General features: G+C 37.5%; 58 protein-coding genes and 1 tRNA gene (2 of these 59 cut by a window edge). 34 read left to right on the plus strand and 25 right to left on the minus strand.

Annotation, left to right across the window (positions count from 1 at the left end):
- The 5 genes from WC614_04315 to WC614_04335 form a co-directional block, all read left to right on the plus strand.
- On the plus strand, nt 1-326 hold the 3' portion of the coding sequence (locus WC614_04315; protein MFA5032225.1) for a hypothetical protein. Its footprint begins 127 nt before the window's first position; only the last 326 of its 453 coding nucleotides appear in the window; the start codon falls outside the window, past its left edge; it ends in the stop codon at nt 324-326.
- Nucleotides 327-638: 312 nt separating this feature from the next.
- Entirely contained in the window at nt 639-806 is a 168-nt protein-coding gene (locus WC614_04320; protein ID MFA5032226.1) for a hypothetical protein, read from the plus strand.
- On the plus strand, nt 803-1,672 hold the full coding sequence (locus WC614_04325) for an SPFH domain-containing protein (GenBank protein ID MFA5032227.1): 870 nt from the start codon (nt 803-805) through the stop codon (nt 1,670-1,672). The genes WC614_04320 and WC614_04325 overlap by 4 nt, the downstream gene beginning before the upstream one ends.
- A 344-nt stretch (nt 1,673-2,016) precedes the next feature.
- Nucleotides 2,017-2,727, plus strand: coding sequence for a hypothetical protein (locus WC614_04330; protein MFA5032228.1), 711 nt, complete (start codon nt 2,017-2,019; stop codon nt 2,725-2,727).
- Entirely contained in the window at nt 2,727-3,017 is a 291-nt protein-coding gene (locus tag WC614_04335) for an EscU/YscU/HrcU family type III secretion system export apparatus switch protein (GenBank protein MFA5032229.1), read from the plus strand. The genes WC614_04330 and WC614_04335 overlap by 1 nt, the downstream gene beginning before the upstream one ends.
- A gap of 15 nt (nt 3,018-3,032) precedes the next feature.
- Here WC614_04335 and WC614_04340 read toward each other — a convergent pair whose 3' ends face one another.
- The 3 genes from WC614_04340 to WC614_04350 form a co-directional block, all read right to left on the minus strand.
- Nucleotides 3,033-3,872, minus strand: coding sequence for a hypothetical protein (locus WC614_04340; GenBank protein ID MFA5032230.1), 840 nt, complete (start codon nt 3,870-3,872; stop codon nt 3,033-3,035).
- Nucleotides 3,873-4,616: a hypothetical protein gene (locus WC614_04345; GenBank protein ID MFA5032231.1), complete on the minus strand. Its 744-nt coding sequence runs from the start codon at nt 4,614-4,616 to the stop codon at nt 3,873-3,875.
- Nucleotides 4,617-4,696: 80 nt separating this feature from the next.
- Nucleotides 4,697-5,605 (minus strand): PfkB family carbohydrate kinase, encoded by a 909-nt coding sequence (locus WC614_04350; GenBank protein MFA5032232.1) that lies wholly within the window; start codon nt 5,603-5,605, stop codon nt 4,697-4,699.
- Nucleotides 5,606-6,062: 457 nt separating this feature from the next.
- Between WC614_04350 and WC614_04355 the strand changes: the two genes are divergently transcribed.
- From WC614_04355 to WC614_04370, 4 genes are all read left to right on the plus strand, one after another.
- Nucleotides 6,063-6,575: a hypothetical protein gene (locus tag WC614_04355; GenBank protein MFA5032233.1), complete on the plus strand. Its 513-nt coding sequence runs from the start codon at nt 6,063-6,065 to the stop codon at nt 6,573-6,575.
- A 3-nt stretch (nt 6,576-6,578) separates the two neighbouring features.
- Complete coding sequence (locus tag WC614_04360) at nt 6,579-8,054, plus strand: M14 family zinc carboxypeptidase (GenBank protein ID MFA5032234.1); 1,476 nt, start codon at nt 6,579-6,581, stop codon at nt 8,052-8,054.
- A gap of 13 nt (nt 8,055-8,067) precedes the next feature.
- The gene (locus WC614_04365) at nt 8,068-8,766 is read left to right on the plus strand and encodes an isoprenylcysteine carboxylmethyltransferase family protein (GenBank protein ID MFA5032235.1); all 699 of its coding nucleotides are present in this window, start codon (nt 8,068-8,070) and stop codon (nt 8,764-8,766) included.
- Between the two features lie 122 nt (nt 8,767-8,888).
- On the plus strand, nt 8,889-9,434 hold the full coding sequence (locus tag WC614_04370) for a hypothetical protein (GenBank protein ID MFA5032236.1): 546 nt from the start codon (nt 8,889-8,891) through the stop codon (nt 9,432-9,434).
- Between the two features lie 229 nt (nt 9,435-9,663).
- Here WC614_04370 and WC614_04375 read toward each other — a convergent pair whose 3' ends face one another.
- Nucleotides 9,664-10,353, minus strand: a complete 690-nt coding sequence (locus WC614_04375; GenBank protein ID MFA5032237.1) for a GSU2403 family nucleotidyltransferase fold protein — start codon at nt 10,351-10,353, stop codon at nt 9,664-9,666.
- On the minus strand, nt 10,334-10,651 hold the full coding sequence (locus WC614_04380) for a hypothetical protein (GenBank protein ID MFA5032238.1): 318 nt from the start codon (nt 10,649-10,651) through the stop codon (nt 10,334-10,336). Before WC614_04380 ends, WC614_04375 begins: the two co-directional genes overlap by 20 nt.
- A 931-nt stretch (nt 10,652-11,582) precedes the next feature.
- Here WC614_04380 and WC614_04385 point away from each other — a divergent pair.
- The 20 genes from WC614_04385 to speE all read left to right on the plus strand — a co-directional run bounded on the left by WC614_04385 (nt 11,583) and on the right by speE (nt 31,799).
- Entirely contained in the window at nt 11,583-12,647 is a 1,065-nt protein-coding gene (locus WC614_04385) for a flagellar hook-basal body complex protein (protein MFA5032239.1), read from the plus strand.
- A gap of 14 nt (nt 12,648-12,661) precedes the next feature.
- Nucleotides 12,662-12,841, plus strand: coding sequence for a hypothetical protein (locus tag WC614_04390; protein MFA5032240.1), 180 nt, complete (start codon nt 12,662-12,664; stop codon nt 12,839-12,841).
- 38 nt (nt 12,842-12,879) lie between these two features.
- A complete protein-coding gene (gene flgG / locus WC614_04395; protein ID MFA5032241.1) occupies nt 12,880-13,653 on the plus strand; it encodes a flagellar basal-body rod protein FlgG in 774 nt (257 codons plus the stop codon).
- A gap of 44 nt (nt 13,654-13,697) precedes the next feature.
- Entirely contained in the window at nt 13,698-14,342 is a 645-nt protein-coding gene (gene flgA / locus WC614_04400; protein ID MFA5032242.1) for a flagellar basal body P-ring formation chaperone FlgA, read from the plus strand.
- Complete coding sequence (locus WC614_04405; protein MFA5032243.1) at nt 14,339-14,878, plus strand: flagellar basal body L-ring protein FlgH; 540 nt, start codon at nt 14,339-14,341, stop codon at nt 14,876-14,878. The genes flgA and WC614_04405 overlap by 4 nt, the downstream gene beginning before the upstream one ends.
- Before the next feature lie 13 nt (nt 14,879-14,891).
- A complete protein-coding gene (locus WC614_04410; protein ID MFA5032244.1) occupies nt 14,892-15,881 on the plus strand; it encodes a flagellar basal body P-ring protein FlgI in 990 nt (329 codons plus the stop codon).
- Nucleotides 15,882-15,903: 22 nt separating this feature from the next.
- Nucleotides 15,904-16,359, plus strand: coding sequence for a hypothetical protein (locus tag WC614_04415; protein ID MFA5032245.1), 456 nt, complete (start codon nt 15,904-15,906; stop codon nt 16,357-16,359).
- The gene (locus WC614_04420) at nt 16,359-16,676 is read left to right on the plus strand and encodes a hypothetical protein (protein MFA5032246.1); all 318 of its coding nucleotides are present in this window, start codon (nt 16,359-16,361) and stop codon (nt 16,674-16,676) included. Before WC614_04415 ends, WC614_04420 begins: the two co-directional genes overlap by 1 nt.
- Nucleotides 16,673-17,182 carry a flagellar export chaperone FlgN gene (gene flgN, locus WC614_04425; protein ID MFA5032247.1) on the plus strand — a complete coding sequence of 170 codons (510 nt, stop codon included), beginning with the start codon at nt 16,673-16,675 and terminating at the stop codon, nt 17,180-17,182. Before WC614_04420 ends, flgN begins: the two co-directional genes overlap by 4 nt.
- Nucleotides 17,179-18,555, plus strand: coding sequence for a flagellar hook-associated protein FlgK (gene flgK / locus WC614_04430; GenBank protein ID MFA5032248.1), 1,377 nt, complete (start codon nt 17,179-17,181; stop codon nt 18,553-18,555). Before flgN ends, flgK begins: the two co-directional genes overlap by 4 nt.
- 1 nt (nt 18,556) lies before the next feature.
- Nucleotides 18,557-19,684 (plus strand): flagellar hook-associated protein FlgL, encoded by a 1,128-nt coding sequence (flgL, locus tag WC614_04435; protein ID MFA5032249.1) that lies wholly within the window; start codon nt 18,557-18,559, stop codon nt 19,682-19,684.
- A 256-nt stretch (nt 19,685-19,940) separates the two neighbouring features.
- Nucleotides 19,941-20,462, plus strand: a complete 522-nt coding sequence (locus WC614_04440) for a TetR/AcrR family transcriptional regulator (GenBank protein ID MFA5032250.1) — start codon at nt 19,941-19,943, stop codon at nt 20,460-20,462.
- 13 nt (nt 20,463-20,475) lie between these two features.
- Nucleotides 20,476-21,825: a glycosyltransferase family 4 protein gene (locus WC614_04445; GenBank protein MFA5032251.1), complete on the plus strand. Its 1,350-nt coding sequence runs from the start codon at nt 20,476-20,478 to the stop codon at nt 21,823-21,825.
- Nucleotides 21,826-21,829: 4 nt separating this feature from the next.
- Nucleotides 21,830-23,338, plus strand: a complete 1,509-nt coding sequence (locus tag WC614_04450) for a polysaccharide deacetylase family protein (protein MFA5032252.1) — start codon at nt 21,830-21,832, stop codon at nt 23,336-23,338.
- 308 nt (nt 23,339-23,646) lie between these two features.
- The gene (locus tag WC614_04455) at nt 23,647-25,431 is read left to right on the plus strand and encodes a glycogen/starch synthase (protein ID MFA5032253.1); all 1,785 of its coding nucleotides are present in this window, start codon (nt 23,647-23,649) and stop codon (nt 25,429-25,431) included.
- A 113-nt stretch (nt 25,432-25,544) separates the two neighbouring features.
- Nucleotides 25,545-27,995 carry an amylo-alpha-1,6-glucosidase gene (locus WC614_04460; GenBank protein ID MFA5032254.1) on the plus strand — a complete coding sequence of 817 codons (2,451 nt, stop codon included), beginning with the start codon at nt 25,545-25,547 and terminating at the stop codon, nt 27,993-27,995.
- Entirely contained in the window at nt 27,973-29,043 is a 1,071-nt protein-coding gene (locus WC614_04465) for a hypothetical protein (protein MFA5032255.1), read from the plus strand. Before WC614_04460 ends, WC614_04465 begins: the two co-directional genes overlap by 23 nt.
- An 11-nt stretch (nt 29,044-29,054) precedes the next feature.
- On the plus strand, nt 29,055-30,203 hold the full coding sequence (locus tag WC614_04470) for a DUF362 domain-containing protein (protein MFA5032256.1): 1,149 nt from the start codon (nt 29,055-29,057) through the stop codon (nt 30,201-30,203).
- Nucleotides 30,200-30,874, plus strand: a complete 675-nt coding sequence (deoC, locus tag WC614_04475) for a deoxyribose-phosphate aldolase (protein MFA5032257.1) — start codon at nt 30,200-30,202, stop codon at nt 30,872-30,874. Before WC614_04470 ends, deoC begins: the two co-directional genes overlap by 4 nt.
- A gap of 4 nt (nt 30,875-30,878) precedes the next feature.
- A complete protein-coding gene (gene speE / locus WC614_04480) occupies nt 30,879-31,799 on the plus strand; it encodes a polyamine aminopropyltransferase (protein MFA5032258.1) in 921 nt (306 codons plus the stop codon).
- 92 nt (nt 31,800-31,891) lie between these two features.
- Here the strand turns inward: speE and WC614_04485 are convergent, their stop codons facing one another.
- Entirely contained in the window at nt 31,892-33,397 is a 1,506-nt protein-coding gene (locus tag WC614_04485; GenBank protein ID MFA5032259.1) for a glycosyl hydrolase family 18 protein, read from the minus strand.
- 175 nt (nt 33,398-33,572) lie between these two features.
- Here WC614_04485 and WC614_04490 point away from each other — a divergent pair, with 175 nt between their 5' ends.
- A complete protein-coding gene (locus WC614_04490) occupies nt 33,573-35,042 on the plus strand; it encodes an aminotransferase class I/II-fold pyridoxal phosphate-dependent enzyme (GenBank protein MFA5032260.1) in 1,470 nt (489 codons plus the stop codon).
- 175 nt (nt 35,043-35,217) lie between these two features.
- Here the strand turns inward: WC614_04490 and WC614_04495 are convergent, their stop codons facing one another.
- The 8 genes from WC614_04495 to WC614_04530 form a co-directional block, all read right to left on the minus strand.
- Nucleotides 35,218-35,952, minus strand: a complete 735-nt coding sequence (locus WC614_04495) for a gamma-glutamyl-gamma-aminobutyrate hydrolase family protein (protein ID MFA5032261.1) — start codon at nt 35,950-35,952, stop codon at nt 35,218-35,220.
- 1 nt (nt 35,953) lies between these two features.
- Nucleotides 35,954-37,408, minus strand: coding sequence for a glutamine synthetase family protein (locus tag WC614_04500; GenBank protein MFA5032262.1), 1,455 nt, complete (start codon nt 37,406-37,408; stop codon nt 35,954-35,956).
- Between the two features lie 47 nt (nt 37,409-37,455).
- Nucleotides 37,456-37,529, minus strand: a tRNA-Arg gene (locus WC614_04505).
- A gap of 168 nt (nt 37,530-37,697) precedes the next feature.
- Nucleotides 37,698-39,029 (minus strand): tyrosine-type recombinase/integrase, encoded by a 1,332-nt coding sequence (locus WC614_04510; protein MFA5032263.1) that lies wholly within the window; start codon nt 39,027-39,029, stop codon nt 37,698-37,700.
- A gap of 214 nt (nt 39,030-39,243) precedes the next feature.
- Complete coding sequence (locus tag WC614_04515; GenBank protein MFA5032264.1) at nt 39,244-39,918, minus strand: hypothetical protein; 675 nt, start codon at nt 39,916-39,918, stop codon at nt 39,244-39,246.
- A 388-nt stretch (nt 39,919-40,306) separates the two neighbouring features.
- Nucleotides 40,307-43,288 carry a CHC2 zinc finger domain-containing protein gene (locus WC614_04520; protein MFA5032265.1) on the minus strand — a complete coding sequence of 994 codons (2,982 nt, stop codon included), beginning with the start codon at nt 43,286-43,288 and terminating at the stop codon, nt 40,307-40,309.
- On the minus strand, nt 43,263-43,583 hold the full coding sequence (locus WC614_04525; protein ID MFA5032266.1) for a septation protein SpoVG family protein: 321 nt from the start codon (nt 43,581-43,583) through the stop codon (nt 43,263-43,265). Before WC614_04525 ends, WC614_04520 begins: the two co-directional genes overlap by 26 nt.
- Before the next feature lie 169 nt (nt 43,584-43,752).
- Nucleotides 43,753-44,958 (minus strand): hypothetical protein, encoded by a 1,206-nt coding sequence (locus WC614_04530; protein MFA5032267.1) that lies wholly within the window; start codon nt 44,956-44,958, stop codon nt 43,753-43,755.
- Nucleotides 44,959-45,525: 567 nt separating this feature from the next.
- On the opposite strand from WC614_04530, the gene WC614_04535 reads away from it, so the two are divergent.
- The 4 genes from WC614_04535 to WC614_04550 are packed head-to-tail and all read left to right on the plus strand — an operon-like array spanning nt 45,526 to nt 49,519.
- On the plus strand, nt 45,526-46,215 hold the full coding sequence (locus WC614_04535) for a DUF697 domain-containing protein (GenBank protein MFA5032268.1): 690 nt from the start codon (nt 45,526-45,528) through the stop codon (nt 46,213-46,215).
- Nucleotides 46,199-47,707, plus strand: a complete 1,509-nt coding sequence (locus WC614_04540; GenBank protein MFA5032269.1) for a hypothetical protein — start codon at nt 46,199-46,201, stop codon at nt 47,705-47,707. The genes WC614_04535 and WC614_04540 overlap by 17 nt, the downstream gene beginning before the upstream one ends.
- Before the next feature lie 22 nt (nt 47,708-47,729).
- Entirely contained in the window at nt 47,730-48,173 is a 444-nt protein-coding gene (locus tag WC614_04545) for a lecithin retinol acyltransferase family protein (protein ID MFA5032270.1), read from the plus strand.
- Nucleotides 48,174-48,208: 35 nt separating this feature from the next.
- Nucleotides 48,209-49,519 carry a hypothetical protein gene (locus tag WC614_04550; protein ID MFA5032271.1) on the plus strand — a complete coding sequence of 437 codons (1,311 nt, stop codon included), beginning with the start codon at nt 48,209-48,211 and terminating at the stop codon, nt 49,517-49,519.
- 57 nt (nt 49,520-49,576) lie between these two features.
- Here WC614_04550 and WC614_04555 read toward each other — a convergent pair whose 3' ends face one another.
- The 11 genes from WC614_04555 to WC614_04605 form a co-directional block, all read right to left on the minus strand.
- Nucleotides 49,577-50,029, minus strand: a complete 453-nt coding sequence (locus WC614_04555; protein ID MFA5032272.1) for a hypothetical protein — start codon at nt 50,027-50,029, stop codon at nt 49,577-49,579.
- 15 nt (nt 50,030-50,044) lie between these two features.
- Nucleotides 50,045-50,476 carry a JAB domain-containing protein gene (locus tag WC614_04560; protein ID MFA5032273.1) on the minus strand — a complete coding sequence of 144 codons (432 nt, stop codon included), beginning with the start codon at nt 50,474-50,476 and terminating at the stop codon, nt 50,045-50,047.
- A 158-nt stretch (nt 50,477-50,634) separates the two neighbouring features.
- Nucleotides 50,635-51,135: a hypothetical protein gene (locus WC614_04565; GenBank protein MFA5032274.1), complete on the minus strand. Its 501-nt coding sequence runs from the start codon at nt 51,133-51,135 to the stop codon at nt 50,635-50,637.
- A 14-nt stretch (nt 51,136-51,149) separates the two neighbouring features.
- Entirely contained in the window at nt 51,150-51,347 is a 198-nt protein-coding gene (locus tag WC614_04570) for a hypothetical protein (GenBank protein MFA5032275.1), read from the minus strand.
- Complete coding sequence (locus tag WC614_04575; GenBank protein MFA5032276.1) at nt 51,331-51,564, minus strand: hypothetical protein; 234 nt, start codon at nt 51,562-51,564, stop codon at nt 51,331-51,333. The genes WC614_04570 and WC614_04575 overlap by 17 nt, the downstream gene beginning before the upstream one ends.
- On the minus strand, nt 51,561-52,616 hold the full coding sequence (locus tag WC614_04580) for a PD-(D/E)XK nuclease family protein (protein ID MFA5032277.1): 1,056 nt from the start codon (nt 52,614-52,616) through the stop codon (nt 51,561-51,563). The genes WC614_04575 and WC614_04580 overlap by 4 nt, the downstream gene beginning before the upstream one ends.
- A gap of 82 nt (nt 52,617-52,698) precedes the next feature.
- Nucleotides 52,699-53,214: a hypothetical protein gene (locus WC614_04585; GenBank protein ID MFA5032278.1), complete on the minus strand. Its 516-nt coding sequence runs from the start codon at nt 53,212-53,214 to the stop codon at nt 52,699-52,701.
- Between the two features lie 44 nt (nt 53,215-53,258).
- Complete coding sequence (locus WC614_04590) at nt 53,259-54,896, minus strand: vWA domain-containing protein (GenBank protein ID MFA5032279.1); 1,638 nt, start codon at nt 54,894-54,896, stop codon at nt 53,259-53,261.
- On the minus strand, nt 54,893-55,336 hold the full coding sequence (locus WC614_04595; GenBank protein MFA5032280.1) for a hypothetical protein: 444 nt from the start codon (nt 55,334-55,336) through the stop codon (nt 54,893-54,895). The genes WC614_04590 and WC614_04595 overlap by 4 nt, the downstream gene beginning before the upstream one ends.
- Entirely contained in the window at nt 55,333-56,736 is a 1,404-nt protein-coding gene (locus WC614_04600; GenBank protein MFA5032281.1) for an AAA family ATPase, read from the minus strand. Before WC614_04600 ends, WC614_04595 begins: the two co-directional genes overlap by 4 nt.
- A 22-nt stretch (nt 56,737-56,758) precedes the next feature.
- A protein-coding gene (locus tag WC614_04605) for a DUF87 domain-containing protein (GenBank protein MFA5032282.1) crosses the window boundary here: on the minus strand, nt 56,759-57,671 show its 3' portion. 575 nt of this gene lie beyond the right edge of the window; the window shows 913 of its 1,488 coding nt (coding positions 576-1,488); the start codon falls outside the window, past its right edge — the gene reads right to left on this strand; its stop codon occupies nt 56,759-56,761.

A 57,671-nucleotide genomic window follows, 5' to 3' on the forward strand; every position in this document is an offset into this window, starting at 1 on the left:
ATAGAAAATGGCTATCCCTTATAGTAGCATTAGGGTTAGCCTTTATGACGGCATCAATAGCGCCAAGTCAATCAGGGATGAAATGGCTGCTTGCTTTTTTTAACGGGTTGTTAATTTTCTCATCCGCAGCCGGGATGAATCAAATATCTGCGGCAGGAAAAGGGCAAAACGACGACGAGACAGGGAAAGAAGCGATTCCATCCGAAGGCGCACCGAACAAACCTCTTCGAAGAACGGCAAAGGTTGAAATACCCGAAGACATAAAAGTGGTAAACGTTCGAATAAAAGCTGCTCCGAGCACAAAGTTTTTCACAAACTGGTTTTAAGTTGTTCTTGGACGCAGACAACAAAAAATTTCACCGCAGAGACGCAGAGTTCGCAGAAGAGAGAGACAAAAAGTTTAGACGATCAAAGACAAAAACAAAAAGAGAACTCTTAGATGCAAAAACATAAAGATTAACTGCAGAGAACACAAAGAACAAAAAACAGAGAATTTATTCTTTCAACAGAGACTTAAAGAGACTAACACGAGACAAAATAAACAATAAAAGATTTTCTCCGCAGAGATCCCCCCGTAACCTTATTTTTCATTTTTTTCTTGACAGGTTTAATTTAGCATATATCATTATGATATCATTATGATATTAAAGAAGACTGAAATGCATAATAAAAGAGGGAGGTGCAAGGCGTCGAAAGAAAAGGGGAGTAAAGGGAAAAACGGGGGATTTATACTTTTGTTTAATCTTATTTCGTTAGCAGAGATTATTAAAACGTGTAATAAAAATAAAAAAGGAGGAGTAAAATGACAGGAGAAATAGAATGCAAGGGAAGAAGCGGAGGGTTGATACTTTTGGTCGGCCTTATATTATTGGGTGTAAACATTTGGCTTGTAAGCGTTGCCGACAAAAATCCGTCAACGCCTTTGATAGTAATTATTGTATTTTTATGGTTATTAATGTTATTTGTATGTTCAGGGCTTTACACGGTTCAGCCAAACCAGGCGGCGGTGTTGACTCTTATGGGAAAGTATGTGGGAACGGTTAAGACGAACGGGTTATTATGGACGTTTCCATTTAACAAAAGGACAAAGGTTTCTTTGCGCGCGAACACTTTAAACGGGGAGAAAATAAAGGTAAACGATAAGAGCGGGAATCCGATTGAGATTGCGGCAATTGTAGTCTGGCAGGTAAAAAACACGGCGCAGGCTGTTTTTGACGTAGAAAATTATTACACATACGTTACCATACAATCTGAATCGGCTACACGACACCTGGCAAGTTCTTATTCTTATGATGCGCATGAACAGGGAGAGATTTCATTGAGAGGTTCGATTGATGAGGTTTCAAAAGCTCTGCAGAAAGAATTAGAAGAGCGGGTTCAAAAAGCCGGTGTTGTGATTTTGGAAACAAGGTTAAGTCATTTAGCATACGCTCCTGAGATCGCCCAGGTTATGTTAAGACGCCAGCAAGCGGAAGCAATTATTGCTGCTCGTCAAAAGATTGTACACGGAGCGGTTAGCATGGTAGAAATGGCATTGCAGGAATTAGCCGAGAAGAAAATAATTGAATTGGACGATGAACGGAAAGCGGCTATGGTAAGCAATTTAATGGTAGTATTGTGCGGGGAAGGCGAAGTTCAGCCAATAATTAATACCGGCACATTATATACGTAACCCAAAACCGTGTCTGATAAAAAAGCCTTTTTATTACGGATAGACTCCAAGTTATGGGAGGAGTTGAATATATGGGCATCGGACGAGTTGCGAAGTATTAACGGGCAAATTGAATTCGTGCTAAAGCAAGCCGTAAACAAGAGGAAAGGCAGTCAAAGCAAGCCGGAAAAGAAAATAGACAAGTAAGTTTTTGGGACATACAGAAAACAGAATATTTTTGGACGTAGATGGACAGGATTTGAGAAATAACAAAATATAGAAAAGTCTAACCACAGAGTATAGAGAACAGAGAAGAGAAAAAAAGGCATGTCAGAGCATCAGAGTATCAGAAGGCAGGAATAAAAATGCAAAATATTAGAGCTGCTAATTTAACTGCTGTCTTAAAAATTATGCCGTCGGCAGGAGGGCAGAAGACCATTTCTGTACCTGCATTAAAAGCAGATAGTATCATATACGCTACAGTTACAAAAGTTCTCGGGAATAATAAAGTAGCCATAAAATTACTTGATAATGACTTAATTGCGGAGACTTCTTTGAAATTCAAAGAAGGAGAAAAGCTAAAACTATGGGTTAAAAGCCGTGAGAACACTATCCCGCTCATATTGGAAATATTGGAAAAACCCATCGACAAAAACATAGACAAATCAAACTACACGAAAGAAAACATTTCCGCACAAGATACTAACCCGGACTGGGATGAGCAGTTTGCCATCCCAATCAACATATCCAATAATAATTTTATAATACGATTCGGAAATAAAAAGACAAAATCCGGCGGAGGAAAGTCGGAAGAGTTTTATTTTTCCACAGAAACGGAACATCTAGGAGTCGTTGAGAACACGCTCTATACGAATAAAGAATCGGACAAAAAGAAAGTAACCATAGTTATGCGCACGGAAACAACGGGAACAAGTTCTTATATAAAATCAGACATTCGCAAACTGGAACAGGCTATAAAGAGTATTGACTGGAGTCCTGTGATTTCGGTGCAAACAAAAACAAAACAGACAAATAAAGAGACACCAAAAGGAACGGGATGGGAGGCTCTTGCTTAATGAAAGACAAACCTTTAAATAGGGCTGTTGCATTAAAATACGAGCATTCCCGGGACAGGGCGCCATTAGTAATAGCAAAGGGAAGCGGAAAACTTGCCGAGAAAATTATTGAAATCGCGGAAGAGCACGGTATTAAGATATACGAGGATAAGGAATTGATTTCTACGCTGATGAAACTTGATATAGGGGATTACATACCGGAAGAGTTGTACCCGGTAGTAGCGCAGATACTGGCGTTTATATATTCGTTAGATAGGGCGGCAGGAAACAACGAACGTTTGAATGTTTGATGTTAAAACAGAAGTTCAAAATTTAAAATTCAAACCTAATAACATCTGGATACTTAATAAAAAAGTTCTATGAAATTTGCCTTCTTCGCTAAAAAAAGAAGGAATTAATTGAACTTTTAATTCGGGGCTGAGGAAAACTTTATTTTTAGGATTAATGTCTGCTCCTACGGACACATCTCCGCCAATACCCACAAGAAATAGCTCTTCGTATGTTCTAAGTTCTTCTATGTTTACAAAACAATCTCCCACCCACACAGGTAAACCTGCAGACACCCAGAAAGGCATTCTCATCCCTTTCCATTTATAATAAGTATTTGCCTTCATACCGTAATATCCATATTCAGCATTAACATACCCGAGTATTTTTTCTGTGGCAGAATCATAAACAGCTACTATTACACTATTTGATGTTAAATAATATCCTACCTCGGAACCCCATCCCATTCTACGTTCATTTAGTTTTTCAAAACTAATACTTCCACCAAATCCATAAGTCCATGGCAAAGGATTTCCATATTGCATAAAAACTTCTTTTTCCATAGGGTCATATATTTTAAATCCAATATATTTTTCCCCTTTCTTGTAAACCGTATCATTTTTAAGTATATTTTGAGCAGATAAAATACTTTTTGAGGAATCTTTTTTCTCTTCCGAGTTTAGTAATATCCCACATACCTGACAATAAATATTTTTACTGTTATTTTTATAACTGCAGACAGGACATTTTATTAATGCCTCACCCGTATGTATGGAGACAGAATCATGCAAAATCGTTGTAGAATCTTTTTGAGAAAACGCATTTACCGGGACAACTAAAAAAATAAAGAGCAAGGGAATTATTAAAAAGTTTTTCATTTATTTCATACCTAAAAATTTTTCAAGTAATTGATGAGCAGCAATATTAGCTATCTCTACCAACGCTTTTCGTAATTCAATGCCTCCATCTGCTATTAATTTATCGTATTCACAAGAATTATCCAATATCGTATAAATATTTGTCGTCCATAAAATTTTACTATCCTTAATACGAACCAACCGGGCAGTAACTGTAAGTTTAAATTTTATGTTCGGAGTTACTTTTATTTTATCTATTTCATAACGAACTGTTCTTTCTAATTCATATGAAGTAATAATAGTCTCCAATACACAATCAAATTTTTCTTTTAGAAAAGGAGTATAAACATTTCCTTTTTGGAACGGGTAATTATAAATAGTTTCCTCCGCCGGAGCTGACTTAATTTTTTTTATCCAGGATAGGGTATCCGTACTATCGGGAGAAACCAATGGTAAATGAGCTTCCGTAGAAAACAATTCATACATTTTAAAGGAAAATAATTTATCCATATTAAAATTATCCAGTAATTTAGTTATTTCTTTTTTAGTATCATTGGTACCTGCAAAAGTTGACGGAGCGTTTATTAAATCACTTCCTAATACACTAACGGGAGTGTTAACAGTGCAGGAGATTTTTGGGTCTTTAAGTATGTTAACGCAGGCACATTTCTTGATGGAATCAAAATTTTTTTGTTTCAATGAGTTATATGAAGAGACACATCCGGAAAAGGAAAGAATAAAAACCACATATATAAGGTTTCTCATTTTTAGTTATTAAACCTATTTATAATTTTGATATTTTGCAAGAAAAAACTTTAAACTATAAACAGAGAAACAGGATAAGTTTACTTTATGTGTGTAATTTCTTTGAATTGTTTATACCGGGCTTGAATTTCTTTGTCGGTGAGTTTTTTCAGTCTTTCAAGGGAAAAACTTTCAACGTTGAAAGATGCCATTACGCTCCCGTAAACTACGGCTTTTCTCAAATCGTATTCGGTGTGTGTTTTATTCAGTTTGGCAAGATATCCGATAAAACCTCCTGCAAAGGTATCACCGGCGCCGGTCGGGTCAAAAATATTTTCGAGCGGGTACGCAGGAGCAGAAAAGAAACCGTTCTTCGAAAAAAGGAGACACCCGTGTTCGCCTTTTTTTACGACGACGTGTTTGGGACCGTAACCGAGAATCATTCTTCCTGCTTTAATCAGACTGGGCTGTCCTGTAAATAAACGCGCCTCTCCCTCATTGATAATAAATATGTCTATCTTTTTAAGCAGTTTCATTAGAGAAGATTTCTTTGTATTTATCCAGAGATTCATTGAATCGGCAGCAATGAGTTTCGGTTTCTTTACCTGAGATAAAACATTAAGTTGGAGGTCGGGGTCAATGTTTGCAAGAAGGACATATTCGCTGTTTTTGTAGCTTTCGGGAATTTGAGGTTTGAAAGTTTCAAAAACATTGAGATCGGTAGAATGAGTTGTGGCTTCGTTCATATCATACTTGTAAGAGCCGGACCAACGGAAAGTCTTGCCGTTTTTTATTACTTTTAACCCGTCGAGATTGATTCCGCGAGATTTCAGGAGACTGATATGTTTTTTGGGAAAATCGTCACCGACAACGGCAACAAGTTTTACTCCGGTAAAAAAGCTTGCGCTGTAAGAGAAATAAGTTGCGGACCCACCGAGTATGTCTTTACGTTTACCGAAAGGTGTTTTAATAGTATCAAGGGCTACGGAACCGACGACTAAGATAGACATTTTGACTCCTTTTTTTGATAGGGTAGTATACTATGGAGAAGTTGTCAATAAAAAGAGAAGAGAAAAAAGATTTTGCCACGAAAGCCATGCCTACGGCAGGCAGGCACTAAGGCACGAAATTACACTAAACAGAATGAAACCGCAGATAAACACAGATAAACGCAAATAACAAAAAACAAAAAATAACCACGAGATTACACAGATTTTCACGAGATTAAAAAGAAGGATTAGGGCATAAAAAAACAGAAGAAGATTTTTACGAGATTAACACGAGAAAAAAACAGCCAATAGAAAAGAATTTTTAACCGCAGATACACGCAAATTAACACGGACAACAAAAAACGAAAGAATTTATCCACGAATATACGCGAATAAAAACGAAAAAATTAGGGGTTGACTTTTTTTATTTCCATAATAAATGTATTGTAGGGTTTTATTATTATAGATTGAATAAATTATGATTAAAGAAGATTACATATTGAGAATGATAGAGCGGTTATCAATCGCAATTGCTAAAGTTTTAAAATTAAAAGAGACAAACCAAAACCGGGAAGCCTTAGTCATACTTGACGAGACATTTCAAGAATTATTCGGGTTGAATTCCAAAACAATTAATTCTTTACCTGCCGAATCCATAATAGAGTTGTTGGGAATAAGTGCCCCTGAAGAGGCGCAAAAATGTTTTTGGATTGCATCCCTTATTAAGGAAGAAGCCGATATTTATGAACTTCAGAAAGACTTTAAAACTAGCGAGTTAAAATATTTGGATTCTTTAGAGTTATACTTAAACGGCATTGCCTGCAGAGATTATGCAATTATTTCCAATTACTTACCTAAAATTAAAGAAGTTGTCGAAAAAGTTAAGAAATATACGCTTCAGGATAAAGACAGGGAAAGACTTTTAGGGTATTATAAAGAAATTGAGAATTATCCGGAACTTAAAGATTTGCTTTTAAGTATGTTGAACTAAAAAATGGCTATATATTTAATTTTATGGTTTATAGCTATTCCCGACAGGTATCATACTTATAATGAAGTAGACAGCGAGCTTCAAGTTATAACTCAAACTTATCCTGCAATAACTCATCTGGATACGATTGGATTTTCTGCAACTGACAGTTTGCCAATATTTGCGCTCAAGATTTCCGATAATCCAAATTCGGAAGAAGATGAACCTGCCGTCCTTTACAATGGCGCTCATCATGCAGGAGAACTTCTTGGCGTAGAGATTTGTATGTATATGATAAATGATTTAGTCTCAAAGTATACAATAGATTCTACAATAAAGAAATGGATAGACAGCACTCAAATCTGGGTTGTCCCTATTGTTAATCCCGACGGACATAACATTGTAACTTCGGGGATTGACACTATCTGGAGAAGGAACACGAGAGACAACAATAATAATGGACAATTTGATATAGTTGATGGCGTTGACTTGAACCGAAATTATGATTTTCTATGGGAGACGGCAGGCAGTTCGGATTCTTCTTCAAAAAACTATCGCGGGCCGTCACCATTTTCGGAGAGTGAGACAAGAGCAATAAAAGAACTTACGGATAAAGAGAATTTTGTATTCGACATTTGTTATCATTCCGCAAACGTCAGTGTTTCTGAAGTAGTTTACTATCCATGGAAATGGGGCAGCAATTTTTCGCCTGACCATTTTGTCATAAGCGGGATAGCGAAAAACATAGCTCAATCAATAGTAAATGAAGCAGGAAACGGGACTTATGTATTTGGTTGGGGAAATGCAGAATCCGGGGGAATGGCAAGAAACTGGTTTTACGGGAAAAAAGGAACTATTTCGTTCACAACAGAGGTTGGAGAAAGTTCTACTCCACCCGCTGAAAAAGTAGATACTATAGCAGCAAGGAATTTACCGGGCGCATATTATTTATTGGATAGAGTACACGGCAGTGGTATAACGGGCTGTATTACCGACTCTATCACGGATGAGCCTCTTATTGCGGAAGTGCGGATTCTTGAGGCATACAGCGAAAGTCTTGCCCCGAGAATGAGTGACTCGGCTTATGGAAGATACAGGAGAATATTAACGCAGGGTAAATACACTGTTAATGCAATAAAAACGGGCTATGATACGGCAAGAATTGACAGTGTAGAAGTCGTTGATAACCTGCCTACAATCTTAAATATAAAACTACATAAATTAGGTATTGAGGAAGCGGGCATAAAGGATTTAGGAGTATTTCAAATCTATCCTAATCCTGTAATTGGAAAGACAGAAATTAAATTCTTTTTTCCCATTCAGGCTTTTTCTTTAAAAATTTATGATATCTCCGGCAGAGAAGTAAAGATGCGGATAATGGAATCACAGAAAACAGATTATTATAGTGTACGATTAGATAGCAAAAATTTGAAAACGGGAATATATTTTGTGAAAGCGAAAGGATATAAAACGGAGAAGATAATAAAGTTAATTGATTGAAAGCAGGGAAGTTATGGCGAGCGAAAAGAAATCGGGATTGGGGAAAGTTATTTTAAGTTTATTATATATACTTATATTTCCGGCGTTGTTACTTTGGATTGCGGGAGACTGGTTATGGGTTGAAGGATGGATTTTCAACATCTGGTTTATTGTGCTTTGCTTTACGACTATCATTTATTTGTACCGTAAAGACCCAGCATTACTTGAGGAAAGGTATAAACAACCGGGAACCGGCAACCAGAAAGGATGGGATAAGTATGTTGTATATGGCATTATAATCGGGTTTATAGGATGGATTGCGGTTATGCCTCTGGATGCAAGAAGATATGGATGGACTACATATTTTCCTTTATGGGTAAAGGTTTTAGGAGGGATTGCGCTGGCAGGATCTTTCTTCTTTTTCTTCCGGTCATACGCTGATAATACTTTTTTATCGGCTCTTGTCAGAATACAGAAAGAGCGGAAACAGAAGGTCGTATCCACGGGAGTTTATGGTTTTGTGAGACATCCGATGTATCTCGGGGGAATATTGCTTTTCATAGGAACGCCGATGCTGTTGGGGTCTAAATACGGGATACTTCTCGGAGTTATGGTTACTTTTCTTTTGGCGGGAAGAATTACGGGAGAAGAAAAGATGTTAGTTGATGAATTGGAAGGGTATGCTGAGTATAGGAAGAAAGTGAAGTACAGGTTGATGAGGGGAATTTGGTAGTTTTCACCGCAGAGTCGCAGAGGTCGCAGAGAAGAAATAACAAAACAATTTGGGGTTGACTTTTATTGGTTCCGCGATAAATATATCTTTAGATTAAAATGGAATAGTTGAGATAGGGTAAAATGGATAGAGATTATAAAAGCGTATTTATTATTGTGTTATTAATGTCTTTGGTAATGTTTATTTCGTCGGGATGCATAAAAGAAAGCAACGAAGGAAGAACAGAAAAAACGGAGACATATTTAACGGCTTGCATGATTGAAAATGAACTTTTTATAAAATTGCCGTTAGAACTGACAAGGCTTCTTGGAAAAAGAGAGTGGTTTAATAAAAAACTATTTATGATACTTGCCGGAGATACAACGTGTTTTCCAAAATGCCATGGCGGAATAAGAGGTCTGTGCGCAATATATTTCTATGATATGGCAACCAACAAGATGCACGAAAAAGGTGCCGATAAATGGGGAGAAAAAGATAAATATTTTACGCAAGCATTGAAGTTATTCGGAGATGAACGTGATTGCATACGGCGTGATTACTTAGAAATAAGGTTAACGACTGATTTGACCGAGAAATTAAAAGTAGAAAAACTATTAATCCTCTTCTCCGGGCGTGATAAAAAGTGGGAAGTCAGGGTTTCGCCTATCATTAGTGACGCAGGGAAATGAAACAAAAACAGATTGGAACCACTAGATTTCCAGCAGAGCCCAGAGGGCTGGATAGAATCCCCTAAAAACTAAAGTTTTAAGGGTCTGCTACTGGATAGTTGGACTAATGCTCCTACGTCGCAAAGTCCAACTAATCAAACGATTTACACGAGAAAACAAAAGCAGAGAACAGAAAAATCAGCCAACTCCGCTCCGCCTATGGCTGGATTCTCGACAAGGCGGAGATGTTTTATTTTTTATTTTCAAGTAAAGAAATAATTTCCTTATCTTCTATTTCATCCAGGCTTTTGAGTATTTTTTTCTGCCAGCCGACAAAAACAGACTCGAAAACTTCTTTAATCGTATCGGCCTCTCCTTTTTCAATAAGCGCTTTTAGAACTCTCTTCGCATCCTCTTTATCTTTTTTTGTCTTTTCTTTATCCTGTCTTCTCGCTGAGATTATAAGTTTATGTAATGAGAAAACCGCCGGATGCGGTAATGTAATTTTTATACCTTCAACAAAAACCTGAATCTTTTTATAAGTGAGAAAATCTAAGAACCTTAATGCTTGAGCATTTATACCCAACTGAGGCAAATCGTAAGGTTTGCTGCTTCCCTTTCCTCTTTCAGGAACTAAGAATTCAAGAATTAATTCAGGATGTTCCAATTTCATCACTCCTTCATCTCCATAAAAACCCTTTATAAACCCCAAATCTTTTAATAGCCCAATAATATTTACCTTTACACCAATACGAGACGGCAATGGCACTAAAAAATCTATATCTCTAGTCTTAATTGCGGGAATGTATTTCACTTTTGAGAAATACTCCTTATAAAACAGCAAGCACCAACTACCTACCAGAACAAGTTTATCAAGAACCTCTACTTTATCAAGCCGACTCAAAACCTCAACTACAAGGTCATATTGTTTCTTTTCCACGTAAAACTCTCCTTAAGTATTTTATTTGTTTTTTTACTTGTGAAAGCAGATTTCTGTATTTCAGTCTATATCCTTTAGCCTGAGCATATTTTTTTATCATTCCTTTTGGGAGTTTTTTCCCTTTATAAACAAATTTTACTTTCCCTTTTTCCCTGAATATAACATAATAATATTCCTGCCCATTGATTTTTTTCTTTATAAGGGCGCCTATAGGGAGCTTCTTTAACTCCTTTTCATAGCCCTTTTTCATTTGCAGGGAGTTTTCTAACTCTTCCAAGAGTAAACTTTTTATTGCCATTTTTATCCTTTTAAGCTACCATACATATTGTCTGATATTATATTTTGTATGGTAAGATGTCAAGTAAAATTACCATACACTTATTCTTTTTTTATATTTTGTATGGTAAGACACACTGTCTCATACATAAAAACTACTTGACTTTTAAACATTTTTTAATTATGACAACCGTCGTAACGAAGTTCCTCGTAAAGGGACATTCTAAGAAGAAAAACTGTTAATCCTCTTCTCCGGGCGTGATAAAAAGTGGGAAGTCAGGGTTTCGCCTATCATTAGTGACGCAGGGAAATGAAACAGAAACAGAAAAATTAGCCACCCCGCTCTTCCTAAAAACAGAGAGCACAATCACCGCCAAAAGCGTTCGCCGCCTAAGCGGGATGTTCCATTTGAAATCCTGACTGCCGTCAGGCAAGTTGTGCCTACATTTTTACTAAGCACTAAAAAAAGACCACAAAATTGAAACCACAAGATTACATCCTCCTTCCCCGCCACAGCGGGATAAACTCTGGGCAGGCACGATTTTCATGAGAAAAGAAATACAAACAACAGAAAGAATAAGACATATAAGTCATATAGGACGGATAGGACGGAAGAGATAGTAACAACTGTAAGAACTGTAACAAATGGTAATTGGTTGCAACGGAAACACGGAGAGATTCTTCGCTACGCTCAGTCACCGCTTCTCCTAAGGCGAGATATTCTACACAGCGGGGTAAACTCCAAATACAGAAATACACAGAAAAGAAAAACAGAAATTTGAGAGAAGAAACTAAATAGGTAAAAGTTATCATTTTGTTAGGCAGAAAATTCCTACTTAAGGGGGAGTGAGAAGGGATACTTTTCACACCCTGTCCCCTATTCCCCACTCAATAAAGGCGTTTAATTTTTTGGTTTAAAATTGACACAGATTTTGCTATATTAAACCTTTTATATGGTCGAAGGTTTATACATTGGGTCGAGCACTTTGTCTGCCCGCGCACAGGAACTTGATGTAATCGCTAATAATATAGCGAATATCAATACCCCGGGCTTCAAAAAGGAAGAATTTACTTTCCAGTCATTCCTTAATAAAGAACTTACAGCTTTCTCGCCTGCAGTCAATAAAGCCGCGCAGACCTATAACTTAGACCCGTCTTTACTGGACTCAATAATCCAGGCAGAATCCAGCGGGAATCCAAATGCCGTTTCTCCGAAAGGAGCAAAAGGGCTTATGCAGTTGATGGATTCTACAGCTTCTATGATGGGCGTTAACGACTCTTTTGACCCCGAAGAAAACGTTCTCGGCGGGGCAAAATATTTCAGGTCTTTGCTTGACCAGTTTGGAGACGTAAAGTTGGCGCTTGCAGCATATAACGCGGGACCGGGAACCGTGAAAAAATATAATGGAATACCACCTTATAAAGAAACACAAAAATACGTAGATAAAGTTTTAGCAGGAGCGCAGACATTAAAAAAGACCCCGAGTTTTCCTACACTGCAGGGATATACTAATTTTGACCAGGGAGAACTTGAAACAACTTCCGGGAAACTTGATTTTGCCATAGAAGGAAAAGGGCTATTTAAAGTTACCACACCTGAAGGACCAAAATATACAAGAGCGGGAAGTTTTGCGCTGAACGATGAAGGCACATTGGTTACCAGCCATGGGTATCCGGTACTCGGCGAAGGCGGGGAAATATCAATTAAAGGGAACGAACTCTCGGTGTCAAAACGTGGCGAAATAACCGTAGATAACGAACTTATAGACAAATTCATAATAAAAAGTTTTGATAAATTTGAAAAAGACGGGAATAATTTGTTCACGGGTATAGGCGAGGAGAAAGACGATTCGGAATTTTCTATTTTACAAGGGTATATAGAAAAATCCAATCTCAACCCGATGAAAGAACTTATTCACCTTACCGAATTGCTAAGGGCATACGAAAACTGCCAGTCAGTCGTGGCAACACAAGATGCGACGCTGGATTTACTTATAAACCAGGTAGGGAGAAGATAATATTAAAAATTAAAATGCAAAAATCAAATAATATATATATAAATGAAAAACAGAGAACAAAAAAAGCAACCACAGAGAGCGCAGAGAACAACAAGAAAATAAAACGCAAAAGACAGGCAAGTCAAGAAACTAATATCCAGCTGAGCTGCCCCGCTGAAGCGGGGTTTCGCTTTGCTCCAGATAAGTTAGAGTAATGCTCATGTAGAGCAAACTCTAACTAAGGGGGAAGAAAATGTTAAGAGCATTATATGCAGCGGCGACGGGAATGGAAGCGCAGGAAAAATGTTTATCCATAATCGCAAATAATCTTGCAAACGTTAATACAGCCGCATTTAAGTCACAACGAGCTTCTTTTGAAGATTTATTCTATGAAACATATAAAAAAGAAAATACAATAGAAGAACCACCTGCACCCATACAAATAGGACACGGGACGAAACTTTCTTCTACTTCAAAAAGTTTCACCCAGGGAGAAGTGCAGCAAACGCAGGCACCTTTAGACCTTATGATAAAAGGCGACGGGTTCTTCAAGTTAACAATGCCGGACGGGAGCGAAGCTTACACGAGGAACGGGAACTTCAAACTCACCGGGGAAGGCGATATCGTTGACGCACACGGATATAAATTAGACCCTGAAATAACGTTGCCGGATAATACCGTAAACATCATCATATCGCAGGACGGAAAAGTATCCGTAACTACCAGCGATGATTCAACACAGCAAGATATGGGCGAAATAACTTTGAGTAAATTTATGAACCCGACAGGGCTTGAATCCATCGGGGAAAATCTTTATAAGCCGACGGTAAATTCCGGGGACGCGATTGACGGCGTTGCAGGATTGGATGGGTTTGGCAGTATTGACCAGGGGTACCTGGAAATGGCAAACGTAAACGTAATGGACCAGATGGTTCAAATGATTCTTGTCCAGCGCGCTTATGAATTGAATTCAAAAGTCATTTCAACCGGCGACCAGATGTACGCGATTGCGAATAAGATAAGATAAAGAATGGTGAAAAAGGTGAGTAAGGGAGAAAAAGAGAAGATATTATGATATTAAATTTTATTATTTCGGTAATTATATCGGGAGAGAGTCTGGCGAATTTTGCGGTAGCGGATATGTATAAACGACTTCCTCCACCCCAGCAAAACGGAAAATGGAAAGTCTCGGCTCTTAATACGCCGTCAGAAGTATCCATAGCCGATAGTAATTACAAACTGGAACTTGAATTACCTAAAGACGTAACTTATAAAGGGACAAATTTTTCCTGGATAAAAATCCAGAATCAAGATTTTTTCAAGAAAGTCCCGATTAACCTTAAAGTAAGGCTCTGGATACCGGTTGCGTCTGCGGTCAAAAGATTGGACAAACATCACATATTAACTAAAGAAGATTTACAAATTAAATTCAGCGAAGAAGCAGGGATAGAAGATATTGAAAGTATCGTAGGAATGCGAACAAACAGGTTTGTGGCAAAAGATGAGTTCATAACAAAAGATATGATAGAAACTCTTCCTCTTATTGAAAAGGGAGACAAAGTTGAAATCGTATTTTATAAAAATGACGTCGCCATTCGTTCTTACGGGATATCCAAGTCGGATGGATGGCTGAACGATTCGATATTTATAGACATAAACGGAAAAATAATCAAATCACAAGTAATAGACAAAAAAGTCGTCAGGGGGGAATTATGATTAGTATATACATATTGCTTTTTAGTTTTTCTTCATTATTCACCGAACCACGAGCAGGAAAAGTCGGAGACTTAGTCACGGTACTTATCAGCGAATCTTCTTACGGGGCAAACAGGGCAGAAACCGTAACGAACAAAAGCGATGACGTTTCTTTTGGCCTATCACAGAGCAATTTAGTGCCTGCATCGGTTCCGTTAGGGAATACGGTATCCGCAGGGATATCAACAAAGAACGACCACAACGGCAGGGGAAGAAACATCAAGGAAGACAAATTAATCGCTTATATAACGGCAACCGTCACTGAAGTAATGCCTAACGGGAACTTAAAAATCGAAGGCGAAAAAAAAATCAATCTCAACCAGGATGCGCAGACCATTAAAGTATCAGGAGTGGTAAGGGCTGAAGACATCGAAACAGACAATTATATAAACTCAAACCGTTTGGCAAATGCCAAAATCGAATACAAAGGAAAAGGCGCGGTTGATTCGGGACAGAAAAGAGGATTTTTTATGAAGCTTTTTGATTGGATATTCTAGGAGAACGAGAAAAATGAAACCGCAGATAAACGCAAATAAACACAGAATAACAGATAAAATAAAAATTATATCATTAATTAGTGTGTTTATATTTATAGCGGGGATATCACAAGCGGCAAGGCTTAAGGATATTTCGACGATTGAGGGAATTCAGTCGTACCAGCTTGTAGGGTACGGCTTGGTTGTAGGATTAAAAGGAAGCGGGGACAGTTATAATTCTTTAGTTACGCAGCAATCGGTAAAGAATCTGCTTGAACATTTTGGTATTTTCACACAGGACAAGAACAAACGCAACAAAACGAAGAACGTTGCGGCGGTAATGGTAACGGGAGAACTTGCCACTTCAAAACCCAAAGGGACAAAAGTAGACATCAAAGTGTCATCCATCGGGGACGCAAAAAGCATCAGGGACGGGAATTTATTGTTAACGCCTTTAAGAGATGCAAACGGCAAGGACAGGGCAACAGCGCAGGGAACAATAAATGCTTCGGACAAAGAACTTACGACAGGATACATAATGAACGGGGCAATTGTAGATTTGCCGATAGAAAGCGAAATAAAGGACACATTCTATATTTTATTAAACACGCCGGATTTCAGTTCGGCAGTAAGCGTGCAGGACACGTTAAACAAACAATTTGGTGACAGCACATTAGCGAAGGCGATGGACGGGAGCAGGATAAGAATTAAAATACCGGCTTCATACAAAGGGAAAGCGTTGACGTTCGTTTCGGAGATAGAAAAGATAGACATTGCAATTGACGCTGAGGAAAAGGTAGTAATAAACGGAACGACGGGGACAGTAGTAAGCGGGTTAAACGTGAAAGTTTCCCCGGTAAGATTGAATTATAAGGATATGAAAATTGAGATAACGAAGGATACCCCGGTAGGGGAATTCATAGAAATGATGTACAAGAGCGGAGTAACGGAGACAGAAGTTCTTGACATAATAAGGAGTTTGAAATCATCGGGAGCTATAGGAGCGCAAGTTATAATAATATAAAATTATTTTAAAAGGAGAAATTATGGAAGTATCGATAAGATTTAACCAGACATTTTTAATAGTAAAGAACGTAAAGAACGAACCCGGAGTCGGGGCAGAAATAATGGGAGATTTGTATGAATTAGGAGTAGACACGGAATATTTTCATGCAACACCCAGTCCGGACGGAAAGAAATCGGATATTCTGATAATGATAAACAATGAAAACCTGGAAAAAACGGTTTTCGGTATCAATACGGCAAGGAAGAAAACGGGCGGGGAAAAAACCGTTATCCTGACAGATTTAACCGGCATAATAATAAGAGGAAGCGGGACAAAAGAAATTTCGCAGGCGCTTACGAAGGCTTTTAGTATATGTACAAAGCACGAAGTAAACGTAGCGCTTGTTTATACGACGTTTGTTTCGGCGAATTTGTACGTTTCTTCCGAAACGGTAACAAAAGAATTTATGGACGACTTACGCAAGGGGTTTGAATAATGGAAGTATCGGGCATCAGGAATTTAGCGTTTACCGAAAAGGTAGACCAGAAACAAGTAGGGGAAAAGTTTGAATCGATGTTCGTATCCATATTGCTGAAGGAGTTACACATTCCGAATTTGGGGAGTGGTTTATTAGGGAGTGATTCAAATGGAAGCGGATTAGGTGAGACACTTGAACCGGTATTAAGGACTGAAATGGCAGACGCCTTGTGCAAAGACTTTAATTTTGGGTTCAGGGATATTTTAAAACTAAAGAATTACCTAAATACTGACGATAATACTAATAATAAACTGAATATAAATGAACTAATATGATAGACAAAGAATTAACGGAATTACTTGTCGTACTGAAAAGCGAGCTTGAAACGGGCGAAGAGCTGTTAAAGATATCAAAGTCGCAGAAGCACTGCATAAAGAATTCCGACTTGAACGAGTTGAAAGTAAACGTGGATAATTCGGAGGATTTACTGGTAAAAATAATGAATATGGAAGACGAGCGCAGGCGCATAATTTTGAATATCAGTTCAATATTAAACATACCCTGCGAGAAGTTAACGATTTCTGAAATAATAAAGAACTCAAAACGCGAGAACAGTATGAAAGTAAGGGAATTAGACAACGTAAAGAAACGGCTTTCTTCGGTTTTCAACGAACTTATGACATTTTCAAAGATCAACCAGTATTTGATATCGAGGACGCTGAGATTTATGGGCGACAGGATGAAAGTCCTTAATTATAGTTTAAGAAAAAACAATACTTATGGCGCAAAAGGATTAAGAGAAAAAACAAAAGAACCCGCAATAATAAACAAAAAAATATGATAAGCTTATCTCAAATATTAGACATCGGCAAAAAAAGCCTTTCATCTCATCAGTATGCACTTTCGGTTACCGGGCAAAACATAGCAAACGTGAACACGCCGGGTTATTCAAGACAAAGAGCGATATTTCAATCGGATATACCAATAGATACAATTCCGGGGCCGGTTGGAACGGGCGTCAAGATAGAAGACATAGAGAGAATAAGAGACCAGTTCGTAGATACGCAGGTAAAAGACCAGCTTTCGCAGGTTGGGGAATGGGATAAAAGCAGTTCGCTGCTTACGGAAATAGAAAGCATTTTAAACGAGCCCACGGATACAGGATTATCCCAGATGATATCCGATTTTTTCAACGCATGGGCGAACGTATCAAACAGCCCGGAAGAAACGGGACCAAGGAGAGTATTAGTAGCAAAAGCGGAAGTATTATCCGACACATTTAACAGATTAAAAGAACAATTACAATCAAATATCACGAATATAAACAAGGACATAGAATATAAAGTAGACCTCATCAATACAAAGGCAGGAGAGATAGCACAATTAAACGGCCAGATAGTCAAAAGCGAAGCCGGCGGACAAACAGCAAACGACTTGCGTGACAAAAGGGATAAAATCGTAAACGAGTTGGCGAGTTTTGCAAACATTCAAACGGTAGAATCGGATGACGGTTCAGTTGCCGTATACGTAAATTATAAAGTAATAGTGGACAGGTTAAGTACGGTTGAATTAACAACGGAAATGACGGACAGGGCCGGTGTAAAGATGCGTGACATAATGTATAACGGGGAAAAACTGGAACCGCAGAGCGGGGAACTACATGCCACGCTGTATATAAGGGACGAGCAAATTCCCGAATACATAGACAAACTTGATACGCTAGCGGGTTCTATTATAGACGAGGTAAATACAGTACACAGAGCTGGATACGGGTTAGACGGGACTACGGCAAAGAGTTTTTTCAGCGGCGCAGATGCATCCTCAATTTCTGTAAGCAGCGCAATTTTGTCTGATTTATCATTGATTGCAGCTTCATCAACGGGAGGACCGGGGAGTGGAAACACGGCATTACAAATTTCAAAACTTGCAAATTCTTTAAGTATGAATGACGGGACCGCAACGTTCGCGGATTTTTATAGTTCTACGGTAGCCGAAATAGGGGCGACCACAGAAACAGCAGGAATAATGCTCGACAATGAAAACGCGTTGCTCACGCAATTAAAAAATTACCAGGATTCCGTTAGCGGAGTATCTCTGGATGAAGAATATACAAATATGATAAATTATCAACACGGCTACGAGGCTGCCGCAAAAGTGGTAAGTATGGCAAATGGACTTTTTGCAACTATACTTGGTATGGTGGGAGTGAGCTAAAATGAGAATATCTACAAATTTACTTTCAAGAAATGTTTTGGCCCAAATTGAACAAGGGCAGGAAAGATTATTCTGGAATAACCAAAGAATAGCCACTACAAAAAGGATACAAAAACCGTCAGACGATCCGATTGGGACTGATACGGCAATGCAAACCAGGACTAACATTAATGCCAACAATCAATACATAGAAAACAGCAATAACGCAGTTTCATGGTTAAATTCTACGGAGATGGCCGTTAATAATTTGTTTGATTCGTTGACGACAGCATCCGAGTTAGCAACTTACGGGGCAAGCGATACCATAGGCCCGGACAGCCGCAAAGCAGTAGGAAACGAAGTGAACCAGCTTCTCGAAGAGTTTGTTGACAATGCAAATTCGCAGGCAAAAGGCAAATACATATTCGGAGGATTCCAGACGCTTGAGGCTCCATACGAAACGGAAGAAAACGTAGCCGACCAGAATATAAGCGGCACGGCGTATGATACTCCGATAGATTTGACGCCTCCCGCACAAATGCTGAGAGGCACAGCTTTACTAACGGACACCACAGGAACGATAACTTATACGGAAGGAGTAGATTATACGATTGACTATGAAGAGGGAACAATCACAATATTATCCACCGGCGGGATGTTGGTGCCCAATAATTATCTTATAGACTATGAAACGCAAATATCGGGGGTAAAAGCAAACTCGAAGGGTATTGACGGAAACATACTGAGACAAATTTCAGAATCCGAAACTATGACCATAAACATTAGCGGGAACGAAATTTTCAAAACAAGCAGAGGCGCGGACGCATTCCAGGCGCTTATAAACCTGAGAGATGCGCTTTATGCTGACGATACAGCAGGGATAGAAACGGCTATGGGACAACTTGATGACGCAAGGGAGCTTATCCGAACAGGGATAGAAACAGTTGGTTCCAGGCTTGAAAGATTAAACTCGCACATTCCTAACCTTGAAGAGTCACAACTAACGAGGAAAGCAGACCTATCAAGAGTGGAAGACACCGATATGGCTTACGAATCAATGGAATTGCAGAAGAACCAGATAGCGCTGCAAGCGGCGTTGCAAACCGGAATAAGCATAATGCAATTGTCTATCGTGAATTTTCTGAAGTAGGTCACGGACAACGGAAAACTTAACAAGAAGTTATTAACGAAAATCTCCTAAATTGTTTTTTTTCTACCAAGGTAGGATTTTACCTATATTTCTCCTCCAACTCCGCAAAAAGATAATACAACCTGTAGTGAAATACAAAAAACGACATACAAGATATTGAATAGCTTGTTATTAGCGGCTTATAAACATTTTTTTCTCTTGACACTACAGTTTTTCATAGCTATCTTAACGCTTCAGTTAACTTGAATGAAACATTATGGGGAAAGAGAATAGTGACAGCAAGGGAAAAATTATTCTTGCTGCGATTGAAGTTTTTGCCCGGAAGGGGAAACACGGAGCAAGCATGGAAGAGATTGCCGCTAAAGCGGGGGTAAACAAGGCATTGCTTTACTATTATTTTAAGAGTAAGGATAATCTTTTTCAGAAGACGCTTACGGAGGTTCTGCATAAGATTTTTTATCGCATACTATCGAACATAGAGCAGACGAATGGTGATACGGGAGATTCCGTTAAGAAAGAGGAGTGTTTTTTTGATGCTCACCGGGATGCGTTTTCGCAGGACCCTAATTTTTCCAAAATTGTTTTGGGAGTGATTTCTGATGAGCCGTGTAGTCTGAGAGACGCGATAGAATCGATTAAAAAAGAGGGGGAACATAAAATTTCTTCCGAATTGCTTACAATTTTTGAGAAGGGAATGCTTAAAGAAAAGTTCCGGAGAATTAACTCTGCGCACGTTTTAAGCAGTATTTTTGAGAGGGGAAAAGGTAATCCTCAATAGGAGACGCTAGTTAATGAGAATTCTAATGTTAGGCTGGGAATTTCCGCCTTTTTTTGCAGGCGGGGTCGGTGTGGTATGCAGTGAATTAAGCAAGGCGCTTGCGAGAAGAGGGGAAGAAATAATTTTTGTAATGCCTTCGGGGCCTTTACAACCAACATCCGGCACGAAACATTTAAATAAATTTCTAATTGCCGATAAGGATTTTAACGAATTTACCGAGATTCATGAAAGCATAGCAAAAAGCATAAAACTAAACATAACCATAAAAACAATAGAATCATTGCTCAACCCGTATATTACGTTTGATGAATACCAAAAAAAATACAGCGCAGTAAAACGGTTTATGGGGAAAGAAATGGGATTTATGGGGCAAGAAGGCGGAGAATTGTACGGCAAAAATTTAATCGAAGAAGTTTATCGGTTTGCAATAAGAGCAATTTCAATCGGGGAAAAAGAGAAGTTTGACGTGATACACGCTCACGATTGGACGACTTTTCCTGCCGGAATCGTATTGAAAAAACTGACGGGAAAACCATTAGTAGTGCACATTCACATAACCGAATTTGACAAATCCGGTGGGCAGCATGCAAACCCGGAAATATATAAAATAGAGCGGGAAGGTATGGTTGAAGCGGACACCGTAATCGCGGTAAGTAAGGCAGTAAAAGAAAGATGTATGCATAATTATTACATAGGCGGGGAGAAAATAGTCGTAATTCATAACGCCTCTACTCCGATGATTTCAACCGAATACGCCAGAAAGGCCGATGTCGAAGGAAGACCGAAAATAGTGTTGTTCGCGGGTAGGGTAACTTTGCAGAAAGGGCCTGACTACTTTGTCGAAGCGGCAAAGCTTGTTCTGCAGAAGAATAAAAATGTCCTATTCGTAATGGCGGGAACGGGAGATATGTTAAACCGAATGATAGAAAAAGTGGCGGATTACGGGATGGCGGATAAATTCATATTTACCGGATTCTATGATAGAAAAGATGCGGAGCGGTTATTCGGAATGGCAGATGTTTTCGTTATGCCGTCGGTTTCCGAGCCTTTCGGGATTACCCCGCTGGAAGCGCAATACAAAAAAGTCCCTACGATAATTTCGAGACAGACGGGCGTTTCGGAAATCCTCAAACACTGCTTAAAAGTAAATTTCTGGGACATAAACGCGCTGGCAGGGAAAATACTGGAAGTCCTTGCATATGCACCGTTAAAGGAAGAACTCAAAGAAAAGGGATTCCAGGAAGTTCAACTCATCACATGGGACAGGCCTGCAATGGAATGCATAAAAATATATAATAAATATTATAAACCCGCTGATAAAACGGACAAAAAAACCAAAACCAAAAAGAGCAAAAAATCTTAATATTATGCCAAGCGTATGTTTTTATTTCCAGGTTCATCAACCTTATAGGTTAAGAAATTACAGCATTTTTGATATCGGGAACAGATCCGATTATTTTGATGATGCCAAAAATTTTCAGATTACACGAAAAGTTGCGGACAAATGTTATCTTGCCGCAAACGCCGTTATTTACGACCTTATAAAAAAACATAAAGGGGCATTCAGAGTTTCTTACAGCATAACCGGAGTAGCGCTTGAACAATTCGAAAAGTATGCGCCCGAAGTTATAGAGTCGTTCGTTAGGCTCGCAGAAACGGGATGCGTAGAATTCGTAAACGAAACTTATTATCACTCGCTGTCTTATCTATACTCTAAGGCGGAATTCAAAGAACAGATTACTATGCATCGAAAAAAAATAGAACAGTTGTTCAAGCAAACGCCTGTCGTATTCAGGAACACGGAGTTAATATTCAGTGACGAAATAGCAAGGTTCATTGAATCTCTCGGTTTTAAGGCGGTTTTGATTGAAGGAGCGGACAGCATTCTCGATTGGCGTTCTCCGCATTTTGTATATCACGTTCCGAATACTAAGGTAGCTTTACTTTTGCGAAGCTATAAATTAAGCGATGATATTTCGTTCAGATTCAGCAATAAAGATTGGAATGAATACCCTTTAACCGCAGATAAGTTTACAAAATGGGTTTCCGCGGTAAACGGGAATGGCGTAGTAATAAATCTATTTATGGATTATGAGACATTCGGCGAACACCAATGGCAGGCAACAGGTATTTTTGAATTTCTAAAAGCATTGCCGGAAAGTATCCTGAAAAATAAAGACAATAATTTCCTTACGGTAAGCGAAGTCGTGGAAAAATATCCCCCGATCTCAGAATTAAACATACCAAATTTCATTTCCTGGGCAGATATGGAACGAGATTTAAGCGCATGGCTCGGGAATCGTATGCAGATTAATGCGGCTGAGACTCTATATAAAATGGAAATGCAGGTAAAAAGAACCAAAGATAAACAATTATTAGAAGATTGGAGACGATTAACTACTTCTGACCATTATTATTATATGTGCACAAAATGGTTTAGCGACGGTGATGTGCATAAATATTTCAACCCTTACGAAAGTCCTTACGAAGGGTTCATATCTTTTATGAATGTTCTAAACGATATGAGAACAAGGATATTAACTTCCAAAAAGGAGGAAGAAATGGCTAAAAAAATAGTTTCAAAGCAATCGCCAAAATCTACAGCAAAATTGCCAGAAACAAAAATAAAAGAAGTGCCGGTAGAAAAAAGTTTCTTTTTACAGGATGGCAGGATTTTAAGGACCCTAAAAGACCTTAAAGATACACTCGACACAATGGATGACTCGATCTTCTATCACCACGTAAGTTTAGATAGAAACGATTTTGCAAATTGGGTAAGAGACGTATTCAAGCTCCCTGATCTAGCTGTTAAAATTGCGAATGCAGGGAATCAAGCTGAAACCAAAAAAGCAATATCTAACTACCTTTCAAAGTAATTGGTAGGATTTTTGTTGTATAGAGCACATAAATGTCGTTAGATGAGTATTAACGATGTATTAAATATATTTGTCCTTATTTTTGTATAGCTATTTGCAATTTCGCTACACAAAAATTTATACTGGTCAGAATATACAAATGCAGAAGAAAGGCAATGCCTTCTTCCTTTAGAAAAAAGAAAAACAATTTATTGACTTTCTTATGTAAATCAGTTAAATTGTCCCTAATTATAATTTTAAATTACTAAAAGAAGGGATTGCAAAACCTTAAGTAAGGGTGTTATCCCGAAAGAAATGAGGGGGAAACTATGGCTTCGGAACTAAAACCACAAACTGATTATGCTTTTGAAATTTCATGGGAAGTATGCAACAAAGTAGGTGGAATTTACACGGTAATTAGAGAAAAAGCTCCTTTTATGGTAAGCTGCTATAAAAATTACTATGCGGTAGGCCCTTACCTTGGGAATAATTCACTCAAAGAATTCAGGGAAGAAAAGCCTCCACAGGAATGGAACGGAATTTTCAAATCTCTTGCAATTGCGGGAGTAGAATGTCATTATGGAAAATGGCTAATCCCCGGTGAACCTAATGCAATACTAATAGGGTTTGACAAACTTCTTTCAATGAAAAACGGCGTAAAATCGGAATTATGGGAAAATTATAAAGTAGATTCGCTAAGAAGTGGATGGGATTTTGAAGAACCAATGTTGTGGTCAAAAGGAGTAACAATGCTCCTTGATAGATTGGGCAAGTTATACGCTAAAGATAAAATAGTTGCTCACTGTCACGAATGGCTTGCAGGTTTTATAGTATTGAACTTAAAAAGTCTAAAATCAAAAATCAAAACTATATTTACAACTCACGCCACAATGTTGGGAAGAAGCCTGGCAGGCAGCGGAGAAGCATTTTATGAAAAATTGGGATCCGTAAATCCTGAGGAATCTGCTTATAAATTACACGTCGAAGATAAATTTACCGTGGAAAGAGCAACTGCCCAAACTTGTGATATTTTTACAACCGTTTCCGAAGTTACTGCAGTTGAAGCTGAAAAAATACTCGGTAGAAAACCGGATATTCTATTACTAAATGGGATGAACTCCACTGCTTTTCCGACTATAGAAGAAACTTCTATCAAACACGTTTTTAACCGTGATAAAATAAGAGAATTCCTGAAATACTACTTTTTACCTTACTACAAAATGGATGTCAGCAAAAATCTGATTTTCTATACTTCTTGCAGATATGAATTTAAAAATAAAGGGCTTGATATACTTATTGAAGCGCTTGCCAAATTGGACAAAGAACTTCAGGATGAACAGCCTAAAGATAATATTATCTTTTTCTTTTGGGTTCCTATGGCAGTTAAGAGAATAAAATCCACGTTATCGGAAAACAGGGATTACTATTTCCGCATAAAAGAGTATGTAAATAAACATATAAACGAATTAAGCACGAACATAACAGATGAATTTATCTCTGCAAAAGGGACAGAAGAAGCATCCGGATCTATTAACAAGTTTATGCAGAACATAAGAAAAGAAACTCTGCATTTCAAGAGAAGTGGGAACCCACCGATAGCAACTCACGAAATTGAAAACGAAGAATTTGATGCCGTAATATCCACACTAAAGGCAAACGGACTTGATAATAGCGAAGAAAGTAAAGTTAAAGTAATCGTTTACCCTGTTTACCTCACAGGAAATGACGGGTTGTCAAATTTATTTTATTACGATGCCATTGCAGGCGCTCATTTAGGCGTATTTCCAAGTTATTACGAACCGTGGGGATATACTCCTCTGGAATCAGGAGCCTTAGGTGTCCCGGCAATAACCACCGACTTAGCCGGCTTCGGTAAATTCATAGAATCACAAAAAACATGGGTTGGAAAAGGTATATACTTGTTAAAACGATTAGGTATAAAACGCGAAGACGTTGTCGAACAACTATATAAACTTATGTCCGACTTTTTCCATCTATCACACGAAGACAGGGTAAACCAAAAAATAATAGCGAAAGAATTAACCGGGCTTGTTGAATGGAAAATTCTTGTATGTAACTATATCCAGGCACATAATATGGCACTGGAGAAATAAAAATATACAGGGAATAGTCGAAAGTTAAGTGCATTCTAAATAAACGGCATAGTTCCGAATAGAATATTGTAAGTTACGCTTACCTGATGCGAGTAAATAATTCCCGTCTGCCTATGGAAGAAAAACTATTTTTACTTACAAATAATAACGGGAATTATATTGCACTTGGAAATTCCGAGTTTTCTAATTTTTTAGGTTTATTTCATTTTCTACCCGAGAAATGGACTCTATATAAGACAATAGAAAATATAAGTATTGATTTACTCCCCGAAAACATAATAAATAACTATGATTCCATAGAAAGAATAAACGGCAAAACCAAAGAAAAGTTTTACTATAAAGACACCGATATAATTTATGAAGTTACTAACTATACCGGCTATATAAATATAGATTTAGACTTCAGAGAAATATATGATTTTGATGATACAAATAGAATTTATGAAATTACACGGGAAAATGATAACTTAAAAATATTATACAAAAAAGACGGGAAATCTTTGACCATCAATGGAGTAAAAGAATATATAAATATAGGGCAATGGGTAAAAAAAGAATATCCATATGATAAAAAAAGAAATGGCAAATCTGAATTCTACATTTATAAAGCATTAAAAATTAAAGTCCAAAACAATATAAAACTGGTATTTTCTTTTAAAGTAACTCAAGCTTCTAGCTTGAGCAGCAGTAGTTCAAGCTTCCAGCTTGAAAATAGCAATTATGAAATTGATAACAGTATTTACTTTGATCCCAATGATGAATTAGGTATACACCAAAGAAACTTGCCCCATTGGGAACAGAAAGGAAAATCATATTTTGTCACTTTCAGACTGAATGATTCTATTCCAAAAGAAGTGGCAGATAATATAAAAAAAGAAAGGAATTTATGGCTTAAGCAAAATGGTATTTCTGATACATTCAACATAGAAAAATTATCTAAAGAAAAACAAAAAGAATATTATTGTTTATTTTCAAGAAGATATGATAAATTATTAGACAACAGCTATGGCTCCTGCGTATTAGACAATCCTAAATGTAAGGAAATTGTTGAAAATGCAATAATGTATTTCGATAATGAGAGATACTATTTGGACAAATATATCATTATGCCTAACCATGTTCATGTTATTGTTATTCCAAAAGGGATATGGACTTTAACGCAGATTCTCCATTCATGGAAATCATTTACTGCCAATGAGATAAATAAACTACTCCATCAGAAAACTGAATTGTGGATGCACGAATCTTTTGATCATATAATCAGAAGCCCCGAACAATTAGAAAAAATCCGGAAATATATAAAAGACAATCCTAAAAATAGCCACAAGCAAGATGCTTGTGATACAGAAGTAACTCAAGCTTCCAGCTTGAGCAGCAGAAGTAATTCAAACTTTCGGCTTGAAAGTTTCAAACACAAGCAAGATGCTTGTGATACACTTGTAAATCAAGCTTCTAGCTTGAGCAATGAAACAAACGCACTAAAATCGCTTGTAACGGACACACCCGCCGGAATAGGTATATTTGCAGGTTTCCCCTGGTTTTTCCAGTTCTGGGCAAGAGATGAATTAATATCCACAGGCGCTATAATAGTGGCAGGACAATATGAATTGGCTAAATCTATATTATCCCGTTATCTTAACAGTATTCTTGAAGATGGCAGATTATCAAATTGGTATGCCCCTTCTCCCCCATCCCTCGGCAGCGCCGATGCTATCGGATGGCTTTTTCACAGATTATCACTTCTCCTGAAAACACTAAACTCAAAACATTCTTTGAATAAATACTTCTCCAAAAAAGAACTTACGGAAATAGAAAAAACATTACATAATAGTGTTGACAACATATATCGTAATTATGGACAAACCGGCTTAATTCGGAACAATAAAAAAGAAACATGGATGGATACAATCCCGCGGGCAGGATACAGAATAGAAATACAGGCACTGCAACTCTCTATGCTCAAAGCTATAAATTATATATCCACATTAACAAAAACCAACACGTTAAAATATACTAAAATGGAGCAGGAATTAAAAAAAGAAGTTAAAAGCAAATTTTTTGTAAACGGAATGCTTTCCGACGGCATAGACGAATCCGGCAATCTTGACACAACAATAAGACCAAATATTTTTATCGCCAGTTATTTATATCCTGAATTACTTACTAAAAACGAGTGGAAATCAGTGTTTTCAGAAACACTTAAAAAATTATGGCTGAAATGGGGCGGATTATCTACAATAGACATAAACAATCCTTTATACTGTGACGAATACACGGGGCAAGACGATAGAAGCTATCACAATGGCGATTCATGGTTCTTTGTTAATAATCTTGCCGCTATATCTATGTATAGGATTGACAAAGTCTATTTTAATACTTATATAAAAGATATATTGAAAGCGTCTACAACCGAAATGTTATCTTATGGATTTATAGGTCATTGCGCAGAATTATCTTCTGCAAAAAAATTAAACCCCTGCGGGTGTCTTGCACAGGCATGGAGCTCGGCAACACTTGTAGAATTAACCAGCGAGGTGAAAAATGGAAATATTAAAATTAAATGAACTTGTTGAAAAACTTTCCCCCGAAGACAAAAAGTTGTTCAATAACATCTTCAAAATGTCAAAAGGGACCGGCGAACTTGCTATCCCTCCGGAAATGCATGATTGGATAAAACCACGATTCGGAGAGATTTCAACAGTAGAAAAACAGGATATTTTACAGGTAGTAAACAATATAACTCATGAAGGAGCTCTCTTTAATCACTTACGCTCCAAAAGACCCATAGAAGCAAAAACGGACGAGAACGAAGAAAAAACATTGCAGGAAACAAAAGGATGCGCGTTTTGTGATCCGCTGAAACTAACACCGGCAGATACATTTGGAAGAGTCAAAGGCAAACACTGCATAACGGCAAGTAACATCGCAAAATATGACGGGCTACACGGACTCGTAATTTTTGACGAACATTATCCTTTTGTATTTGAAGCAGAAAGAATTAATGATTATTTGAGTACGGCACAAGAATGGTTGAAACAAGCTCACAAAAGTTATAATGAAGCTATATTTCCTTTTATTATGTGGAACTGCACATGGAGAGCGGGAGCTTCCGTGATTCACGGGCATATGCAAACACTTTTGTCGGAAACTCCTTATCCTAAAATAGAAGCCCTTAATACCAATGCAAATAATTATTTCAAGAAATATAACAGTAATTACTGGCAGGATTTATTCCATATACATAATGTCTTGGGTCTTGGAATTCAGCCAAAATCAGGCATAAACGTTATGTCATATCTTACCCCGGTAAAAGAAAAAGAACTGCTGATTAATACTCCTAACTTAGATTCCAATCTCGGCCTAACTTTAGCAAGTTTATTAAAATGCTACTATACCATTGGAGTACGGGCATTTAATCTTGTTATTATGATGAAACCTTTGGAATCGACTAATAATCCAGAATGGGATGAATTCCCAGTAACCATACGATTGGTTGACAGGGGCAATCTGAAAAACAAAACTACGGATATTGGAGCAATGGAACTTTATGCTTGCAGCGTAATAGAAACAGACCCTTTCAAAACAATAGAATCATTGAAACAATATATTTAAAAGTCTAAGATATGACTAATGTTTCAATCGTCAGGTGTAAAGATTACGAACAGTCAAATGTAGATACGGCAGTCCAAAAGGCTTTATCGCTTATTGGAAATTTACAGGATATAATTAAACCGGGAAATAAAGTTCTTCTAAAAGTAAATCTTCTGGATGGCACGGAGCCTTCAAAAGCCGTAACAACCCATCCCGCAATAGTAAAAACAATCATAGAACTTATAAAAAAAGTCGGCGGGATACCAATCATAGCGGATTCCCCGGGTTCTTTCTCTGCAAACAAAAACAATAGAGCCATTATCAAATCGGGTATGAAAGAAATCGCAGATGCTGCCGGAATAGAAGCCCTTCAGTTTGAAAGCGTAAATAATTCTTTTGTTAAAATAAACGTTCCGAATGCCGTTCACTTGAAAACTATGTATGTAGCAAGACTTGCATTGGAAGCAGACGTAATTATTTCTATCCCGAAATTAAAGACCCACTTAAATACGTTATATACCGGCGCAGTCAAAAATATGTTTGGCGTTATAGCCCCAAAAACCAGGGACATCGCTCACAAACTCGGGTCTTATAAAAAATTCAGCAACTCGATAATCGACATTTATTCGGCTGTAAAACCACATTTAAACATTATGGATGCTGTTATAGGGATGGAAGGCGAGGGACCGCATAACGGCTCTCCTAAATTCGCAGGACTTGTTCTTGCTTCTTATGATGCCGTTGCTCTCGATACCGTAGCTTCAAAAATCATAGGTTTTAATCCTGCGGATATTTACACAAATTCTATCGCGGATAAAAGAGGACTCGGTACCGGAGATTTAAATAAAATACGGATTCTAGGCGAAACTATAAAAGATGTAAGCGTGAATTTCAAAAAATCGGCAATAACAATAAGCAATATTCCTCCTATGTTAATGGGTATTTACAACACAGTAAGAAGAATAGAGCCTCTTGTTATTAGGGATAAATGTATAAAATGCGGAGTATGCGCCGAAAGCTGCCCCGCGAAAGCAATAAAGTTATCGCCTTATCCTATAATTAACAAAAATTTATGTATCTCATGTTTCTGTTGCAACGAAATGTGTCCTGAGAATGCAATCACAACAAAGAAGAGTTGGCTTTTAAGGCTATACGGAAAATTAAAAGGGAAAAATAAATGAAAATCGAAGAACTTTGCAAATTGATTGACCATACGTTATTGAAGCCTGATGCTACTAAGCAGGATATAAAAAAACATATAGACGAAACAATTCAATTTGGATTCTGGTCTTGCTGTATCAATCAATGCTGGGTTAAGTTTACGGCAAATGAGTTAAAAGGAACCGGGATTAAGGTCTGTTCAATATCCGGTTTCCCACTTGGAACATCAATTACAAAAGCAATAGAAGCAGAAAAATGTGTCAACAACGGGGCAGATGAAATTGATATGGTAATGAATATAGGTTTTCTAAAATCAGGTTTATATACAGAAGTAGAAAACGATATAAAAGAAGTGGTGAATGCAGTAAAAGGAACAATTGTAAAAGTAATTATTGAAGCAGGACTTTTATCAACGGAAGAAAAAATAAAGGCAACAAAAATCGTATTTGAGTCAGGAGCAGGTTTCGTAAAAACAAACACTGGATTTGGATATGGCGGGGCTACTGTGGAAGATGTAAAATTGCTTCGCAATACTGTCGGACAAAATTTCGGAGTAAAAGCATCGGGAGGAATAAGAACACTTGCCCAGACTATTGAACTTATTAATGCAGGAGCTTCAAGAATCGGCACTTCAGCAAGTATTAAAATAATAAACGAATATCTTAAAGAAAATAGGTTAAAGGAGGAGTAATAATATGAATGAAAAATCGTCTAAAAACTGCCAGAATTGGGTTAAAGAAAAAATTTATCCACACTATACGGTAAAATATGAGATTAAAAATCTTATCCACGAAAAACAATCTCCTTTCCAGAATATAAAAGTCGTAGAATCCTGCCAGTTTGGGAAAATGCTGCTTTTGGATGATATTGTCCAGTTAACCGAGGTAGATGAATTTGTTTATCATGAGATGTTAGTTCATATCCCAATGTTAACGCATCCCGACCCGAAATTTGTCTATATAGTTGGGGGCGGAGATTGCGGAATATTACGGGAAGTTTTGAGACATCCCGTCAAAAAAGCAACTATGGTTGAGCTGGATAAAGATGTAGTTGATGAATGCCAAAAATATATGAATATAGCGGAAAATGTTTATTCCGACAAAAGAGCAGACATAATATGCGCGGAAGCAAGCATAACTCTGGAAAAAAGTAAAGATACTTATGACATAATGCTGGTAGATTCAACTGACCCTGTTGGAGAAGCGGTAAAACTATTTACACCTGAATTTTATAGAAATGCTTATTCGCGTATGAGTGATGACGGGATGATAGTTACTCAAAGCGGTTCTCCCGTGTTTCAACCGACTATGCTTCAAATGGTAGTTGATAATATGAAAGCAGTATTCCCGATTGTTAAAGTTTATACCGCAATTATACCAACTTATCCCGGGATTTACTGGTCTTTCACGGTCGGCTCAAAAAAACTTATTCCCGGTGAAGTAAAGATTGACAAATTAAATAAACGAATAAAAGAACGAAACTTAAGTTTTAAGTATTATAATTCTGAACTTCATCAATCCTGTTTTGTTCTGCCGGAATTCGTCAAATCTACTATCTCAAAGAAACTACCTTACGGTATTTTTAAGTCTAAAGATGTAATCTGGAATTTAGGATAGTCCTAAGGAAAAGATATTTATTGGCTTGTACTTTTCTGTATAGCCAATATGCTTCTTCGTAGCGCGACCATTTAGGGTCGCTTTCTTTCGCTTTACTTGTTTTTCAATACTATAAGACTTTTTGTTGCTTTGAAATTATCGGCTTCCATACGACAAAAATAGATTCCATTTGATACTTTCTGCCCGGCATTATCCTGTCCATTCCAGAAAACTCTATAATTTCCACTCTTTTGATTATTGGCAATTAGTGTCTTAATAATTCTACCTGTCCTATCATAAATCTTAATTCTAACCATTGCATCCTTAGGCAAAGCGTATTCAAGATAAGTCCCCGCAGTAACCGGATTTGGATAATTTTGGTATAACTTAAATTGAGAAATTTTGGGCGATTGCGTCTCTTCTACCGGAATTACCGTTTCCAGAATAGGACAAGAGTCGCCATCCATCATCTGTGATAACGTCCAGAACATCATTCCTTTCATATTATTGTTTAAACAATATGTTTTTTTTTCGGCTATGTAACGCGGTGTTTCATAAAATATAAGGCTTATATTACGCGGTTGTCCCCATATTTGCACGGATACCAAATCATTTACCGCCGGTGTATGCCAATACGAGCATTTGCCTGTATCGTCCCATGCTTCAACCATTTCAGGATTAGCAGTAAGAACCTGTTTTACCCAACTCCAGGTAACAAGGTTATCATTGGCAATACTGTAGGTTTCGCCTTCTACTCCTTCATTTAAGTCAGTATTTGAATATGGCGCTATTGGAGCGCGACCATTTCCGCTTAAATCCCCCCATACGGAGCCAAAACCTCCAACTCCCATCATAATCATTGAATCCGGAACACCTGCAGATGTCCATCTATTAAGAACATACTCTATTGAATACGGGTTAGAACCCGCAGAGTATAGAGGAGTTAAAGGTATCGGGATGAGCCATCCTCCCCATTGGGCTATATCAAGATAAGTCATCGGCATAAATACGTCAACTGCGTTTTTGGCAGGCGCTAAATCAACGGCATCTTGCCCCTGACAGCCCGTTGGGATAGTAATAATTGCATCCGGCCAGGCTGCTCTGAGTTTCTGCGCAAGTAGTACCAGTTTGGAGTAGTCAACGGCATCTTCCCAATCCAGATCTAAACCATCAAACCCCATTGGTTGTAATATAGCTTTAATGTTTGCAACAAAGCTGTCAATATTTGCCGTTGAAGTAGCCTTATTCCAGACGCTATCAGGATTAGAGCCTGCTCCGCCAAGCATACAAAGTATTTTTCGATTTTCAATATGTCCCGTATCTACATAGCTTTTTGCAGTGTTGCGCCAACTATTCCAGTCTCCGCTCCAACCATCAAGCACGGCTACGGTATACACGCCTCCTGTTTTTACCGGCCATAAATAACCAAGGCTTAAATGGGTAATATGCTCCCAGGGAACGTTTTGTGCAGGGACATCATTCCACTGGTAACAAGGATGATATGCAATCACCCACATATCTTTGGCAATTGAATCCTTTGTAGTTATTGTCATCGCAAAAATAACCGTCATTAAAAACAATACTGTTTTTTTCAACATACTAACTCTCAATGTTTTCATATTCTTCCCCTTTTTTATTTTAACCTTTATTATAATCTGAAAGTTTTTATCTATTCTACAATGAATGTCAAGGGAAATAATTGGTATACGAGTAAGAGGAATAACACTTTAATAAAAAAAATAAAAAAAAGTTTTGACAAAACATTTTTTAAGAATATGTTCCCCACAGCATTAAATGCTAACGCAAAAAGACACTCCCTATTTTGACGCGATGATTAAGTATGTAAGGGATAGGGTGGTTCCTTTTCATACTCCCGGGCACAAACAAGGCGGGGGAACGGTCAAAAAGTTTCGTGATCTCATCGGTGAGAAAGCTCTAAAATTAGACTTAGATATAGATGACATCGAAGATTACGACAACGCATTAAGATCCGCCCAAAAACTCACAGCAGAAGCTTACGGCGCAGACAATTCTTTTTTTCTGGTTAATGGCAGTACGGGTGGAATTCATACGATGCTTCTGGCGACCTGCAATTATGGAGATGAAATAATCGTACCCCGTAATGCCCATAAATCTGTTATGTCAGGAATTATTATGGCAGGCGCAGTTCCCGTGTTTATCCCTTACCAGATTGATAAAGAACTTCACGTCCCTTTTAACGTTGAACCCGAAGATGTGGAAAAAACAATAAAAAAACATCCAAAGGCAAAAGTATTAATTATAGCCAGCCCTACTTATTACGGGCTATCAACGGATACTCAAAAAATAGTTAGAATTGCTCATTCTTATGGAAAAACAATGTTAATTGATGAGGCATGGGGAGCTCATTTTAAGTTTCATCCCGACCTTCCTGTTTCGGCTATGGATGCCGGAGCTGATATGTGTACCAACAGTACACATAAATTGCTTTCGGGATTGACCCAGAGCTCTATGCTCCATATAAAAGGAAATAGAGTAAAAAAAGACAGAGTCAAATCAATGATCACTTTAATCCAGACAACAAGCCCGTCTTGCCTGCTAAGGGCTTCTCTTGATTGCACGCGTATGCAAATGGCTACTGAAGGGAAAAGTTTGCTGACAAAAGCTATCAGATTGGCAGAAAAAGCGCGAAACCATATTAATAAAATACAGGGATTATGTTGTTACGGCAAAGAATTGCTCGGCAAAAAGGGATGTTATGCTATGGACCCGACCCGTCTTATAATCACTGCAAAAGAACTTGGATATACAGGTTATGATATGGAAAAAATATTAAGAAAAAAATACAAAATAAAAGTGGAAATGGCGGATTTGTTTAACATTGTAGCAATTGTAAGCATAGGTGATACAGAGAAAAGAATTGACTATTTTCTCTCTTCTCTGGCAGATTTTGCCTCCAAAGAAAAAGGAAATGTTCAGAAAATCCAACAAATATCAAAAAAATACCGCAATATAATAGGTTCTTTGAATAATGTACCACAGCAGTTGTTAATTCCTCATCAGGCTCTTTTTAGTCCTCAAAAAGCCTTAACGTTATCCAACTCCATAGGGGGTATTTCGGCGGAGTTAATCGTTTCTTATCCCCCGGGCATACCTTTACTATTACCGGGTGAAAAAATTTCCGAAGAAGTTATTGACTACATTAAAATTGGAATGGAAGCAGGTATGAAGTTTACCGGAGCTGAAGATAATTCGCTAAAAACGATAAAAGTAGTATCTGACTGATTTTTACCTCGCCTAGCTGAAAAGGGCAGAATCTTTCGCTTTGCCGCCTGAGGCGGATCAGGTATCCTGCGAAGCGGGATAAGTTGGAGTAATGTTTCTAACTAAACAAACTCCAACTAAGAAATTCCTAAGCCAGAAAGGGCAGAATCTTTCGCTTCGCTCCAGATAGAAATCCCTAATCCAGCAGAGCTGGAAAGGGCTTTCTAGAGACTTTAATAAATTCCTTAAATAACTTCTCGTGTAACTTTGTCTGGCGCATTCGCTCGGGATGAAATTGAACACCTATACAGAAATGTTTTTTATCTTTGCTTTCTACTGCTTCAATAATTCCGTCGCTCGCAACTGCAGATACGATAAGACCTTTACCTAATTTTTTCAACGCCTGGTGATGGTATGAGTTTATCGTTACTTCATTATTACTATCAAGAATATCCTTGAAAAGTCCGAAAATAAAAGTCCCTTTTTTAATTTTCATCTGGTGCATTTCGTCACATTGTGATTTTTCATTTACGGGAGAATGCCTCAGCGGGTTTTTGCATTCCGTATATATATCCTGCATTAACGTCCCGCCGGTTGCAATATTCAACATTTGACAACCCCGGCATATACCAAGTAATGGAATTCTATTTTTTATCGCATACCGCGCAAGCTCTGTTTCAAGCTTATCTCTTGGAGTATCTATATTTTTTACTTTATCGGAATTTTTTTCACAGTAAGAACTTGAGTCTGCATCTCCCCCGCCGGGAAGCAATAACCCGTCAATTTTCTCATCAAGCTTTTTCTTTTTGAATTCGGACATAGAAATAATATACTCATATCTACCGCCAAAATCTTCAATTGTCCTTTTGTAGTTTACTAATTTTTCTTCTTTTGTATTAACTCCGTATGTAATGACAATAAGCGGTTTCATTTTAGTAATGCAGATATTTTTCTACAAGTTGCGGAATTTTTTCTTTGTTTTTATCGGGGTTATGAATAATCGCATCCTCTTCCTTAAAGGCCAATAAATCTTTTATAACATTATCTATTAGTTCAGGAGGAAATATCCTATCTTTTTCGTAATATGTTCTATCTTTTTTTAAGGCTTCTGCCGATTCTTCACAGGACAACGGCAAAATTTCCAATCCTTCTTTTAAAGTTTCTCTTTCGGCAACGTACAGTTTTTTCGTTATATCCAGAATGGAATTATCTTTTAATCCGTTTTCTATTGCTACAACTAACCCGGCAAGCAATAACTGCACGGCAGCAGTCCCATCTGCAGGTCTGAATTCTATTGTTGGAGTTGCATCCGGCAGGAAAATATTTTCACTTCCAGGATTGGCAACACTCATCATTTTATTTTCCGTATCCTGCCAGCCTAATGGGATTCTGACAAGCGCTTTCCTATTTCTCTCGCCCCAACATATAGCAGAAGGAGCATCTTTTTTACTCATAAAACGAAGATAAGAAATCGGAATCGGATTTCCAAAAGCGGTTAATGAAGGCGCAAATTTCAACATCCCGCCTATCATCTTTTGACTTTCAGTTGAAAGCTGTCCATTGGCATCAAATACGATATTTTTCTTTCCCTGGAGTAATTCAAGATGAAAATGCAATCCTGTTCCTGTTTCACCATATTTAGCAACAGGAGCAAATGTTGTACTCACTCCATACTTTTTTGCTATACTGCAGACTACCCATTTTGAAATAACAACATTTTCTGCTGCTTCACAAATCGGGACAGGAAGAAATTCAATTTCATGCTGTTCGGCAGAAAAATTATCATTGTATTTTATTTTACCGCTCTCCGTATGAGCATATTTAACCGGTATTTTCAAGAAGGCTAATGTATCCAATATCTCATTTCTCATATCCTCCCATACTGCAAACGGAGAAGAATCATGATAGTGTTTTTTATGTGTATTAAATAAATCATAAGTATTTGGATATATTACAAAATATTCCAATTCTCCTGCGGCTTTCAGCGTTAAACCGGTTTCTTTTTCAAACCTTGATACTGCATTTTTTAATATATTTTCCGGCATAATATCAAGGGCGTTACCATCTTTATCAAAGAACGAACATAAAATATTAAGAGCAGGGATAGCGGTAAAAGGATCCGGAAAAGCATCACGATATCTTGGAATAATATATAAATCTGCAGATTCTTCTTTTGCGCCCGGGAAAACTCCAGCCGTCCGTTCTCCTAAAGACAATACAGAATCTATATAAGACATATCCGTTGCAGGGAAACTAAGTTGTTTGAACTTGCTATCGCTCCCAGTATAACAAAAGTTAAGAATTTTTATTTTATTGTTTTCTATATAATCAAGGATATCTTCTTTGTAAACGTCTCTTTTGCTAAAATTTTGCGCTAAGAAATTCATATTCCATCTCCTTTTACTTGCCCGTTTTTATTCGGCAGGAAATTTACTACCCTCGGTGAGACTTGAACTCACAACCTACGGATTAGAAATCCGTTGCTCTATCCAGTTGAGCTACGAGGGCATAGGGTTTTACAAGAATTCATTTTTCATTTCTTCCGAATTTCTTCCAAAAATTTTTCTATGGTACATAAAAATGAATTGTTCCCCATTCCTTTTGGTATTATATAATATTATAATTTTGTCAAGGAAAATACGGGGTAGTTATAATTATAAGCTACCCCGTATAATTCTATTTTTGTTCTTGCTTCTTGTAGATTTTTGCTATTGCATCGTCAAGATATGGTTCAGAAAAATGCGAATATCTCATGGTCATCTTAAAATCTTTATGTCCCATAAGTGTTTGCAGTGCTGTGAGAGAACATCCACTCATTGCCATAAAAGAGGCAAAGGTATGCCTAAGATCGTGAAATCTAAACCCTTTGAGTCCTGACTTCAGTACAGCAGCATCAAAAGATTTTCTAAAATTACTACTATCAAAGACTTTGTTCCCTACCCTTAGTATATCGCTTAACGTTGCATATAGAGTAGGATTTATCGGGAGCACTCTCTTCGCATTGTTTTTGCTATTCTGTACAATAAGTTTCCTGTTTGCGAAATCAATGTCCTTCCACTCAAGATTTAATATTTCTCCCTTTCTCATCCCTGTATTAAGTGCAGTAATAACAATGGGCTTTAGATGAGGGACACAGGCATTTACAAGAGTTTCCATCTGGGAAGTTGTCAAGTAATTAAGCCTGCCCGGAGGTTCTTTGAAGAACTTTATTTTCTTTACAGGATTGTCAAATGCCAGTCCCCATTCAATTGCCTTCGTAAATAAATTTTTCAGTACGGCTAATTCTCTGTTTATTGTAGCAGGGGCAACCTTGCCAGAGTTTTTCCTATCTAATTTATATTGCTCAATCTCCTGGGACTTAATATCCGTAAGCTTTCTATTCGAGAATAAAGGTATAAACCTCCTCTTAATAACACTTTCTTTATGCTGAGCTTGTAGGGGAGAATTGTTCCCTCTACAATACTCAATGTATCTCGGAACAAAATCGGCAAATTTCACGGGTTTCTTATCTTCAATGCCAAGGAATTCTTTTCTCTCTATTTTCAAGGTAATATCCATAAGCGATTTCTCCGCTAAATCTTTTGAAGCACTTACTATTTGCTTCTTTTCCCTTCCGGTACTTGGATCAACAAAACGCATTCCATATTTGGTCCCTGATTTGTTCACTGTTTTATAAACGCCCTTCATTAAAACCTCCTTTCTGTTGGTATCTGAAGAAGGATTACAAGGTTTTGTGGTTACAATTTGTTGTGAATTAAAACCTTGTTTTTTCCTCTCTATTCTTCTTATACCACAATCAGAAAGGGGTTTCCCGTCACATGAGGGCATTTTATCTTTCCACTCTTGTATCTTAGAGACTTCAAATTTTACGAGACGACCAATCTTCACAAATGGTATGGTTTTGTAGTGTGTATATGAATAAACCGTGGATTTTTTTATACCCAATAGATCTGCTACTTGTTCTATGTTTAGCAAATTGTTGAGCTTTACAGATTCCTGATTTAACACAGTTCCCCCGCATTTTATACGTTTTCCCCTTAATAAGGAGAAAAAATATTTCTAATGAATCACCCACGCTCCATTTGGGGCGGGCAATTACAAGCTAAATAAAATGCGAGAGAAACTCTCGCTATAGCCCGTAAACACAGGGCTTTATAATGTTATCGACTTCATAACATTTTTCTAGGATTTACAGAAATCCCAGATAATTTTTTATTTTATACTAAATGGTTCCTGCCGGTCTATCTACTTGCCCATCTCGGGTGTCACCTTTCTGTTGCACGGATATGGTTATTTTAACCTTTTTCCCAACTAATTTATCTAGCTTGTCCTCGATGATGACAAAATTGTCTTTATGTTTCTTCTCATTGAATATTTTGAATCCTTCGAGAGAATGTTCTAACCGTCCAGAGACCTTTTCAATAATACTGTATCGGAGTAATGTATGCTCTCCAGCCTTGGTAATTTCACGATACAATTGTCCTGCGCTCCAACTATTATCCGAGGCTTTATCCAACCACTCTTGGGCTCTGGCATCATCTTCTATATCAAGGACTGCAGCAAAATGCGAAAAAAACAGGTAATCATATTTCCCCGTTTCTCTTATTTTCTCGAACCTTTTCCACACATCCATCAACCTTTGAACCCATTTAATCGACTGCCTCGTATCCTTGGCAATCTCTGGTGCTGCATCTGCCTCTGGAAACTTTAGAGCTGCTTTTGAAGCCCAAAGAGCTGCGTCCCACGTTCCCGCGTCTCCGTACTTCAAAGCCTGGCGAATTCTTTCGCAGACTTCCTCGTAGCTATACTCGTGCTCCTGAACGTATGCGTAGTCCGGAGCTACGTACCCACCTTCTGGTCCAATCCCAGTGGCAAGGGTTTTGCTATCTACTGGCATGTTTTCTCCTTTTCTTCTTGCATTTTAGCAAGAAAAATTGTTTGTTTAATATTATATGTTTATAAATCTTTTTTAAACTTATCTTCCATTTTTCACCTAACAGATTTGTATTAAATAAATGTTAGGAATAAAATCTCTATAAACCCTTGATATATAAACAAAAAAAGTTATTCCTAACACATAACGGTTTTTTGTAACAAAGGGAGACGGTTTTATACTAATAATTATTAAGAGTGGACTAACTAAATTTTTTTGTACACGTGTGTTATTACTCCCTATAAAACTGTTAGGATCTGTAAGGTCCCTGTTGTTCAATGTCAAATAACAGATTCCCGACCTAACAGTTCCTAATAATTGCCTAACAGTTTGAAAAACTGTTATGAAAAATTTATTCATTTTTGTTGTCAAATGCATCCTTATTAAACACCCAGCAGCTAACAGTTTTACCAGCCTCAGGATCCCAGACTGACTGTGACGGACTACTCCTGTTTTCAGTTGTTACAAGGTAGCCAGCGTCTTTCAAATTCCTACCCAAGGAGTTCTTACTAAATTTGACATGGGTAATTCTTTCCACTTCATTGATAGCGATAGTAGGGTAAATACAAATTATTTCTACTTCTTTTGTTCCACCTTCGATCTCGTCCGGAATAGTTTGTTTGCCGATGAATCCCACTTTCTTGCCTTTTTCATTCAATTCTATGACAGGTTCTTTCAGCAAAAGTTGTTTAGTGGCAAGAAGTTCCCATATAGTCTGCATAAAAATTATCTCCTTGTGTTCCAAAGGAATACTTTCTTTCACCATTGCAGAAGTCGTAGTTAGAATTTCACAGGCTTTCTTAAATAAATTATCCAAAAACATTTCAGAAATGTCGCATTCATCCATCAGAAAAGCAAAAAAAGTTTTTAGGGCAGTTAAATTCGCTTTTACGGCTATATCTGTTTGGTCCATATCATCCCCATCAAAGTAGGATATCCCATTTCGCTGAACCCAGGCAATATAATGTGGCATAAGCATTCTTAGACAATGTCTGTTTTTATCAAACTTTTTAATTTTTGCTGTGCTATGTAAGGGCTTTTCGCACCTGATAATTAAAGACCGTCGGAGAACTGATGCAAGGTTAGGCGGAAATTCTTCTCCAGTAACTATAAGTTCGCCCCGTATATAATACTCTGGTCTGAATTGTAAATTGCGCTGCAATCTTCCGCGTCCATGTTGGTCGTAAAAATTTTGCAGAACTCTTTCTGCATCCCTGCCCTTGGTTTCCAATTTGAAATCATCCCAAATAAAAGGAGCATCCTTTATGTAATACCCCATTTTTTCAATTGCATTTGCAGTTGAGCTAATTGATGGAAGCCCAGCGTCCATGTGATGATCGGCATAAAAATTGAGAGCAGCTTTAACGGAAACAGTTTTCCATGATCCTGTCAGTCCCTCTAAAAATAGAACAGTAGGTGGAATTTCAAGTTCTCTTCTGATAGGCGCCAATGCAATTTGACCCAAAAGGGGTATCGTAACTTTATGCGAAGTAAGATTAAGAAAGTCATTGAGAACAAAATTGGCAGCTTTTTTAAGCTCATCTTTATCATTTGTTAAAATGAAATCATAATTTTTTATTGCACTATTTTCACCGTCAATTATGAATTTTATTTCATTGTTGGGACTTACTATACCATTTTTAATTATTACGGAAGGTGTGATATAGGCATTGTCACTGTATCCTATAGTTCTCGTGCCTTTTATTGTTTTTGCTTCTTGGTTAAAATGCCTTGCCAGAACTCGGATTAGACCTAATTTTTTGTCTGGCCAATACAAACCAGTTGGTTTTCTATGGGTTATTGCTTTTTCAAACTCTTTGTTGTCGCAAAGTACATTTTCCCCGACAGTAAAATTTAAATTTTCATTATTAATAATTAAGTTACCTGTGTATTGCGATTCCCCTTCTTCTATGGAAATTACCGTATCTATTCTCAATTTGAAGTTGGACAATTGTTCTTCTCTCGGAATCTTTTCCCTATCTATTATTATTGTCTTTATTTCTGCATACCCAGTGCCATTTTCCAAATATTCTTTACTATCAATTGTGACTATTTTTGTTCCTATTCCCGTATCTTTTTGGATTTCTTCTTTCAGGGCTTCTGGTGTAGATTGTGTAGCAGATGCTACTTCTTTCACGAAATCTTCTAATTCAACCCCATCAAGTCCTTCTTCTCTAGCCCATTGCACTGCTTCCTGACGTGCCGTTATAATTCCTTCTGGTGTGTCCTTATTGTTTTGTGTAATTGTTCTTGCAACCCATTGGTATGGAAGTAATTTACTTTTTTTCACTATTTCAGCAAATTTATTGATATCTCCGATTCTGCGTGCATAATCGCAGGGATCCTCCCCTGGTTTATAGTCATTAGGCGAAATTATACATATATTTAATTTGTCTTTATTTTTCAGAATATTTTGAATATATTTAACCCCACCTTCATCATTATCCGGCATCACATAAACCTCATTTATACCTAACCGGGATAGGTTTTTTAATGCTACGCCATTTAATGCGCTTCCCGACCGACATAGCGCTTCTGTCGGTTTCCCATACGCTAAGAGAGAAAGCGTATGTATACTAAGGCAATCGAATTCACCTTCTACGAGGAGGGTGTTTTTTAGTGTGTTTTGAGATGTATAGAAATTTAAACCAAAAAATCCAGAATCCCCGCCAGATTTCGTCCCACTCTTCCCTAGAAAAATAGTTTCTTTTGTTTCCGGGATTCTAAGTTTAAACCTTGATATCCTTGTAAAATCATTATAGTATATAAAAACTGTACTTCCATTCCAGTCCTGTCTCCTCCTCAAAAATCCATTCATCAAATCATCTGGCATCCCTAATTTATTACAGAAATTTTTTGTTTCTGCCTCTCCAGGATACAATCCAATTGGTAATTTCGCCCATACATCATTAGGAATACCCCGTTTTATAAGCCAGTTTCTTGTTCTTTCTCCTGACGGGTGCGTTATCAAGTTTTCTTTGAAATAATCACCAAGTTTTTCGTAAAGATCCCCGCGTTTTTTAGTCTCTTTTATATGCGCAATATCAACATCTTTAAGCTCTATGCATTCTCTCTTTGCCAGTATTGATAACGCTTCTACGTATTCACAGTTGTTCTTACGCATTACAAGCGTAATCGCATTTCCATTTTCCCTACATCCGAAACAATGATATTTGGCTTGGTCATCGGAGGTTTGATATATAGAGAGTGAAGGATTTTTGTCCTCGTGGAATGGGCATTGAAAATGTTTTCCCTTCTTAATAGATTGGGGATAGAGCTCTTGAAATAATATGTAAAGCTCTTCGGAGTTACTTAAAACTTTTAGCGGTTTCATATATCTCATTCCTTATTTCATTTAATTTGTCAAATATTGCGTTATTTATTTGTTCTCCAAATTCTTGGGAAATGGGGTTATAGTAAAAATACTCTGAACCGGATTGGGTCTTCTTCAAAGGATAAGAAAGGAATAATTTCCCCTCTTCTGTGCGTTTAATAGCAATATCGTTTAAGCGTAAAGAGTTGCCTAGTATAACTTCTGCGAAGGCTATAATCCCATTTTTACCGTACAACGATAATCTTACTTCCGTCACGTTTAGTTCATTTCTTTTGATTGTTTTTTCTGTTTCCATACCCTCAGTCTAATAGAATATTGATAAATCTCCTATTAAATAGGGCAATTCGAAGAGTTTTTTTTTATCTCACTGAATTTAAGTATTAAGTAATATGGGAAAAGCGGAATTTACTTAGATCTCGATAAAAAATTTTAGTTAGGTAAATCGTGACTAATTTGGGGAAATATCAAATGATTTTTATTTTTTCAGGGCTAATGAGTGTTGTATTCAGTTCATACCCTTTTGTAATGCCTGGCGTACTACTCTTAATCTTACCGTCTTTTATAATGTTGCCTGTTATAAATTTTCTAAAAGTCTTCTTTAGCTTGTAAATAATGTCATAGACATAATCATAGTTGTGAAGTCGCTTTTGGGCAACAGGCTCTTGGTTTGTAGCCAAACTTTCGTTTTTTTGTTTTCCTGGTAATTCTATACTGCTCAACTCTTTTGCCGTAATAGGCGGTTCTTTCTTTTTAGCTCTTTCGACAATTATTCTTAGAACATGGGCTTCGTTAGGACTTATGTTTATTATTCCCATCCCTTTATAATTGAAATAGTTTTTATTATACCCCTTTCCCTTATCCTCATGAATATATAAGTCATATTTAGAATGTTTTCCTTTTACCTCAATGATTTCTTTTGTCTTTTCTATATAGTAATTTAATACTTTGAGTATATTTTGAAAATAATCTTTGCCTGCAATTTGAGGCAAGAAAACAATATACCCTTTTCCGCGCTTTATAGCACAGGCTACTACCGTTTCCTTAATTACGGCTATCTTTTCTAATCCCGGATATGTTTCTTTTCCTCCTTCATCTATTAATTTTATAGATCGGTATGCTGTTTTCTGTTCAGGATTAAAGTCAGGGATAGAAGGAACTATTGTTACTGCTTCTGATTCGGGTTTTGAGAATGGTTTATACTGAATATCGAGTATGTCAAAAAAATCTGCAAGGTCTCTACAAGGGATTGGCACTAGTTTAGGGGATGACATAGCATAGCCATCCATAAATTCTACACAGGCGTTTTCTATATATGTATTTTTATCATCGATTGTATTATCATGTCCATCCAATAGTATAACAACTTCTCCGTTATTTACCCAGTCAGGAACGGAATTTATAAACTTCTTCCAATTGCTATCTTCACTTTTATATTCCGCTATCGTTTCTTTAATCATTTTCTTTTCGTCCCATCTCGGACAACCAAGTGATGTTGTTAAATCTATTACCAGTGCTGAATACTCAAACAATGATGAATCCCCAGCTTTAAAGTCAGTAAAATCTCTAATATCAAAAGAGAAATTTCCATTATTTGTTTCTGTGTCTAATAAGAGTTTCTTATCTCTTTTATCCTCATATATCTTACTTGATAGTACTAATATTTTGTTCATGCTATGATTAGGATGTAGGGAGACTTTGTTTACGGTTGATTTTAAGCACTTTTTGGATTTTGACTTGGTTCGGTTTAGTCGGCTCATTTTTTATAACAAAGTGCTACTTAACTTTTTGAAGATAATATAGAATACGTTAGAAGTCAAATGAAAATAAATAATGTGATTTGAAAAACAACCTACACGGGCAAATACGTTACGAAAACGTCAAAAAATAAAACTTCCTTGACTTTTTCTCCCTCCCGCTTTACATTGGAATCAGTTCTTTGATACTTAAAATGTAAGTTGTAACTTGCTTGTTTAAATAGCTCCACGAGAGCCATGTGAGTTACCCTAGTGGCGAAAGCTACAGGGGGTAGTCTATTGCTCCAAGTCTCTCGTGGAGTAACTACGGTTTCGATCGTAGTTGAGCAATTGGACCGCCCCTTTTTTATTAGCCAGGGGACGTTAACATTAAAGTTTATAGGAAGGAGATGTCTTCTTCTTATAATTCTTATGCCATTATTCTTGTGGCTTTTGAGATAGTTAGGATTTAATTCAAGCGTAGAAGCTTGAAGGGAGGGCAGGATGACAGAAGAAGGAACAGATAAGTATACGGAGGCGATGGGGATTGTTAAAAAACACTCTTTTTTAGCAGCAATAGCTGCTCTCTCACCCTATCCAACAACTGATCTTGTAGGTATTGGCGGAGTGCAAGTAACAATGCTAATTAGGCTATCAGAACTCTTTGAGCTTAGTGCTGAACTGGAAGAATACAAAAATATAATAATCGGGGCTCTCGATGGTCTCATAACCGGAAAATTTCTTCAAGGGGCCGCCAGCATGGTTAAGTGGATCCCGGTTGTTGGAACCATTTTAGGAGACATAATTCAGGCTCCTATTGCTTTTTGTACAACTTATGCGCTTGGAAGAGCTATGATACATTTTTGCATGCAAGGCGTTGATATAACGACAGTTGATAGAGCAGAATTGCAAGGACAAGCTAAAGGATACATTCAAGAAGGAAAAGAGTTATTAAAACAAGAAGGGCGAAATATAGGGGAAAAATCAAAGGATAAACAATATGTAAAGGAAGCGTTTGAAGATATGAAACATCTTCTTAACTCTTTCGCTAAAGGCGAGGAATTTGTTAAAGAGTTGAGCAAGTTGTTCAAAGGAGCTTACGAAACGGCTAAAAAGAATGCAGAGTTAGATAAAATACTTATTGGACAAGGGAAGGAAATAAAAGAAGGAGGTAAAAATGCCAGAAATAAATGAAGAAAAAACTACATTCGGGATAGTATCATATAACCCCGGAGAGTTAAAAGAATGGGATTCTGCTATGGAAAAAACAATATCTACCCTCAAACAGTCTCGTGTTGAAGCAGAAGCATTTGCAAGAGACGCTGTTCAATGTCTTTGTATTACTGAACAAAATATGTCCACATTACAAAATCAAAATATCCTGGGAAGAATATGGGGCACAATCACAGGTGGCAATTCTCGACTTCGGGATGACTCTACTCATAATCTGGCTAAGGCACAGCACAATACTTTGAAGTTGTTAAATAAATTAGGCGAACAAGATGTTTTACTTATGCATACAATTATTGCGGTTACTAATTACGCAAAATATATCCATACAGAGAACACGCGTCTCCGAGAAATATTGATAACTAATTTCAATGTCATAAAAGAAAAGATTAAGAAACACGATGAAGAAATAGAAAATATAAAAACTATAATTGAAGTAATCCAATGGGGTCAAACTGCCTCTGTGAAAGGTTACGATGAATTAGAAAAACCATTACGGTTATTTAAAATGATATATGATTTCAGTAAGCTGAAAGTGGAATCTGGCTACTGGAGGACTAATAGTTTAGATTGTTTCAAGTCAGCATTGTTAGGTTGTGGATTCTCAAAAGATGAATCTATATCAATTAAGGATTTAATTCACAAGATGATAAAACTACTTTCTGAGGAAAAAACACAGGAAATTAGAAAATGGCTTAGTCTTGATAAAACAAAAACATCAGAAGATTTTGTTATCTTACCTTTACTTTATTCTTTAGATGAAACTACTCACATATTTATGGAGACATGGAAATATAAGATAATACCTAATTTGATTGAAAAGGCAAAGAAAGAAGGAGTTGAACTTGATGCAAAAGAGTGCCTGTATGATATTTCAATTGACTACTTGAAAGCCAATGGAATAGATACGGATACAGAATTGAAAATTTTTGACTTGGCTGTAGATATACTACAAGGGAAAAACCTAATTGAAACTTTAGATAACCCTGTAAAGCTTTCCAGTAAAAAAGAAAAAAAAGGACACGAGACCACATCCAAAGCTTCTTCCGGAGAGAGAGGTGAAAAGCCTTCCTCAAAACCCATAGATAAAAAAAAGATTACAATAGGTGATTTAAGTAAAGGATTAAGAGATTTTATTACAAGTAGTGAGCGGGATGATTGTTCATCAGCGACTAAGAGATCTAGAGAGAAACTTCTACAAAACCCTGGAGATTTAAATACTTGGTTTGCACTGGGGAAGTGTTATATTGCAGGTAGGCAGAAGGATCAGGCAGCAGAACCTCTCGTAAATGCACTTTTAAAGTTTGGAATGGTAGAAGTAGCAAAAAAAATAAATGAAGCTGCTAAGAAAGCGTGGGGATATGGTGCTATTGATGATGATGAAGCAGACTGGGATTGGTATAAAAGTACTCAAAAAGAACGTCCATACGCCAAATTAATGAATAAAAAGAGCTAACAAACAATATTTGGAGTTTTATATGTCTTATAAAAAATTAAAAGATGGACTATACTGGGTAAAGAAGAAGAAACGCCTATGGACAGACCATCATGCTATTTTAGATAGTACTGGGAAGCTCTTAGCCCCTTTCTTTAAATACAAAAGAAAATGCAATTCTGCTCTTATTATTGAACAGACCCGACCGAGGATACGGGTTAAAAGTCTTTATCTTACCGGACAATGGGAGGTAGTTGGGAAAATACCTAAGAGATATGAACAAGAAGCGCTAAACAGAATTAAAAAAGCATTAAAAGACCCGAATTATAATTTGTTTGTGAATAATTGCGAGCATTTTGCTCGGTGGGTTGCAACCGGCAAGAGGGAATCCAGGCAAGTGCAAATGAGAATGGTCGTAGCTGCTACACTGGCTGGAGTTGTTATATTGAGTGCTATCGGAGGTCTTGGAGCTGAAAGCGAAACGTAGGTAATCAAGTTATATGACTTGAAGGGAGGACGAAGATGAAAAAGTTTTTAGCTATCGTTGTATTTTTATGCAGTATAGTATGTGGCACAATTAATGGAACTGTTGAAGCACCTAAGGCTTCTATAAACGTAATGCATACAACTTCCACAACTAAGTGGACTTTTGAAGAGAAATATGGGAAATTCACGGAGAAAAAGAATACGAAAGAATGTAAAACCTACGATGAGAAAGGAATGTTAGTAGACGAAACTACATATTGGTATCGTCCTGGATATGAAATATTTCACTCAAATGGTAGCAATCCACTTATCTCCACAATGCCTGGGAGCAGATACGAAGAATTTATATATAGAGATAGTTTGTATGAGGTAGTATATATGGGCGAGAGGAATGATAGGGGACAGGATAAATTTGTGATGAAATCTAATGGCATATATATTACAGAAAAAGGACAACATGTAAATTCTTTTCCGCATAGGTTCTATTTTTTGTGTAAATACAATAATAAAGGTGATATCATAGAGGATCAAGGTAACACATATACATACCAATACAATACCCAAGGAAAACCTATTGAAAAAAATAGATATTATAAAAGCGGGAGGGTCGTATCTAATGGTCTGACTGGTGAATATATGGAACTTGCCGGGAAATTAGCCAATAAAGCAATATGGAAATATGATACCTTAGAACGCTTAATAAAGAGAAGTGTATATGATTATTTAGGAAATCTGATAAATGACTTGTCTCGTGCGTATAGTGCTGATGATAGTATGATTAAGAAATCATTATCTTCAGAGAAGTTAGCATGGGTGAATGAGTTGTCTCGTGTATATGGTGCTAATAATATTATTATCGAGAAAACAGATAAAATCACGCAAAAAATGGATCCTATATATCGTAGTAAAGTAATTGATGAAGAAATAGAAAGTGAATTGGCTATATATAATAAAGAAGAGAAGCTATTAAAAGGAGAAACTGATTCTGGAGTTGTAGAATGTGAATACAATAATGGGAAACTGGCAAAAAGCAAATGTTTCAGATCTCCTGTTGATTTAGACCACCCCGAAAGCTCTCAAATTACAGTATGTGTTTATGATACTAATGAAAATTTAATAACTCATTATGTTTATCCTCCATATGATTCGGCGACATACAAATATGATTCTAACGGAGATATTTTGGAAAAAGAACATTGGGGTGAGGATAGAAACTTGGACGATAAAACAACTTATGAATACGAAAATAGAGAAAAATATAAAAAAATAATAGCAATAGTGTATAAACACAGAATTAATGAATTTATCCCGGCGGGTAAAATAGAATCAGAAATCTTTTATTGGTAAGCAATATCGAAGTTAACACAGCGGGCAGGAACTTAATCCCACCCGCTGTTGTTTTCATCAAATCATCTTGGAAAGCACGTCCTTGACGGCTTTCGTTTGCCCAGCCATCCACAAATCCTCAAATAGCTTGTCCTTGAGTTCTTTCAGCCGCAGTTCTTCTTTTGCCACATCTATCTGTGGTTTGACCTTTGATTCAACTAATTTGTCAATTTTATCCCCATGGAAAATTCCGGCTTTCCAGTCCTTCCAGTTAGTATAACCGTATCCGGAGCCAAGTTGTTCCTTTATTTCTGATTCTAATGCCTCGGTTTTCTCGTATAGCTCTACCAGAGCTTCTACTGATTTATCAATTCCCAGCTCAGAAACTACTTCCTTCTTTATCCGCTCACTGAGCTCTCTATGCTCGGTTCTGACTTTACCTATCGCTTTATCATATTTTGAGAGTAATATTTTCTCTGCCTTTTGTCTTAGCATAATTGTTACATTCCCGCCATTATCAACGTTTTTCATCTTATCCCCCCTTTCTTACATTAGTTTCTCAATCTTCAAAGATATCCAACTCTCCCCGCCAAGTATTACGTGGTCTAATAGCGGAATATTAAGTATTTTACCCGCCTCCATAATTTGTTTTGTAATTTCTTTATCCTCTCTACTTGGCTCCGGTTCCCCGCTTGGGTGGTTATGCGCAAGAATTATACTTGCCGAATTCGCCAGAATCGCAGGTTTGAAGACTTCTCTCGGATGTACCATGCTCGCATTCAAAGTCCCAACGCTGATTGTATTGATACATAAAACTCTGTTTTTGCTATTTAGGCACAACACTACAAAATATTCCCTGTCCTTTTTCCGTAAGTCTGACAAGAGTTCCCATACTGTTTGCGGAGTTTTTACGGCAGGTCCCATTTTTTCGACTGTTTCTCGTATCATCTCAATTCGCACCGCTAACCCTTTGTACATCCAACACCTCCCGTGAATGTGGCCAGGCGACGAGCTACCATTACTCTCGTTCTTAATCGTGCTGTGGCGTGCAGAACCTGATTTGTTTTTTCTCGGGCAAGAAGACAGCCTGGCACAATCTTTTTATCTGTCTCTTTTTTACGCCAGGACTTGCCCTGTTACCATACTTTATATCTTACTAACAATTCAATTCCTCCGATTAAAGCGCCCATCAGATACCCTGAAAATACTACTGTAAGTCCCGATGGGAATGCTGCGGTTACAATTTTATTCAATGTTACGCCGGCATTACTTTTTACTGTTGCATTATTTGAAATTAATTCTTTAAGGTCTATCTCATCGAAAACAGTTTCCAAAATTTCCTCCAGTTTTCTTTTATCACATAGTGCATTTAGCTTTCCGGTGGTCTCGTTGTACCAGCGTCTACCGAAGAATTTCGCTACCCATGGGATGTTAGCATCTATATTATCTGCCAACTCTTCAATCGTAGGTCCTAATGCAGCGGCAATTTCGGAAACAGGTAATGATTTTATTGAAACTTTTTCCGTTATTTCCTCGTTCATTCGTTGTTCTAATTTCCCTGAGATTGTTTTTACAAGAGCCCAAAGGATGAAAATACAAATCAAAGGGTTCAAGACAAATGCTTGTACATATACCATCTTTGCCTCCAAATCTAAAACGTTACATACCTTTTGCTTTTTTTCTTAATACTTTTCCATTCATCTGAGGAAACACTATATTTGCATTTGAGTTGAGTTAATGCTCCGTCTATCATTCTAATATCCTCGCCGTGCCTTTGTTTTTCGGCATAAAGGAACACGCAGAGGGCGAGGGATTCTTCCCTTGTGAGGGTATCATTCTGTGCTTTCATCGTTATTTCTCCTTTCCTGTTGATTTTGTAGAATGTTAAGGCATTTCTTTAGAATATAATTCTTGGATTCACGTAGCTCATCCTCCGCTTCCATTTCCCGTCGCAGGCGACGTTCTCGGATAAATTTAATTCCGATGTCGGCAGTTTCCAGAATGATGGTTGCGGCAATAACCCATATTCCGCCTATCTTTGGTAACTTCGGCATTGCAAGTTTCATTGTGCCACCTCTCTTTGTTTATGACAAAATTTTGTTGTTACCTTCCCAATAGATAATGGCAGCAATTCTTCCAGAATTCGTGGACTTAAACGTTTCGCTTCTTCATTGTCAACCTTCAGGAACTTGAATGCATCTAGCACCTTATTCTTCTTGAGAACTTCCATAAACTTAGCAACAGGATATGTTTCAGATTCCTGGGGATAAAAATCAAAGATTTCGTTGTTAATAGCAACCGGTCCCTGTTTTTCAACTAAGGCTTTAATTCTGGTTTTTGCGTCTTTGAGTATAGATTCAAGGATTAGGATTTGGCTTGCAATTGCCGATGGACTGGCTGGTTTCGTATCTATAGGACATCGGTTAGAGTAACTACACCACCCGCAGAAATGACCAGGTTTGGGAGGGAAATCATTTTTATCTGCCGCATTAGAAATGGTATCCATTTTTTTTATGAGGTATGACTCAGTAAGTTTAATATCCTTTTGTGTGCGTATAGTTTCTATTACCTGTTGGAAGCGGACGAATTCAAACTTACATACAAAAAAGTTAGAATTTCGAAATTCTGGATATTCTTTGTAGAGAAGCAATGCATAAGCAGATGCCTGAAGCGAACTGTCAGCCTCTGATTGACTGTAGATTCTTCTTCCTGTTTTCCAATCTCTTATCAAAGGGACATTGTTCATTTCGGTCAAATCGAGCTTCCCACGAAATTTATATTTTCCAATATCGTGGGTTAAATCTTCTTCCACGCCTAGAACCTTACGTTTACTAAAATCATGCGTTATTATAAAATCCTGGAATATTCTATTAACATCATTAAGGATTTCTCCGTTTGATACTGAATCTGTGGCTTCAGAGATTATCTCATTTATGCTGCTTCTTTTATTCCCGTTAAGTAATTGTTTACAATAAATTTCAATTGCTTTATGAACTGCGCTTCCTATAAGAAGTTCGGGAGTAGATATTTCTGGGATATGGTCTATGTAATGTAGCCGCCAAGAAAGCGGACACTTATCGAAACGTTCTATTCGGGAAACACTAAAGGTTTGTTCCATAGTAGTTACGCCTCCTTTCTATATGAATGGTTTGAGGGCTACCGTCTATTCAAGTAGCCCCCCTTTATATTAATAATCGTGGTTATACAGCTGCTGATTGCAACTCTTCGATAAAGTCGCTCGCATCTCCAACCGATACGTTTTCAGCGATATCGCTTGTTCCAAATTTTTCTTCAAGGCGTTGTACGATCTCGTCTTTGGACAATCCTTGATTATACAGCATTGCCCATATCTTTTTACCTTGTTGAGCTGTCGCAAGTTTTTCGCCACCATCGCCTGATTCCCTTTGATGGGAACTTCTCCCTGTTTTTCCGGAAGCCTGTCTTGTCCCTTGTCCTGGTTTGCCTGCACCTGCTGGAGCGCCACTACCTGAAGCAACACTTGGCGTTGGACTTGCTGGAGAAGTTTTCAGCTGTTCGGATATTTGCCGATCCAGTAACTGAAATAGTTGAGCACTGACTTCTGTAACATCCTTCTGTGCGGTAATTGCTCCACCGATTGTCAAATCCGCTCTTATATTTTCAAAATCTCCCGTCTTGACAGTGCGTCCGAAGTGGACTTCGAGGCTATCAAGTCTAAATCCTTCTATGATATTCATCTTTCCTCCTGTTGTTAAATTTTATTGATATTATCGGTAGATAATTATATGTTTGATAGAGTAACTTCCTTTAATTTACGTGGTAAGTCATTAATCCTATCCACATATATTGATTTATCAAAATGCAGTTTCAATTCAAAAACGTTGCTGCCTTTTATGCCTACGCAAATTACTTCAATTCTGTATTCTTCTGCATATACAAGCAAGTCTCGTATAGGAAAGTCCCCTGCCAAATCCCCATCTGTTAGAATAATAACAAGTTTTTTGTGTGCTTGTGTTTCTTTCGCTAATCGCAAACATTCTTTCAATGCGAGTGGGAAATTAGTTCCACCTTGTGCTTGTAAACCTAATGGAATTCGCCGTAATGCAGTATCCATAGATACAGCTCTATTCCCTTTTATTAGATTTGGCACGTCATTAAATCCCAATAACTGTGTCTTTACCTTTGGTATAGTGGAAAGAGCTTTGTAGAGATTGCTTGCAATCTGAACTGTAGTTTCCTGCTTTTCGCCTGCCATGCTTCCGGAACGGTCAAAACATAAGATAATATTTGTCTCATCTATAGTTCTTGCTATTCTTTTCACGTCCCTCCTTATTCTTGGCTTATCTGGGTTAGTCTTAATCTCATGGAAATGCGATGAAGAAAATCGTATCCCCACAGTACTTGGTGCCATTCTTTTTATAGCTCGTTGGAATAGTATAGGCTTTAGAGTATTCCTGATTTCTGATACGATTTGGTCGTTTATTTGTGGTGGATACGAAGACATTTCTTTCTGTTCGTGTAAATCATAGGGTTTATCAATGCACGAATGAATTCGTTCAAGGGCTTCTTTAGCAATTTCTTTTTCGACTTTCTGCATTACTTCCCTGCATTTACTCAATACACCGCTTTGTTCCGCAAGTCGTTGTAATTTACTGACATCACTTTTATTTAATTTTCTTCCTGCTCCGGCAGATTTTGTCAGTTTGTCTAACATTTCTGCTGTGAGTTCTGGTGAAGGTTTGCCCTTCTTTTTACCTTTACCTTTTTGTTTCTCTTCCTCCACCCAGTAGCCTTTCAGCACTTCAAATAATTGTTTTACTAAAGTAGGTCTATCTTTGATTTTTGCTTTTCTTGCCTCTTTTACAATTGGTTTGATTTTCTCAAAAGCGTCGTGTAATGGATGACAGTCAACCAATTCCTTTACATCTTTCTTTTCGAATTTTACTCGTCTTTTCCTCATAAATTCAATGGCAAGCTCCAACAGGGCACATAATTCATCTTTCTTTGTTTTTAACGGGATATCCGCAATGTCTGGACTCTGCTGATAGGTGGTGTTTACAAGGGAAAGTGTAAACGGGACTGAACCGGGCCAAGTATTAGGCACAAAGTTAAAATCGTTTGAATCGCATATAACGTTATTCAATATATGTGGCTCTGTAATATTGTCTTCCCCCGATAAAAGATGTGCCGCTTCGTGGTATCCCAATCCAATAATGATAGAGAACAGTAGTTCTTTGCTTGCATTAGATACGAATTCTTCGCCCAGAAATTGTCCTAAAGTTTTTTCTGAAACTGGTAATCCCAATATCTGTTTGGGCTGATAAACTGCACAGGGTTGTGGCGAGTCTTCCACCGGAATATTAAGCCCTATTACCCTTTTGACATAGTGTCGGATATAATCAGCAAGATTGAGTTTCATTGGCACCTCCGTTTACCGGCAAACAGTTGTAACTGTGGAATAAATTGAGTGTCAATAGGTTTTCTCATCTTGAATGCCTTCGTGCTATGGTCGTAAATCCAAACCCTGAGTCTCTTTAGTCCATGTTGGTTATATTCGGATAATTCGGTATCCTGCAGAAAATCTGGCAGTCCTTTTATCCCTTTCTTTTTGAATGCTCGTGATGCGAGATACATATATGCCTTATACCATTCATCCGAAAGAGGCATCATTAAAGAAGCAGTAACGAGATATGCCAAACATTCACAATCACCGGCTTCTTTTTTTCCCATTGCCGAATAGAATACCCGTTCTTCTTTTATCGCTGTTATCATCCATTCCGGTATAGCGTCAGCCCATTGTGCTCCTCCATACAAGACTAAAGGTCTATTCGCTTCAAGGATTTCATTTCTTTCCATCATGCACCTCTTGTAATATACTCTTTCGGCACTATAATATTCGTAGCCTGCCTTATCCTTTCACAGGCAAGAGAACGGATATTTATATCCGGAATTGCATTCAAAATGTGTTCGGATAAAGCTATAACATATCGTTGCGGTTGATGTTGACGAAGCGTGCTCGTAAAAAGAAAATCTGCAACTGGGGTGTAACCAATGTCCCATCCGAGTGAATCGCCTTCTATATTGTCAGTAATAGCTTTGAATACATCTACGCCTAACTTCCAATTTATCTGGTTATCAATGTCTGGGATTTTTTGTTTAAGTTTTTGGTATGCTGGTTTCTTCGTAATAAGAGATTTCAATATCTTTGTAATAGTCTTCGGGTCTTTAGTGTAATCTTGGTAGAGAATTACCAGCCTACGGGATTCTGCATTTGAAAGTCTTTTCATGTCATCCGTGAGATAACGGTCTGAACTCAAGGGGTTTGCGGTCAAAATAAATTGCACATTGGAGAAATCTACTTTAGCTTCTGAATTTTGATACTTAGCGGATTGAATGGTATAATACCTATCCTCATCACTAAAAAGTCTGTAAAATTCACGCCGTGTTTCGTCAGAAAAAGAATTATACTCTTCCAGTACCACTAGCAATTTAATTTCCTGTTTTTTCGTTTCCCTTGCAAGTTTGCATAAAATACCTTCCAAAACAAAAGTCCCATCTTTGTTGAAGTCATCTCTAGCGAACAAAGCATCCCCTTCAAGTCGTGCATTCCCGTCAATTGTGTATACTCCATAACCTTCGTTATTTAGCCTTGCACCCATATATCTTGCAAGTGCACTCTTCCCACTCCCTGTTGGTCCCAATAATGCAACTGCCGGTGTACCTTCATAGATTCGTTGTTCGAGACTCTCTAATGTCATAGGGTCTGGAATAAAACCGGTAGGAGCTGTTACACGGAGATAAGCCGGAATAGGATTGCAACAATCTGATTTTTTGAGCTCTTTAATGAGGACTGCAAGCAGATTTTCGCCTTTCGTCTGGACGATGTGTTGCTGTAAAATGTAAGGTTCGAGCGTAACGTCAAATCGTTCCCTATTTGTAGTCATTCCCTGCTCCGATAGAACTGACATAGCCAATCGTTCTGCCAATTTCTTTTGATGGGTTTGAAAAGTCTCATCCTGCAAGTATTCGTCTACCGATAAACTGCCATCCATAATATCCACGACCTCTTCCGATGCAAGTAGCAGTCTATCTTCCTTTGGTGTTCCAGTTGGATTGGCTTCGCCAATAAGGTACCAAAGTCCGTCTTTACTTTTTTCTAATCTGTAATCTACCTGTAAATCCAATAATTCGCCTGTCGAAAGATTAGAACTTATTTTAGCTCTTGGAATTGAAATATTTAGTAGTTCTTCTTCTGTCATGTAGTTACCTCCGTTTTATTTATTATTTATTGAACCTTCGTTCAAAGTGAGGGACTCGGATTACTGCGGGGTACGGATAATCCACTACTTGTGCAATCGCTAAGCCAAGTGTTTTATTCAACGGAGGTCGTAGTATCATTGACTTGCAATCTTCAAGTAATGGCGAATAATCAATCAATACTTTTAAATCCGATTTGTTCAAATGAAATGCGATAGTAGAATAAATCTGTCCATAAACACTTGCCGGAATAGAAGCAGGTGATTGAGTACTCAATAATAAAGTAACTCCAAATTTCCTACATTCCATCACGAATTCAGCAATTTTCTCCCCACAGGTTTTTATGAAGTGTTGTGCTTCATCTACGACAACAAGATATTTTTGGGATACTTTTCTGTGCATTGCGTATTTTCCACTTTGCTGAAGCCTGTTCAAAAGCAATTTTACAAATAATCCCTGGTAGTATTCGGTCATATTAAAAGTGTTGATTAACACGGTTTTGCTTTGTTTAAGCGACATCAGTATTTGAGAAACAATAGGAGATGCCTTAGAGTCGATATAATTAGCAAGCACACGAGCCTGCTTACTCACAGCGTCAATCGTAGCCATAGGAGCAATGCCTACCGTTATATTTTTCCCCTTGTGTTGCGGGTCTGGGATTTGCTGTCTATGTAACTTATACGGGTCTGAGTTTAAATTATATTTAGCAAGAATTTCGATATAATTCTTTGGCTCCCTCGTTTGCATGTGCATCCATAGGTCACGCATCGAAGTAGACATATCCGGAAACTGCTCAAATATATCGGTTAACGCTAACTCTTCGGGAGATAATTTTAGTCTTTTTTCATATCCAAAAAGCACAACCTTATCATCTCCTAATGCGGATAGTCCCCTTGTACCTTTATCATTAGGGTTATCCATTCCTAAATCCGGATGC

It is taken from the genome of bacterium (assembly GCA_041649255.1).
In the GTDB taxonomy this organism is placed as follows: Bacteria; Hydrothermota; UBA3073; order JACQXS01; family JAQTXJ01; genus JAQTXJ01.

What these genes read in the sequence shown, in the direction of transcription:
- WC614_04320 (MFA5032226.1), top strand. Translation starts at nt 639, where the DNA reads ATGATATTAAAGAAGACTGAAATGCATAATAAAAGAGGGAGGTGCAAG.
- WC614_04520 (MFA5032265.1), bottom strand. Translation starts at nt 43,288, where the DNA reads ATGAAACCGCTAAAAGTTTTAAGTAACTCCGAAGAGCTTTACATATTA.
- WC614_04560 (MFA5032273.1), bottom strand. Translation starts at nt 50,476, where the DNA reads ATGTACAAAGGGTTAGCGGTGCGAATTGAGATGATACGAGAAACAGTC.
- WC614_04585 (MFA5032278.1), bottom strand. Translation starts at nt 53,214, where the DNA reads ATGAATATCATAGAAGGATTTAGACTTGATAGCCTCGAAGTCCACTTC.
- WC614_04575 (MFA5032276.1), bottom strand. Translation starts at nt 51,564, where the DNA reads ATGAAACTTGCAATGCCGAAGTTACCAAAGATAGGCGGAATATGGGTT.
- speE (MFA5032258.1), top strand. Translation starts at nt 30,879, where the DNA reads ATGAATGAAAAATCGTCTAAAAACTGCCAGAATTGGGTTAAAGAAAAA.
- flgL (MFA5032249.1), top strand. Translation starts at nt 18,557, where the DNA reads ATGAGAATATCTACAAATTTACTTTCAAGAAATGTTTTGGCCCAAATT.
- WC614_04490 (MFA5032260.1), top strand. Translation starts at nt 33,573, where the DNA reads ATGCTAACGCAAAAAGACACTCCCTATTTTGACGCGATGATTAAGTAT.
- WC614_04330 (MFA5032228.1), top strand. Translation starts at nt 2,017, where the DNA reads ATGCAAAATATTAGAGCTGCTAATTTAACTGCTGTCTTAAAAATTATG.
- WC614_04530 (MFA5032267.1), bottom strand. Translation starts at nt 44,958, where the DNA reads ATGAACAAAATATTAGTACTATCAAGTAAGATATATGAGGATAAAAGA.
- WC614_04410 (MFA5032244.1), top strand. Translation starts at nt 14,892, where the DNA reads ATGAAACCGCAGATAAACGCAAATAAACACAGAATAACAGATAAAATA.
- WC614_04570 (MFA5032275.1), bottom strand. Translation starts at nt 51,347, where the DNA reads ATGAAAGCACAGAATGATACCCTCACAAGGGAAGAATCCCTCGCCCTC.
- WC614_04380 (MFA5032238.1), bottom strand. Translation starts at nt 10,651, where the DNA reads ATGGCAATAAAAAGTTTACTCTTGGAAGAGTTAGAAAACTCCCTGCAA.
- WC614_04455 (MFA5032253.1), top strand. Translation starts at nt 23,647, where the DNA reads ATGGCTTCGGAACTAAAACCACAAACTGATTATGCTTTTGAAATTTCA.
- WC614_04390 (MFA5032240.1), top strand. Translation starts at nt 12,662, where the DNA reads ATGCAAAAATCAAATAATATATATATAAATGAAAAACAGAGAACAAAA.
- WC614_04485 (MFA5032259.1), bottom strand. Translation starts at nt 33,397, where the DNA reads ATGAAAACATTGAGAGTTAGTATGTTGAAAAAAACAGTATTGTTTTTA.
- WC614_04450 (MFA5032252.1), top strand. Translation starts at nt 21,830, where the DNA reads ATGCCAAGCGTATGTTTTTATTTCCAGGTTCATCAACCTTATAGGTTA.
- WC614_04460 (MFA5032254.1), top strand. Translation starts at nt 25,545, where the DNA reads ATGGAAGAAAAACTATTTTTACTTACAAATAATAACGGGAATTATATT.
- WC614_04565 (MFA5032274.1), bottom strand. Translation starts at nt 51,135, where the DNA reads ATGGTATATGTACAAGCATTTGTCTTGAACCCTTTGATTTGTATTTTC.
- WC614_04465 (MFA5032255.1), top strand. Translation starts at nt 27,973, where the DNA reads ATGGAAATATTAAAATTAAATGAACTTGTTGAAAAACTTTCCCCCGAA.
- WC614_04600 (MFA5032281.1), bottom strand. Translation starts at nt 56,736, where the DNA reads ATGACAGAAGAAGAACTACTAAATATTTCAATTCCAAGAGCTAAAATA.
- WC614_04515 (MFA5032264.1), bottom strand. Translation starts at nt 39,918, where the DNA reads ATGCCAGTAGATAGCAAAACCCTTGCCACTGGGATTGGACCAGAAGGT.
- WC614_04590 (MFA5032279.1), bottom strand. Translation starts at nt 54,896, where the DNA reads ATGAAACTCAATCTTGCTGATTATATCCGACACTATGTCAAAAGGGTA.
- WC614_04495 (MFA5032261.1), bottom strand. Translation starts at nt 35,952, where the DNA reads ATGAAACCGCTTATTGTCATTACATACGGAGTTAATACAAAAGAAGAA.
- WC614_04550 (MFA5032271.1), top strand. Translation starts at nt 48,209, where the DNA reads ATGAAAAAGTTTTTAGCTATCGTTGTATTTTTATGCAGTATAGTATGT.
- WC614_04580 (MFA5032277.1), bottom strand. Translation starts at nt 52,616, where the DNA reads ATGGAACAAACCTTTAGTGTTTCCCGAATAGAACGTTTCGATAAGTGT.
- WC614_04345 (MFA5032231.1), bottom strand. Translation starts at nt 4,616, where the DNA reads ATGAGAAACCTTATATATGTGGTTTTTATTCTTTCCTTTTCCGGATGT.
- WC614_04535 (MFA5032268.1), top strand. Translation starts at nt 45,526, where the DNA reads ATGACAGAAGAAGGAACAGATAAGTATACGGAGGCGATGGGGATTGTT.
- WC614_04385 (MFA5032239.1), top strand. Translation starts at nt 11,583, where the DNA reads ATGGTCGAAGGTTTATACATTGGGTCGAGCACTTTGTCTGCCCGCGCA.
- WC614_04360 (MFA5032234.1), top strand. Translation starts at nt 6,579, where the DNA reads ATGGCTATATATTTAATTTTATGGTTTATAGCTATTCCCGACAGGTAT.
- WC614_04595 (MFA5032280.1), bottom strand. Translation starts at nt 55,336, where the DNA reads ATGATGGAAAGAAATGAAATCCTTGAAGCGAATAGACCTTTAGTCTTG.
- flgN (MFA5032247.1), top strand. Translation starts at nt 16,673, where the DNA reads ATGATAGACAAAGAATTAACGGAATTACTTGTCGTACTGAAAAGCGAG.
- WC614_04350 (MFA5032232.1), bottom strand. Translation starts at nt 5,605, where the DNA reads ATGTCTATCTTAGTCGTCGGTTCCGTAGCCCTTGATACTATTAAAACA.
- WC614_04445 (MFA5032251.1), top strand. Translation starts at nt 20,476, where the DNA reads ATGAGAATTCTAATGTTAGGCTGGGAATTTCCGCCTTTTTTTGCAGGC.
- WC614_04405 (MFA5032243.1), top strand. Translation starts at nt 14,339, where the DNA reads ATGATTAGTATATACATATTGCTTTTTAGTTTTTCTTCATTATTCACC.
- flgG (MFA5032241.1), top strand. Translation starts at nt 12,880, where the DNA reads ATGTTAAGAGCATTATATGCAGCGGCGACGGGAATGGAAGCGCAGGAA.
- WC614_04335 (MFA5032229.1), top strand. Translation starts at nt 2,727, where the DNA reads ATGAAAGACAAACCTTTAAATAGGGCTGTTGCATTAAAATACGAGCAT.
- WC614_04325 (MFA5032227.1), top strand. Translation starts at nt 803, where the DNA reads ATGACAGGAGAAATAGAATGCAAGGGAAGAAGCGGAGGGTTGATACTT.
- WC614_04525 (MFA5032266.1), bottom strand. Translation starts at nt 43,583, where the DNA reads ATGGAAACAGAAAAAACAATCAAAAGAAATGAACTAAACGTGACGGAA.
- WC614_04370 (MFA5032236.1), top strand. Translation starts at nt 8,889, where the DNA reads ATGGATAGAGATTATAAAAGCGTATTTATTATTGTGTTATTAATGTCT.
- WC614_04420 (MFA5032246.1), top strand. Translation starts at nt 16,359, where the DNA reads ATGGAAGTATCGGGCATCAGGAATTTAGCGTTTACCGAAAAGGTAGAC.
- WC614_04440 (MFA5032250.1), top strand. Translation starts at nt 19,941, where the DNA reads ATGGGGAAAGAGAATAGTGACAGCAAGGGAAAAATTATTCTTGCTGCG.
- WC614_04355 (MFA5032233.1), top strand. Translation starts at nt 6,063, where the DNA reads ATGATTAAAGAAGATTACATATTGAGAATGATAGAGCGGTTATCAATC.
- WC614_04415 (MFA5032245.1), top strand. Translation starts at nt 15,904, where the DNA reads ATGGAAGTATCGATAAGATTTAACCAGACATTTTTAATAGTAAAGAAC.
- flgA (MFA5032242.1), top strand. Translation starts at nt 13,698, where the DNA reads ATGATATTAAATTTTATTATTTCGGTAATTATATCGGGAGAGAGTCTG.
- deoC (MFA5032257.1), top strand. Translation starts at nt 30,200, where the DNA reads ATGAAAATCGAAGAACTTTGCAAATTGATTGACCATACGTTATTGAAG.
- WC614_04500 (MFA5032262.1), bottom strand. Translation starts at nt 37,408, where the DNA reads ATGAATTTCTTAGCGCAAAATTTTAGCAAAAGAGACGTTTACAAAGAA.
- WC614_04365 (MFA5032235.1), top strand. Translation starts at nt 8,068, where the DNA reads ATGGCGAGCGAAAAGAAATCGGGATTGGGGAAAGTTATTTTAAGTTTA.
- WC614_04540 (MFA5032269.1), top strand. Translation starts at nt 46,199, where the DNA reads ATGCCAGAAATAAATGAAGAAAAAACTACATTCGGGATAGTATCATAT.
- WC614_04545 (MFA5032270.1), top strand. Translation starts at nt 47,730, where the DNA reads ATGTCTTATAAAAAATTAAAAGATGGACTATACTGGGTAAAGAAGAAG.
- WC614_04340 (MFA5032230.1), bottom strand. Translation starts at nt 3,872, where the DNA reads ATGAAAAACTTTTTAATAATTCCCTTGCTCTTTATTTTTTTAGTTGTC.
- flgK (MFA5032248.1), top strand. Translation starts at nt 17,179, where the DNA reads ATGATAAGCTTATCTCAAATATTAGACATCGGCAAAAAAAGCCTTTCA.
- WC614_04470 (MFA5032256.1), top strand. Translation starts at nt 29,055, where the DNA reads ATGACTAATGTTTCAATCGTCAGGTGTAAAGATTACGAACAGTCAAAT.
- WC614_04555 (MFA5032272.1), bottom strand. Translation starts at nt 50,029, where the DNA reads ATGAAAAACGTTGATAATGGCGGGAATGTAACAATTATGCTAAGACAA.